This window comes from Dysgonomonas termitidis (genome assembly GCF_042654545.1).
In the GTDB taxonomy this organism is placed as follows: domain Bacteria; phylum Bacteroidota; class Bacteroidia; order Bacteroidales; family Dysgonomonadaceae; genus Dysgonomonas; species Dysgonomonas termitidis.
The window spans coordinates 115,343-172,796 of the sequence record NZ_JBHSGN010000076.1 but is presented as its reverse complement, the minus strand read 5'-3'; the positions used below and the strand labels follow the sequence as shown (position 1 = coordinate 172,796).

The following is a 57,454-nucleotide window of genomic DNA, read 5'->3' as shown; positions in this document are numbered from 1 at the left end:
TAATATCAAATGATTATATAAAAAAATAGTCGGAAGATATTTCTTCCGACCACTCCTGCCGTATTGGTACTCTTTTCTTCTTTATTATATCAGATTAATCAATCTTCCTCTTTCTGACTTGCCTCGTACTCTTTCAATAACTTGTCCTGAACATCGGACGGTACAAGCTCATAACTCGCAAACTTCATAGTAAACGAAGCACGGCCTCCGGTCAGTGAACTAAGCGAAATAGAATAGTTAGCCATTTCTTTCAACGGCACTTTGGCATTCAGTATCTCTATACCCTTGTCGCTTTCCATTCCCATAATCATGGCACGGCGATTCTGGAGGTCTCCCATCACATCCCCCATCCTATCCGATGGAACAGTTACTGTCACATCATAGATCGGTTCCAGGATTTTCGGGCCCGCGTTCCTAAACGCTTCGCTAAACGCGTTACGTCCCGCAAGCATAAATGAGATTTCATTGGAGTCTACCGGGTGCATCTTTCCATCATAAACAACCACACGGACATCACGCGCATACGAGCCTGTAAGAGGGCCTTGTTCCAGACGCGACATCACCCCTTTCAATATAGCCGGCAGGAAGCGTGCATCGATAGCACCTCCGACAATACTGCTGACAAAGACAAGCTTGCCACCCCAATCGAGTTCATAAGTTTGCACATCGCGTGACTGCACCTTAAACTCCTGTCCGTTAAACTTATACGTATCCGGCAATGGCATTCCTTCTGTATACGGCTCTACAACCAGATGTACTTCTCCAAACTGTCCGGCACCTCCCGACTGCTTCTTGTGGCGGTAATCCGCGCGTGCAGCCTTCGTTATGGTTTCACGATACGGAATCTTAGGTTCGGAATAAACAATAGCTATCTTATCATTGTTTTCGATCCTCCATTTCAATGTTTTCAGGTGAAATTCACCTTGCCCGGATACGATAAGTTGCTTCAGCTCTTTCGAGTTTTCGATTACCCATGTAGGATCTTCCTCATGCATACGCTGCAACGCCTCGTTCATCTTTTCCGTATCCTTCTCATTTTCGGCCTTTATAGCACGACGGTATTTAGGGTCCGGATATTTTATAAAGTTAAACTTATTATCCGCGCCTTTTGCATTCAGGGTATTCCCTGTACGCACATCTTTTAGTTTCACTGCCGCACCGATATCTCCTGCCACCAGTTCTTCTATTTTTGAACGCTGCTGTCCGGCGGGACAGAAAATCTGGCCGATACGTTCTTTCGAACCTCTGTCGGCATTTATCAGGTCGTCCCCTTCATGCACCTTACCGCTCATTACCTTAAAGTAAGAAACTTCTCCCACATGCGGCTCAACCATTGTCTTAAAGAAGAAAAGGCTGGTAGGCGCCTCCGAATCCGGCTTCACTTCTACCCCTTCGGTATTCACAGGCGCAGGCTGGTCGCGTACGTAAGGCACCACATTACCAAGGAATTCCATTGTACGGCGCACACACATATCTTTTTCGGCAGATACGCAGAATACCGGGAACAAATCCCTGTTCACCAACCCCCAACGGATACCCATACGCATTTCGTCTTCAGTCAGCGTCCCTTGTTCAAAGAATTTCTCCATCAGGGACTCTTCGTTTTCCGCAGCTGCCTCTATCAGTTTTTGCTGCAATTCGGTTGCCTTATCCAATTCTTCGGCAGGTATATCGAGAACCTCAGGAACACCACCTTCAGGTTTCCATCGGAACATTTTAAATTTCAAAACATCGACAACAGCATTAAAACCTTCCCCGCAATTGATCGGATATTGTATTAACACTGCCTTTTCGCCATAATCGGCTTTAAGTTGGGAAACCACATTATCAAAGTCTGCCTTTGGATGATCTAATTGGTTAACAATAAAGATCACCGGTTTCTTAAATTTTTGAGTATATCTCAATTGGTTTATAGTGCCCACTTCCATTCCATACTGGGCGTTCAGCACCATCAGCGCTGTATCTGTCACATTTAACGAGGTAACGACATTTCCCACAAAGTCATCTGATCCCGGACAATCAATAAAGTTAAGTTTTCTATTCATCCATTCCACAGAGAAAATGCTGGAAAAAACGGAATATCCGTATTCTTTTTCCACGGGGAAATAGTCCGAGACTGTATTTCCGTCCTTTACACTTCCTCTGCGTTTTATGACACCCGCTTCGTAGAGCATGGCTTCGGCGAGAGTGGTTTTGCCCGCTCCCGAACTACCAAGAATAGCTATGTTCTTGATTTCTTGTGTTTGGTAAGTTCTCATGGCTAAAAATGTTTTACATGGTTAATATTATTATACCTTTTACCAAAATAGCCTCATTTTGAGGCGACATTTCCAAAATTAGTGAAATGTTTTGAGGAAATTATCATTTTTGTCATGCTAAATATAGTAACATGTTAAAAAAATTCTATTTGCCTTTAAGTTTTTTCACTGATATCGGCTATCAGCCGGGAGAATCAATTAACAGTTAACAGTAAACAGTTAGCAGTAAACAGTATTTCGCGTAGAGACGCTAAAACGCAAAAGGTAACAAAGGTAACACGGAAAGCAATTAAGAATTAAGAATGAAAAATTAAGAACCAACGGTCAGCGGAGCTAATTTTTTTTCCTCGTAACTCGTAACTGCCCTAGGGCGAAGAAATAACATTCGCCGAAGCGAAGGCGAGGTAAACTTGTAACTGTTAAAAGGTAACAAAGGTAACAGATATGTCAGTAAACAGTCAACATAGCAGTCATTAGTCTACAGCTCGTAACTCGTCGTATCTCGTCTACTTGTATCTCGTGTCTCTTTTACTTGTAACTGCCCTAGGGCGAAGTAACTCGTAACTGCTTTAATCAATACTTCAAAGAACTAAAAGCTGTCAGCTATTATATAGATAAATCTGTAAAAGAAAAGTGACAGTAATGGCAAAAGTTTATATACTGCTCTTACAGGGCGTTTACCGAAGATCATTATTTATACCCAAGGCGTTACCGTTGGGTTGAAATATGTAACCCTTTCAGGGTTATTTTAGGCTGAAAGCCTGATATACGATAGCCCGCACCGGGTATGGGTAACGCTCCTGAAACGGCGCCCTGAAACGAGAAACATGGAGAGAATGACAAAAGGGATATCTATCCATAACATTGTTGTAAACTGCTCGTCTTTTCCATAAATAGTTACAAGCTGAGTAATACAAGTTGTTTACTGCTAACCGCTCGCTATTCACAGTTCACTGTTCCTTACTATCTGTTTACTGAAAAGTACAGACCAAACAATAAATTGTTTATTTTTGTGTTTTATTATATGTAATAATCAGCCGTCGAATTATACGTGTCACAAAACAAAACGGTATGTACACTATGTCTTGGACTAAGTGTACTGTTAGTGTTCTTATTAGTATCGTGTTCTAACCAGAAGAACACCGCTTTGACACGCTTTTACCATTCCGTAAATACCCGTTATAATATCCATTTCAATGCGAACGAAGCGTATAAGGAAACCCTAAAGGCCAGAAGTCAGGGTCAGGAAGATAACTTTTCGCAAATGCTGTATATTTTCCCCGACAATTCGGACTCTGCCTCTATGCAGGCTCCCGGCGGAAGTTTTACAACTACCATAGACAAAACGACGAAGGCTATAAAGTTGCACTCCATAAAAGCAAAACCCCGCCGCGACCCTAAACGCAGGAATGACGAAAAATACCAGGCATGGCTTCAGCAAAAAGAATATACCCCTTTTATGGATCAGGTATGGCTCCTGCTGGCTAAGGCCGAATTTTATGAAGCCAATTACCTGCGGGCGATAACCACTTTCATGTATATCACAAAGATATACAGTTCTGATCCCGATATTGTAGCCGAATGCCAATTGTGGATCAGCAGGGCCTACACAGAGATGGGATGGATGTACGAGGCCGGCAATATATTGTATAAGATGGAAATTGCGGGAGGTGCTCCCGAAAGCCAGAAAGCACTGTATTCGGCTGTAAAGGCAAATTATCTGGTAAGAAATAAAGAATACGCGGAAGCTGTTCCTCATCTGGAATATGCTATAAAGAAAGAAAAGGATAAGAATCAAAAACTCCGCTTAAAATATCTGCTGGGACAATTACATATCGAAACGGGAGATAAAACCGCCGCCGCTAAGGCTTTCTCGAATGTATACGGGATGAATACTCCTTATAAGTTTACATTTAACGCCAAATTGCAGGAATTACAACTCAATGCGTCCAGAAAAACATCCGACGTGATCTCTTCCCTCAGGAGTATGGCTAAAAATTCGAAGAACAAGGATTACAAAGATCAGGTATACAATACCATCGGGAACATATACCTGCAACAGCAAGATACGGCTATGGCTATAGAAAATTACCGCACCGCGATAAAAGAAAGTGTCCGCAACGGATACGATAAAGCTATGGCACAGGTAGCGCTTGGAGACATCTATTTCAACAGGAGGAATTTTATTCCGGCCCAGCCCTGTTATTCCGAAGCTTTACCTCAATTGAAAAAATCAGATATGAATTATCCGCGTGTCGCCTTTCGTTCCGGTGTTCTGGACGAATTGGTTGTGCATGCCATCGTTGTTTACGAACAGGATAGTTTGCTGCATTTGGCGAGCCTTCCCGAAGAACAACGTTTGGAGATCATTCATAAAAAGATAGACGAACTAAAAAAAGAGGAAGAAGAGCGCCTGCAAAAAGAGGAAAGGCAGAAGCGGGTAGAAGAACAAGAGAGCCGGATCTCCAGTTGGGACCAACTGGAAACAAGCTTATCCAATAACATCCCGCAAAATCAGGTATTTCAGCCGGGAACGGCAGGTCTGCAAGGGTCGGATACTCAATTCTATTTCTATAACGAGCAAACTGTATCCCAGGGAAAAGTGGCTTTTCAGAAGCAATGGGGAAACCGCAAACTGGAAGACGACTGGCGCAGGCGGAGTAAATCGGGTATATCTCCTTTGGATAAGTTGGATGAAATAAACCGATCAGACTCTATAAGTATAGGCAAGACGGGCTCAGTACCGGAAGATACGGCGGTTTCAGGGGAGAAGGGCGCTATAGAAGACAAATATTCCGTGGAATACTACTTACAACAATTACCGCTTACCGAGGAGGCTGTAAAAGAAGCTGACGAACTGATCGAGAATGCCCTGTTCAACATGGGAAAAATATACAAAGACAAGCTCGAAGACATGCCTCTGGCTATAGAGACCTTTAATACGGACATAAGCCGTTTTCCTGCCACGCCTAATCTGGAAGAAATATATTACCAGTTGTTACTGATATACATGCGGCTCGGCGATCAGGATATGCTGGCTGTGTACAGGAATAAATTACTGACCGAATTCCCTCAGGGGCAATATGCGACACCGTTGTCCGAACCTGATTTTGAATGGAATTTCAGGCATATGCCACTCCTGCAGGATTCGTTGTATAATGAAGCCTATGATGCTTATAGTAAGGCCGATGTACAGATTGTGAGAAATAATTATCAGGCTATGAGGGCAAAATATCCGTTTACGGATATGATGCCCAAATTTGCTTTCCTGAACGCCTTATCTTATGCTCAGACCCGCGATATAAAAGCATTGGGTGATAATCTGACCGAAGTAGTACAAAAATATCCGAAAGCGGACGTTACTCCACTGGCTACAGAAATCCTGGAAAGGATAAAAGAGGGCCGCATCATTCTGGCCGACGGCACACCTATTACAGAGTTCGATTGGAGCAAAGCGTATCTGGGAGACAGTGCAATGGTTGGCCAAAACGGAAAAACATTGGCTTATAGTGACAGTTTGAACACAGAGTATTTGTTGTTACTGATGTATAAATCAAATACTATAGACCGGAATGAATTACTCTATCAGGTAGCTGATTATAATTTCTCCAATTACGTGATTCAAACATTCGACCTGAATTTCGACACCGAGCCACCATACGATATTTTGCAGGTAAAGGGATTCGAATCGTTTGCCAATATCAGGTCGTATATGAATAAGGCCTTTGGCGAAGAAGGGCTGATGCATAAAATGGATACTTCTATACTGGCGCTACCAATCTCGGTCGATAATTATACAAATATGCTTCCCCGGCTGGGACTGGATCAATATATGATATTCTTCTCAGAACATTATGAAAAACAATTGCCTCAATTGGTCGCATATTGGAACAATAAGGGGATAATTGACAGTCTGACAGTACAACCGGCTACTGATGAATCCAATGTAACATTACCGGAATTGCCAGATGATATCACCCAACCGGAAAAAGAAGAGGAAATTATAAAGAAGGATGATGAAGTTGTCAAACAACCAGAACAACCTGTCAATGATAAACAAATAAATGCTGACGACCTGCTTACTAAAGAACAATTGGAGAAAGCCGGAAAAGTAAATGATGTAATAGAATCTGTCGAAGATATTGTAAATAATCCGGTGGATGGCATCAAAAACTTGTTCGGTAAATATAAAAACAAAGAAAATCTGACCAAGGAAGAAAAAGCGGAGCTGAAAGAGCAGCAACGCCAGGAGAAACAACGCCAGAAGGAACTGAAAGCAATAGAAAAAGCCAGACAGGATTCTATCGGCAAGATTGAGAAAATTAAGGCTGATGCTATAGCCAAAGCAGAAAAGGCAGCCCAGGATTCCATAAAAGCTGTAGAAAAGCAACGCCAGCAACAAATACAACTGGAGCAACAGCAGAAGAAAGATGCAGAACGCGCTGCGATTAAGGCAAGAGAGGACGAGCGCAAGCAGAAAGAGAACGAGCGTAAAGAACGTATCCGGCAGCAGGAAGAACGGCAACGGCAACAGGAAAGAGAACGCAAAGACAAAGAGAAAGCCCGCGAAGAAGAACGTAAAGAAAAAGAACGCCAGCAAAAAGAACGTCTTCGTCAACGTGAAAAAGAACGTGATGAAAAGGAAAAAGCCCGCGAAGCAGAGCGTAAAGAAAAGGAAAAACAAGCCGAAGAAAAACGAAAAGAGCAGGAGAAAGATAGATGATAATACCCTATTTTAGCTACGTTAGTTAAAAAACTTTATATTAATAGTTGATATGACAAAAAAAAATGATTAATTTGCCGTGCGAAAAACATAAGGTATTACCTACATCCATTAAAAACTAACTATATGAACGAGAACCTAGAGCCCAAATTGCCTGTGGGAGACTCTTCTGACGAGAACAAAGCCGAAGAAACAAAGCCGGTAGAAGCAAATGTTGAAGCGGTGGAGAATATATCTGCTGAAAAAGAATCCCCGGCTGAAAATATAGAGCCAGTAAAAGATATAGAGCCAGTTGAAAAACCAGAGCCAGCGAAAGATGCTGAAACTGTAGAAGAAACTGTAGCTCCGGATACTACTGAACCTATAGAAGATGCCGTTCCTGAAGTTCCTGAAGCAGAAGCTAAAGCTGAAACTGCGGCAGAACCGGAAGAATCAACTACTGCGGCAGAAAAAGACGAGTCGGAAGACGACACAGAGCAACCAGAGGCAACAGAGGCTCCTGTGGCAAAGCATGCATCTTTAACAAAGGATGAGATAATAGAAAATTTAAAAAATCTTGCATCACAATCCGAATTACCTTCGCGTACAGATGTGGAAAGCCTGAAACAGGCATATTATAAACTTCGTTCGGCGAGTGTAGAAGCAGAGAAAGCCGCATTTCTGGAAGACGGCAATGACGCTGAAGCTTTCACGCCTACACCCGATCCCAGTGAAGATGTGGTGAAAACTTTCCTAAACGAGATAAAGGAAAAGCGGGCAAGTAATGCTATTGCCGAAGAAAGACTTAAAGAAGAAAACTATAATAAGAAGATCCAGATAATAGATTCGATAAAGAATCTGACTGAAAGTTCAGACGACTTTAACAAGTTGTATAAAGAATTCAAAGACTTACAACAGCAATGGAACGATATAGCGTTGGTTCCTCAGGCCAAGGTGAAAGAACTATGGAAATCATATCAGATTTACACAGAGAAATTCTATGACCTGATAAAGATAAACAACGAGTTCCGCGATTATGATTTCAAAAAAAATCTGGAACTGAAAACGTCCATTATTGAAGCCGTAGAAAAACTGATGGAGGACGCAGATGCCGTATCAGCATTCCATCAGCTTCAAAACTTCCATCAGCAATGGCGCGAGATAGGCCCTGTAGCAAGAGAACTCAGAGAAGAGACATGGACGCGCTTCAAAGATGCATCTACGGCAATAAATAAAAAATACCAGACACATTTCGAGTCTTTGAAAGGAAAAGAAGAAGAGAATCTGGCCGAGAAGACAGCTATTTGCGAAACCCTCAAGACAATTGATTATTCTACGCTTAATTCATTCAAAGATTGGGATGAAAAAAGCAAGGAAGTAATTGAGTTGCAGGCTAAATGGAAAACCATTGGGTTTGTGCCTAAAAAGGTGAACACACAGATATTTGAAGAGTTCAGGGCATTGTGCGATACATTCTTCGAACGTAAAAGCGAATTTTTCAGAGGGGTGAGGGACGAGATGGATATCAACCTCGAGAAAAAACGTTCTTTATGCGAACAGGCAAAAATGCTGAAAGACAGCACCGAATGGAAATCTACAGCAGATAAACTCATAGGTATACAGAAAGAGTGGAAAACCATCGGTCCGGTTCCACGTAAATATTCGGATGCTATCTGGAAAGAGTTTGTCACTGCCTGCGATTATTTCTTCGAACAGAAAAAGAAGAACGAATCTTCACAAAAAGGTGAAGAACTTGAAAATCTCACAGCAAAGAAAGAAGTCATAGAGAAGATAAACAATATAGACCAATCTTTGGAAGCATCGGAAGCAATCGCCCAGGTGCGTTCTTTAGCTGATGAATTCCATAAAATAGGATTCGTTCCGTTTAAAGAAAAAGATAGGATTTATAAAGAGTTTCATCAGGCCGTAGATGCCCATTACGACCGCTTGAAAGTGGATAAAACCGAACGCCGTTTCGAAGCATTCAAGTCGAATATGAAGGATATGTCAAAACAAGATAATCCCAAACGGGTATTATACAAGGAAAGGGATCATCTGATGCACCAGTATAATAAGGTGAAAACAGATCTTCAAACTTATGAGAATAATATGAATTTCCTTTCTGTTTCATCTAAAGGTGGCGGAGGACTATTGAAAGACATTACTCATAAGATAGAGAATCTGAAAAATGAGATGGACTTGCTTGTGAAGAAGATAGAGGCCATTGATGAAAACCTGAATGAGTTAGAAAAATAGATAATTCTTATCTCAGAATATAAAGAAAGGACACCTGAAAAAGTGTCCTTTCTTGTTTCTATCAATGTGAAAATCAGAGGATTTTTTTTTGATTCAATTGGTTTTCTTATAGCTGATTACCGCCCATATATTAAAGAATAATGCAAATCCGATGAGGACAACCATATGCCTTGTCATATCTGCCAATGCGCTCCCTTTCAGGAATACCATACGCATGACTTCTATAAAATATCTCAAAGGATTAGCCATCGTAATGATTTTTGCCCACTCCGGCATACTGTTTATGGGAGTAAACATACCACTCATCAAAATCAGTACGATAAGGAAAAAGAACATCACAAACATGGCCTGTTGCGTTGTATTCGAATAATTTGAGATAACCAGTCCCAATCCCGAAACTACAAGCGTGTAAACACCTGCAAAGAGGCCGATAGAGAGAAGGCTTCCCGAAGGAGTCAACCCATACACAAAAGCGGAAAGCAGAAAACAAACCGTCAAGACAATACCTCCGATAATCCAGTATGGGATCAATTTTGCGAGAATAAAAGTAAACTTGTTTACAGGTGTCACATTCATCTGTTCGATAGTTCCGGCCTCTTTTTCACCGACTATGTTCAGGGCAGGAAGGAATCCTGCAAGTAGAGTGAGTAACATAACCATCAGTGCCGGCACCATGAACACTTTGTAATCCAGATGCGGATTGAACTTATTCTGAGGTACTATATTGATTACCGGCAGAATTGTCTTTGTGCCTGCGTTTACCCATTCACCCCGTATTTCACTCCCGAAGTCATTAAGAATAGAAGTCATATAGGACGAACTCAGCCCTCCTTTGACGCCATTCACAGCATTTGCCGAAATCATTACATTGGCAGTCCCGTCCCTTACGAGGTCCCTTTCAAATCCAGGTTGTATTTCCAGTATAATATCCGCTTTACCGGATTCTATACTCTCCAAGGCTTTATTATTCGACGCAGAAACATCAGTCAGAATAAAATACCCGGAAAATGTTATTTTATTCACAAGACGTTCCGAATAAGAGCTATGGTCATTGTCGACAACACTCAGGCTGATATCTTTTATCTCCTGATTCGCCGCCCAAGGCATAACAAGCATCATCATTACAGGCCAGACCATTATCAATTTCGGAAGGAATTTATTCCTCAGAATCTGCTTGAATTCTTTCTCGATAAGAAACTTTATCATATTATTCGCTTTTAGCTGTCAGACATTAGCCTATAGCCTTTTTCCTGTATTTTCCAACAGCTGATGGCTATAAAAGCCAACAGCTTATTAAGTGAGCCTTGTTTTGAACTTCTTTAAACTTATCATGATCAGGAATATTGCCATTATCAACAGTATTGTCATCTCTTTCCATACAAATATGACACTAACACCTTCTATCATCAGTTTCCTTACAGCCGATATATACCATTTCGCAGGTATGATGTCCGAAAACCATTGAAGAGCTACAGGCATACTTTCTACAGGAAATATCATTCCCGAAAGTAGCATCACCGGCATCATAAAGCCCATACCCGAAACCAGCATGGCGGCGACCTGTGTATCCACAATCGTAGAGACAAGAAGCCCCAGAGCCAATGCCACCATAATAAAAATGACCGAAACAATTGTCAACCAGAACAGGCTGCCCGCAACAGGGACCTGTAATACAAAGACCGACAAAAGGAGTATCGTGGACAGATTGACAAAAGATAGGGTGAAATACGGAACCATTTTTGCCAGAATAATATATATAGGCTTAACAGGTGATGCCAATAATATTTCCATTGTTCCCAGTTCCTTCTCGCGTACAATGGCTATGGATGTCATCATGGCGCATATTAGCATCAATATAAGTCCCATTACTCCCGGGACGAAGTTATAGGCACTTTTAAGCTGAGGGTTATACAGCATTCTTATTTCAGGTATAATCCGGAAAGGGAGCTGGTATTCCCGCATCAGTTCCTGCTGATACGAAGATATAATACTGGCCGCGTAACCGGACAGCATACTGGCCTGGTTAGGGTCGGTGGCATCGGTTATAAGCTGTACGGATGCTTCCCCCGTATGAAGCAGGTTATCGCTGAAATTCTCTCCGAAGACGACTACCAGATTTGCCTTCCCTTCTTTGAATACTCTATCTATATCATCAGGGTTATTCAAGACTTCTGCAACGGTAAAGTATTCGCTGGCCTGCAATTGTTCCGTGATACGCTGCGTAGAAATATCTTTTGATGGATCGAATATCGCAATCTGAGTATTTTTCACTTCGGTAGTGATGGCAAAGCCAAAAAGGATAATCTGCACGATAGGTATGCCAAGAAGAATAAGCATGGTACGCCTGTCGCGAAATATGTGGAAGAATTCTTTTTTGACGAAGCTTATGAATTGTTTCATAATAGTTGAAAGTTATTAGTTATCCCCCCTTTGTGCTTTCCTCGCCAATTGCTGAAATACTCCGTCCATACTATCCGCATTGAACTGATGGCGAAGATTGTGAGGAGTATCCAAAGCCTCTATCTTACCATCGACCATAATAGATACCCTGTGGCAATATTCAGCTTCATCCATATAGTGAGTAGTGACAAATACGGTGATACCTCTGTCCGATGCCTGATATATCAGTTCCCAGAATTGCCGGCGTGTGGCAGGATCGACACCTCCGGTAGGTTCATCGAGAAAAACGATCTTAGGTTCGTGAAAGATAGAGACCGAGAAAGCCAGTTTCTGTTTCCAGCCGAGGGGTAGTTCTTTTACAAGCGTATTACGTTCATTTATAAAACCCAGTTCGGTAAGTATCTCGTCGGTTTTGGCAGCTATCTGTTTGTCTCTCATCCCATATATTCCTCCAAACAGTCGCATATTCTCCCACACCTTCAAGTCTTCATATAAAGAAAATTTCTGGCTCATATAGCCTATATTCCTCTTTACATTTTCCTGCTGCCTGGCAATATCGAACCCGGCAACCATGCCTTTTCCCGAAGTTGGATAGCTCAATCCGCAGAGCATGCGCATCGCAGTTGTTTTCCCGGCTCCGTTTGCTCCCAAAAATCCGAATATCTCACCTTTATCTACACTGAAAGAAATATTATCTACGGCCGTGAAATCGCCGAATTTCTTTGTGAGATTTTCCGTCTGTATTACTTTTTCTGTCATTATTCGTTATTTTGAGCCAATTGCATGTAGCAATCTTCTATCGTTGCCTGAATAGCATGTATTTCTATACTCTTATGTTGCATATCAGCAAGATAGGTTTTCAGTTCGGCTATATTCAGATTACCACTGACTGTGATATGATGTGTTTCCCCAAATGTGAAGCAGCTTTTCACCATATCGTATTGCCGTAAATCCTTTAACAACCGATACATCTGATCACTCTTTACCGACCATAACGGTTCGGAAAACCGGTCTATAATATTTTGCGGTGTATCTACCTGCAAAAAACTGCCTTGCTGAATAAGTGCAATACGGTCGCAAAGCGTAGCTTCGTCCATATAAGGAGTAGATACAAGAATGGTGATATTCTGTTCTTTCAGTTTTCTGAGCATCTCCCAGAATTCCTTTCGAGAAACCGGATCTACTCCGGTTGTAGGCTCGTCGAGAAATAATACGGAGGGTTTATGTATAAGGGCGCAACTTAGTGCCAGCTTTTGTTTCATACCTCCCGATAACTTACCGGCTCTCCTGTTTTTGAATGGTTCTATCTGCTGGTAAATATCTTTTATCAGATGATAGTTTTCCTGAATGGTCGTATTGAATACGGTAGCAAAGAATTCGAGATTCTCTTCTACTGTCAAATCCTGATAAAGTGAAAATCTGCCCGGCATATAGCCGATTCGTTTGCGTATCTCCTTATAATCACCGACGACATCAAGCCCATCGACTGTAGCTGTACCGCTATCAGCCAGAAGTAATGTGGTAAGTATGCGAAAAAGACTAGTCTTACCTGCTCCGTCGGGGCCGATAATACCGTATATCTCACCTTGCTCCACATCGAAACTGATATTGTTCAGAGCGTGAACATTGAGGTACTTTTTATTTATATTCTGTACTGAAATCGCGTTCATTTGTTTAATTCAACATACAGATTATCATCCTTTTCCAGATAATGTATTTTATCTTCTCTCGAAAGCCAGCCAAGGGTGAGATATACATACATCTGTCTGTAACCTGTTATTTTTTCTATATCATCAATTGTCATCATACCCCTTTCGCAGAGTAATTGCCATATCAATCCAGCATCAGCACTAATAAGATTATTCAACATATGCAATAAAATTTCAAGATTCCACAACTTCTTCTTTTAAACGGATGCTTATCTTCAAAGCTCCTTTCCGTAAGAATACGTTTTATTAGTTTCCGATATAAAAATATGTCCGCTATAGTTTACGGGCAATAATAAATCGACAAACAGATACTATTTCCCGATGAAACCGGTGTCCTTATATATCAATTCAGGATCTCAAGATTATATTGATTTTTAGCGCAGTTTCAACTCTCCATACATTCCTTTTTTGAGGTAGCCATCATTCTTTACGGCTATTTTTACCGCATAGACCAGATTGGCCCGTTCGTCCCGTGTCTGGATAGTTTTCGGAGTGAATTCCGATTTATCCGATATCCATGTGACAGTACCCGCATACTCTTTCATATCCTTTTCGCCGAAGTCGGCAAATACCTTGACCTGCTGCCCTATTTTCACTTCTGTAAGCTGACCGGAAGTAATATACGCCCGCAGAAACATATTGTCCATATCGGCAATCTTGAATAGTGCCCTGCCCTGAGTTGCCAGTTCTCCCTGTTCCGCATATTTGGATAATACAGTTCCTTTTATCGGGCTTGTAATAATGGATTTCTGCAATTGATCGTTCAACTGGGCAACCTGTATATCCAGCCCTGTACTTTCTTCGGATACTCCCTTGTTAGAGTTTTCCAATGTCTCGGTTTGTGCAGCCAACTGCCTTTCCAATACCAGTATCTGAGCATTGATGTCATCTACTTGTTTCTGATTGGCGGCATTGGACTTTACCAGATTCTCGAAACGTTTGAGTTCATTTCTCTGAGTAGCTATCTGCTGTTTTGTGGCTGCTATCTGACGCGGGACATCGGTATAGCGGGTTTTCACCGATTTCATATTGGCCTGTAACTGCATCTTTTTCAGATATAGCTGTACGGTGTCTATATAACCTATTTCCCTTCCTGCGTCGAGGAGTTGACCTTCTTCAAGATCAAATTGCATTATCTTCCCGTTCGCTTCTGCAGAGACAATCACTTCGGTCGTTTCAAATACACCTGATGCATCATAGTCACCATTGCTATTTCCACAAGAGGATATTAAGAAAATTATACTGATGAACGATAAGTATTTTATTAATTTCATAACGTATATTTTAGACTAGCTACCCGGCGAAGGGAGATTAATTATTCGTCGTATATTTCAGATTATATATAGATAGAAGTAATTCGATTTCATGCTGTATTTTATCTTGTTTTGCCAGATCCTCATTGGTTATTTCGCGCATCAGGTCGGTAACGGTCAGTATTCCGTTAGCTACTTTTGCCTCTGCTGCCCGTTTTACACTACTGCGGAGTGAGATTATTTCATCATCATACTTCAATAAATCCCGGTTCTTTTCTATCTCCTGTTGGTCCTGAGTGGTTTCCAAACTTGTATTGAAAAGAAAAGTCTCACGCTGTGTAAGTACATTATCCTGATTAACCTCTATCAGCTTTCTATCATTCTTTTGAGTGTAAAGGCTTCCAAAGTTCCAAGACAAACGGACTCCCCCAATATAGTACGGTGAGAAATCATTATCCAGCATATTCAATCCCGGCTTGCCGTAACCACCCGTGAGGAACAAACCCAACTTTGGCATATAGCCTGTTTTAATTGATTTTTTTTGTATTTCAAGGCTGTTGAATTGTGCGTCGAAAAGCTCCAGCTCGGGGTGATTCACTTGTGATAAAATCATCAGGTCTTCCCCTTCCGGCTTTTGCAATGTGGTACTTTTATCCAGACTCTCACCTATCAACAAAGCGAGCATGTCCAGATAAGATCTTCTGTTCGACAGCAATTGTGTTTTGTTTTGTTCCGTTTTCAACTGTTCTACTTTGACTGCATCCAGATCGGCCTGATTGGCTACTCCGTTTTGAATATAGCTCGAAATCAGGTTGTAGTTACGCTGCAATTCATCTTGCAACAGGCTGTTTTGCTTCAACCTGGCATCAAGTAACAATATACCAAAATACAATTGATTGACCCTATCGTTTATTGTATATAGCTCCACATCCAATTGTTTTTTCTCCACGTCGGCATTTGCATTGGTTATATTTTTTTTTGAGCCGATTACTCCTCCGTCCCAGATAGTCTGGGTAATATCTATCGTTGCAAAATACTGATCTTTGCTTAGTCCTTTGATGTCTATCCCCGGAACAGTAACCGGTATCTTAGTCACTTCCGACTGATACGATGCTTTTGCCGACAAAGAGAACTGGGGCAAATATCCCTTTCCTGCATTCGACAGATTATACTCTTTCGATTTCTCTATCAGCTCATACCGTCTGATAAGCGGATAATTCGCTTTTGCTTTCCGCTGACAGACCTCCAATAAAAGTGTTGCCTGCGAAAAAACAAAGGACGGAATTGAAAACAACAAAAACAACAGATACTTTTTCATAATTCCAGGGATTATTTGTCTATTTTCAACATCATTCTTATCCATTGCGGAACCAGTTTCCGGCGGTCATTGATGAAATTGGCATAGTCATCTTCTGTCATCGGACTATGTATGCTTATCAACAGAGGTTTGCCTACAATAGGAAATACTGTCATTGATACGATGTTAATGAAAATCTGAAGCGGGTCAATTCCTTTTAGATCTTTCTTATTCATCTGATCCGACATCTGTTTATAGAAATAATTGTTTTTGATGAGATTCTCAGAGATGCCTACTCTTTCCATCAGTTTTTTGGGATTTGCCTGTATTTCACTTAACACAAACAGTGGCAGATTCGGATTCTCCAAAAGAGAATCTACATAGCGATTTACAATTAAATCTATCTTTCTTGACAACTCGATGCTTTCATCATTGACAACGCCAACTATCAATCCGAACATTTGCTGCATACTTTCCTCCATTATTATATCAAAGAGTTTCTCTTTGCTGCGAAAATAATAATTGAGTAATGCCAGATTTATACCGGCTTCATCGGCTATGTCACGTGTACGGGCTTGCCCGTACCCCTTTTCCTGAAAAACTTTTCGTGCGGCTTTCTTTATTTTTTCTTCTGTGGATATATCTTTTTCCATAAGCAGATCATTACTTTCATGATGCAAATATAAATTGAATTTTCGATTTAATCAAATGATTAAATATTTATTTTAAAAATATTATTCTTTATTCTATAATCAACCGGATACAAAAAACAATAAGGGATTGTTCCTGTAGAAACAATCCCTTATTATATGGCTTAAGAGTATTATTAACCTTGCAATGCTGAAGCTCCGCCGATAATATCCAGCAACTGGTTAGTCACTGCCTGCTGACGAGACTTGTTGTATTGGATTATCAGATCCTGAACAAGCTCATCCGCATTATCCGACGCTATCTGCATAGCCATCGTACGGGCTGCGTGTTCCGATGCATTAGCATCCAGCAACGCTGCATACAGACGTGAATACAGTACCGTAGGGATCAGGCTCTCCAATATCTCTTCTTTCGAAGGTTCCAGAATATAATCGGTCTGGACAGCGTTTTTGTTTGCTGTGTCATCCGGCTGCGTATGACTAAGGTCGAAAGGTAGGAAAAGTACATTCCTCAGCTTCTGGGAACCAGTAGATATAAAATGGTGGTATATCAAAACCACCTCGTCTATCTCCTTATCGATATACTTCTTTATCAAATCTTTTGCCAAATCCTGCACCATCACGTATGATGGCTTATCGGCCATTTCCTTATAATCTCCCTGGGATACCAACCCCTGCTTCTTCACAGCATCAGCGATTTTTTTACCTATAGGATATATGAGGATATTGTCCTTTCCCAACGCTTTATACCTGTTGTATGTAGCATTAAACTCTTTCACAACATTGGCATTATAAGCTCCACACAGCGAAGAGTTGGAAGCAAAGGCTACTATTGCAACCTTTTTCACATCTCTTGTCTGAGTAAAAGGTGAATCGTAACTTGTATCCGAAGAAAGCAGATTAGTCAGAATGGCATCCAACTTTGCCTGATACGGTAGAAAGTTGCTGATGGCAGCCTGAGCTTTGTGAAGCTTAGATGATGCTATCATCTTCATCGCAGAAGTAATCTTCTTCGTGCTTTTTACCGAAGTAATCCTGGTTTTTATTTCTTTAAGAGATGCCATAATTCAATCATTTTCTATATTGAGCGGCTGTATCCTTCGCAACCTGCTTAATAATATTCTCTATATCCGCGTTGATAACACCTTTTTTCAGTTGGTCCAATACATCTGCCTGATGCTGCATTTCCAATGTTCTCAGAAATTCAGTTTCAAAATCATGGACTTTATCTTCAGGAACATGCCTCAACAGTCCGTTTGTACCACAATACAATATTGCAATCTGGCGTTCTACCGGCATTGGCGCATATTGTGGCTGAACAAGCAGCCGGGTATTTTTCTTACCTTTGTCGATAGTCATTGCCGTTACAGCATCCAGATCCCCTCCAAATTGAGTAAATGCTTCCAGCTCGCGATATTGAGCCTGGTCTATCTTCAATGTTCCGGCCACTTTTTTCATCGCCTTCACCTGAGCCGAACCACCCACACGCGATACGGATATACCAACGTTAATAGCAGGGCGCAAACCTGAGTTAAATAAGTCAACATCAAGGAAAATCTGACCGTCGGTAATAGAAATCACATTAGTAGGGATATATGCCGACACGTCACCCGCCTGAGTCTCGATAATAGGTAATGCGGTAAGCGAACCTCCCGCTTTTACTTTACCTTTAAGACTTTCGGGCAAGTCGTTCATTTGCTCGGCAACTTCCTGCTGACTGATAATCTTGGCTGCACGCTCCAACAAACGTGAGTGCAAGTAGAATACGTCTCCCGGATAAGCTTCACGACCCGGAGGACGGCGAAGAATCAGGGACACTTCACGATAAGCTACCGCTTGCTTAGATAAGTCATCATAAACCACAAGGGCATGACGGCCTGTATCACGGAAATACTCTCCGATAGCAGCTCCCGCAAATGCGCCGAAATACTGCAAGGCCGCAGGTTCGGCTGCCGTAGCAGAAACAACAACGGTATACTTCATCGCGCCTTTTTCACGAAGTGTTTCAACGATATTGGCTACTGTCGAAGCTTTCTGACCGATAGCTACATAAATACAATATACAGGGTCTCCGGCTTCATAGTTCGATTTCTGATTGATAATCGTATCGATGGCGATTGCTGTTTTTCCGGTCTGGCGGTCACCAATGATAAGCTCACGCTGACCTCTACCTATCGGAATCATGGCATCCACAGCTTTCAGACCTGTTTGCAACGGCTGCGCAACAGGCTGACGATAAATAACCCCCGGAGCTTTGCGCTCCAACGGCATTTCGAGTAGTTCGCCCGTAATAGGACCTTTTCCATCCAACGGCTGACCAAGCGGGGTGATTACACGTCCGAGCATTCCTTCACCCACATTGATGGAGGCAATTCTCTTTGTACGTTTTACCGAAAAACCTTCTTTGATCTGATCGGACGGGCCAAGCAATACAGCTCCCACATTGTCTTCCTCGAGGTTCATCACAACGGCCATAATGCCATTGTCGAACTCAAGAAGCTCATTGGCTTCCGCATTCTTCAGTCCATATATGCGAACAACACCGTCCCCTACTTCAAGAACAGTACCCACCTCGTCGAATTGCACGCGGTTGCTAATGTTCTCAAGCTGCATTTTCAGCACTTCAGAGACTTCGCTTGCTTTTATATTTTCAGACATAAATCAATTTAGTTATAAGTTATAAATTATGAATTATGAGTTTCATTCACTCATTTTCATATTGGCATATTGGTACATTAATTCATCTTACTGTTTTCTGCGACAAACTGTTGTTTAATCCGCTTCAGCTGAGTCTTCACACTGGCATCGAGCCGGTATGTATCGATATAAAGAATAAACCCTCCTTCGATATCAGGGTCTACACTTATTTCAAAATCAAGGGTTCCGGGTTTGATTGTTTGCAGCAATCCCTTCATCTTCTCTGTTACAGCAGCATCTACAGGTGTAGCTGTCACGAGCTTTCCTGTATTGATATGCTTCGACTCACAATATAAGTCCACATAACTCAATGCTATATTCCGAAGATATACCTCCCTTTTATTTTTCACAACAAGATCGACAAACCGGACAAACACACCGCTGCCTTTTCCCCCTATGGAGGCTTTAATCAGCGCGAGCTTATCATCAGCGTTCAACGTAGGATTATCCATTGCCATACGCAACCGGGGCTCGGCTGCAAATGCAGCTGCAAGCACCTTCATCTCCGAAAAGAGAATATTTTCGGATTTATTGTCAATAGCAAATTGCAACAACGCTTTAGCATATCGCTTAGAGATCATCCCTTCATTCATAACAGTTAAGATTTAGATACCATAGCCTCATCAACCAGGCGATCAATCATTGACATCTGAGCTTTTGGGTCTTTCAGAGATTCGCGAAGAACTTTTTCGGCCACATCGACGGAAAGCTCGGCTACCTGACGACGAATGTCCCGGATAGCCTGCTCTTTTTCCGCTTGTATCTGTTTCCTTATTTCTTCGAGTTCTTTAGCCCCAGCCACTTTTGCTTGTTCACGCGCTTCGTTTACAATACGGTCGCGGGTGTCGGCAGCATCCTTCAAGATCTTCACCTGTTCTGCTTTGGCCGAGTTAAGAAGTTCATCACTTTTTTCTTTTATCTTGGCCAACTGCTCATTCGCTTTATGAGCTGCATCCAATGAGTCCTGTATATAGTTTTTGCGTTCATCCACCATTTTGGTAATCACAGGGAAACCAAATTTAGCGAGAATGAAGAAAACAATACCGAACGAAAGAAGCATCCAAAAGAGAAGCCCAGATTCAGGTAATAGTAAATTCATATTTTTATTAATTTAATGTTTAAAAATTTAATATTTAAAGATTAAAGCGTTATTATCACATTTTTAAATCCTTAAATCTTAAATCCTTAAATATTTATTAAAGGATAAATCCGCATACAACAACAGCAAACAAGGCAACCCCCTCTACTAACGCTGCCGCAATAATCATGGATGTACGGATATCTCCGGCTGCATCCGGTTGACGGGCAATACCTTCCATAGCAGAACTACCGATTTTACCGATACCGATGCCTGCTCCGATTACAGCTAATCCTGCACCAAGTGCAGCACCAAAACCTGTTAAGCTTGCAGCTTCTGCTGCTTGTAATAAAGTTGATAGTAACATAATTTTTACTTTTAATTAGTTAATTATTTATTGTTTTATTTTAGTTATGAGTTACAAGTTACGAGTTACACGTCAAACACAAGTTGACAAGTAAACGAGTAAACTGGTTTTATTGTTTCTTTAAATTCGTTTCATTGGCATATTGGCACATTTTAGATCGCTGACCGTTGGTTCAAATTGGCTAATCAATTTAATGCTTTTCTTCTGCATGATGATGCGGTTCGGCTTGTGCCAGACCAATAAATACAGCCGATAACATAGTAAACACATACGCCTGGATGTATGCAACCAGAATTTCTACCAGACTGATAAAAATTGTGAGCAATACAGAAACTACAGTCATCGAGCTATTGATGACAGTTCCCAGATTGACCGTAACAAATATCAGACATGTCAAACCCAATACGATGGAGTGCCCGGCAAGGATATTTGCAAAAAGACGAATCATCAATGCAAACGGCTTGGTAAAGACACCTACCAACTCGATAGCAGGCATAATCGGAATCGGAACTTTCAACCATGTCGGCACATCTGGCCAGAATACTTCTTTCCAATATTCTTTTGTCCCGAAAAGGTTTACTGTAAAGAATGTAAACAGTGCCAATATCAGCGTGATGGCAATATTGCCCGTCACATTCGCCCCTCCCGGAAATATAGGGATCAATCCCATTATATTGTTGAAGAAGATGAAAAAGAATACGGTAAGCAGATAAGGTGAAAACTTCCTGTAATTCTTACCCACACAAGGTTTGATGATATCATCCTGAACGCTCATAATGAACATTTCCATGAAACCGACAAAACCTTTCGGAGCTTTCTTTTCCCCGCTTTTCGCCTGTTTTTTATACCAACCGGCAACGCTCATCACTATAATGAGCAATAAGACAGAGCTGATTATCAGGCTAGTAGCATTCTTGGTAAGTGAAAAATCCCACGGACGCACTTCTTCTCCTGCTGCATTCTTTTCTACTATTTTGCCTTTATATTTACCATCGGGAGCAATATAAAAGCCTTCGTATGCTTCGTGCCCGTGATGGAATCTGGTTGACATAAATATATGCCACCCGCTGGTTTCACCCTTTACTATAATTGGCAAAGGGATGCTCAGATGGAAATCGCCGAAACTAGCCATATGCCATTCATAGGAGTCGGCCAGGTGGTCGAGAATCAATTCTTTTACGTTCAATTCGCCTTCTTCCTGCTCCACTTTGGCTTCATGTCCTTCTTCCGCCGCTACAGGCTGCATGCCCGCGACTGCAAACAGAAAGAGTATGGCTATAACATATTTCAAATAGTGTTTCATATACTATTGTTGTTTTTTCTTGATCCGTTTTTCTATTCTGGTGAACAAATAGGCTTCAACGGCCAGGAACAACAGATAGAAAATCATAAAAATAAGAACGAAACTCTTTATATTTTCCTTGACTATAATTGCATATGCCCCAACAAAAATGAGTGCTGCAAATATCTTTATCACCTTTGTCAGCATATATGTATTCAACATCTGCCGCGAAGTAGCCTTCCGGCTTGCCGATTCTACATAAATGAGAATCAAAGATTCCAGTATAAGGAAAAAGAGCAAAATGCCTTCGTACCAGTGCGGATAATACTGCGGGAACTGATAGTACAGCAAAGCACCGATCAAAGCCCCTGCGATAAGGCCGAATGCCAGTAACGAAGTAATTAATTTGGCTTTAAAAAAGTCCATCCTTCAAGCTACGCAAATTGTCACAACTCCGTTGTTCACTTCCGCTATACCGCCATTCACCTCTACTGTTTTTTCCGATCCGCCGACCGTATAAATAATTACACCTTCTTTTAATGGTGAAATCAACGGTGCATGGTCGGGATAAACTCCGAAGCTGCCCGATATGCCGGGTATGACTACCGAAGCCACAGCACCCGAAAACAGTTTCTTTTCGGCTGATATAATATTAAGTTGGAGTTCTGTTTTTTTCATATTTGCTAATTTTCAAATTATTCCGCAGCCTGAGCCAGTATCTTCTTACCTTTCTCTATAGCATCTTCGATTGTACCTACATTCAGGAATGCCTGTTCAGGTAAATAATCCACCTCTCCATCCAATATGCGTTGGAAACCTTTGATAGTATCCTGAATATCGACGATCACACCCGGTACTCCGGTGAATTGCTCTGCCACATTAAACGGCTGGGACAAAAAACGTTGGATACGTCTTGCACGGTTCACAGTTTGCCTGTCCTCATCGGAAAGTTCTTCCATACCCAGAATGGCAATGATATCCTGCAGTTCCTTGTTACGCTGAAGTATTTCTTTCACCCGTTGGGCTGTATCGTAATGTTCCTGTCCTACAACTATAGGGTCGAGACTTCGGGAGGTAGAACCCAGCGGGTCCACAGCCGGATAAATACCCATCTCGGTAATCTTACGGTCGAGAACGGTCGTAGCATCCAGGTGGGAGAATGTTGTCGCAGGCGCAGGGTCGGTCAGGTCATCGGCAGGTACATACACTGCCTGTACCGATGTGATAGACCCGTTCTTAGTAGAAGTAATACGTTCCTGCATAGCCCCCATCTCCGTAGCGAGCGTAGGCTGGTAACCCACTGCCGATGGCATACGTCCCAACAAGGCCGAAACTTCCGAACCGGCTTGTGTAAAACGGAATATATTATCAATAAATAAAAGGATATCTTTTGGTCCGTCTGATTTCGCATCGCGGAATGATTCGGCAATAGTCAGTCCAGAAAGGGCTACGTCGGCACGCGCTCCCGGCGGCTCGTTCATCTGGCCGAATACAAGTGATATCTGGGATTTTTCAAGTTCCTTGGGATCTACTTTCGACAAATCCCAATGCCCCTCTTCCATGCTTTTTTCAAACTCTTCTCCGTAACGGACAACTTTCGACTCTATCATTTCACGCAACAGGTCATTCCCTTCGCGGGTACGTTCCCCTACCCCTGCAAATACAGAATAACCATTGTGCTTTTTAGCGATATTATTAATAAGTTCCATGATCAGTACGGTCTTACCAACCCCGGCACCACCGAACAAACCGACCTTACCTCCCTTTGCATACGGAGCAAGCAAGTCCACAACTTTAATCCCTGTGAAAAGAACTTCGCGTGTAGTCTGCAATTCTTCGAATTTTGGCGGTTCCCTGTGAATCGGATTTCCTCCGGTCTTATCCAAAGTACTCATACCATCGATGGCATCCCCGACAACATTCATCAGACGACCTTTCACCTGATCCCCGGCCGGCATTCTGATAGGTGAGCCCAAAGGTACCACATCCAGTCCCCGGCTCAGACCGTCGGTACTATCCATGGCTACGGCACGTACAGTGTCTTCGCCTATGTGTTGTTTAACTTCGAGAATCAAAGAGCGACCATCAGGCCTTTTAATTTCAAGGGCATCATTGATATTCGGCAAGTTCGATGCAGGGTTGGTTGTGTCGAAAAACACATCCACCACCGGTCCGATTATTTGAGATACATGCCCAACAATTTGTGACATAAGCTTTCTGTTTATTATTTATTTTCTATTATTTCCGTTTGCTCAAAAGTATGCACCATGCAAGTCTCGAAGAATCGCCTCAGCAATTCCCTACCACTTTTTATTAAAGTTTTAAAATTAATAAAACTTTTGGAGAATCAGTATATATTGAAAACCTTTCTGTATAATTTGTGGCACCAGACTCCTCTATAAATGTCGTCGCAAATATAAACAATATAAATTTTTAATAGTATTTTCGCAAACGAAAAAAATAAGTACGCTTATCATTTTTAAACTTTAGTTAACTACAATGTTTTAAATAGTTAAATATCCCCCCCGAATCATTTTGAATTGAGAGATATTTTACCTGAATGACCACAGATATACTTAATAAGAACACTGAAAGGCGCCTTTTATCAAATATGCAAAAGAAGTATCCTGCAAAGCGCATTATAATAATCAGGCTAGCCCTAAATCTGAAAACAGATACTTTCTATTTATCATTTTTAATCGTATTTTTGTAAAGCGAATTTATTCATCATTTAGAAAACCGTCTTAAAATAAAGAAATGGGAAAAGTTTTAATAATCGGAGCCGGAGGTGTCGGCACAGTTGTGGCGCACAAAGTTGCCCAGAATATGGATGTCTTCACCGAAATAATGCTGGCTAGCCGTACAAAATCGAAATGTGACGCTATTGCTAAAGCTATAGGTGGAAATAAAATACAAACAGCACAGGTTGATGCCGACAATGTGGAGGATCTGAAAAGGCTATTCAATTCATTTAACCCCGAATTGGTTATCAATGTCGCATTGCCTTATCAGGACCTGACAATAATGGATGCCTGCCTTGCTTGTGGGGTCAATTATCTGGACACTGCCAATTATGAACCGAAAGAAGAAGCTAAATACGAATACAGTTGGCAATGGGCCTATCGAGAGAGGTTTAAAGAAGCCGGGCTCACTGCAATACTGGGTTGTGGATTCGATCCCGGAGTTACCAGTGTATTCACAGCTTATGCCGCCAAACATCACTTCGATGAAATACATTACCTCGACATCGTGGATTGTAATGCAGGCGATCATGGAAAAGCTTTTGCTACCAATTTTAATCCGGAAATCAATATACGTGAAGTTACCCAGAAAGGTAAATACTGGGAAGATGGTAAATGGGTGGAGACTGAGCCTCATGCCATACACAAGCCATTGAATTACCCGAATATCGGACCAAAAGAATCGTATGTAATTTATCACGAAGAGTTGGAATCGCTTGTCAATAACTTCCCGACACTGAAACGTGCCCGTTTTTGGATGACATTCGGACAGGAATACCTCACACATTTGCGTGTTATACAGAATATAGGTATGGCACGTATCGACCCTATTGTCTATAATGGAGTGGAAATCGTACCTATCCAGTTTCTGAAAGCTGTATTACCTGACCCCGGAGAGCTAGGCGAAAATTATACAGGCGAAACATCGATAGGATGCCGCATCAAGGGTATAAAAGATGGGAAAGAGCGCACATATTATGTCTATAACAACTGCTCCCACGAAGCAGCCTATAAAGAAACAGGTGCGCAAGGGGTGAGCTACACGACCGGCGTACCCGCGACCATCGGCGCAATCATGTTTATGAAAGGCCTTTGGCACAAACCGGGAGTATATAATGTAGAAGAATTTAACCCGGACCCGTTTATGGAACAATTGAATAAACAAGGTCTGCCCTGGCACGAATTATTCGATGTGGACCTGGAAATGTAATTAAATGCTAAATATATGCTAGCAACCATAATTGCCTGGATAGTAATATCGCTTGTATTACTATCCTTTGGCGATATACTTATCCACTCTTACAACAAACTTTGCAAGCAAAAAGAGGAATACAACCTGCCCGACATTTTTATTTTGGGGATGTGTTTCATACTAATACCTTTATCGTCCACATCATTCTGGCTACCATCCAATCATTATATACTATTGGCCTTTATAATTGTCTCTATAATATACTGGGCTTTTAATAAAGAAAGATTAAAGGATCGAATCAAAAAAGCAAAACTCACTCTTTCAACCCTTTCTTCATTCCATCTGATTATTATACTAGCATCGGTCATCTCTATTTTATCTTTTGTCATATGGAGTTCCTGTGTGTTTGACGGAGCATTCTATCACCATCAAAATATCAGATGGAATGAAGAGTTTGCCGCTGTTCCGGGGCTTGCTAATCTGGAAGACAGGTTCGGGTTTAATTCCAATTATCTGTTGATATCAGCTATTTTTAGCTTCAGATTTATGTTTGGTGAACCCCTATATGCTTTACAATCAACTTTGTTTGTATATATAACATGCTGGTTATTAACAGAGCTGATAAAAAGTAATTTCAAGATAAAACATATAATAGCATCTATAATATTTTTGGTTTTCTTCTCAATAAACAGTGAACTTCTTTGTGATTCATCTACTGACATCGTACCTAACTTATGTACCTTTTACTTCATTTTAAAATTTGTATTTTACCCCAATTTATTTAAAGATCAGCTACTTTTCGTTATACTGCTACCTATAAGTTTAGTAACGTTCAAATTATCTACATTTCCTTTATCCTTTGCCAGCTTATATATAATTATACTATATTTAAAAAAGAAAACATGGCAACCTGTTCTTTTTTGTGCGGCAGTCGCAACAAGCATTATCTTTGTATGGTTTGCCAGAAATATTATTGTATCCGGTTATCTGGTCTTTCCTCTTCATGAAGTAGATTTATTCTCTTTCGACTGGAAAGTACCCGGATCGGTAGCCAAATTAGAAAGATGGGGAATACACGGTTATGCCAAGAAAGTATTTTATGAAACTGTAACAACATGGCATTATCTGAGACATGCAGTCTTAACCTACAAAATATATCTGATCAATAATAGCTTTATCATGCTTTCTTTCATAAGTATAGCAATTTCACCCTTAATAGTTTTGTATAGCTATATAAAGAAGAAAGCTGTAAACCACGTGTATTATATACTCTATATTTCCTCCTCTATATATATTCTCTATTGGGCCGTATCTGCTCCTGATTTCAGGTTTGCAAACGGAATCATCCTTTCTTCCGTATTCATTATACTCGTTATATTTTTAGGAGATAAAGCTGATGGAAGTATAAATCTAAAAAATCCGACATTGATAGCCTTTTCCCTGATACTGCTTTTCTCCGGAATAAAAAAGACGCAAAACTATTATAAACTTTTACACTTAGAATATCCTGAAATAAGGACAAAATCGTTTGCCTCCATTCTCTGTATACCATATGGAGCCAAAGATCAAGCAAAAGCGAGAGGGGTATCAATAAAATTCGAAGAGTATCGGATAAAAGATGATATAATTATTTTCCTGTCGGAGGATGAAACAGGCAGAACCTTCGATCAACTACCTGCCACAGCTAATATAGGCCTGCCATTCCAGCATCATTCAAAAGCTCAAGATGTAAGGACTATCGGGCTAAGAGGAAAAACTCTTCAAGAGGGTTTTCGCACAAAAAAAGAATATTTAGATATATTAGATTCTATGATAAAGGAAATTACAGGGAAAGAATACAAATAAAAAAAAGTATCATATTATCTCAAAAAAAGTATCTATCTTTGAACAATAATAAAATAAAGATTGTCATGAAACGGAAACATATGCGAGATCATCATTTTATACCCGAAGACAATCTATTTATTTGTAACAACTATTTTAATATATAGATAATTTATCCTCGAAGAAGTTCTCTTTTTCGGGGATTTTTTTGATATAATATCAAACCTGATTAAACATATGTGCAACAAAAGCCTGGTATCCATTACAGATTATTCTAAAGAAGATATTCTGAGAATAATCAACTTGACTAAAAAGTTTGATGAGAATCCTAACCGGAGATTATTGGAAGGTAAAGTCTGCGCTACCCTCTTCTTCGAACCCTCTACCCGTACACGCCTTAGCTTTGAGACTGCAGTTAACAGGCTGGGCGGTCGCATCATTGGTTTTTCCGATGCTGCCACCACGAGTTCCTCCAAAGGGGAAACACTTAAAGATACGATCGCCATGGTAAACAACTATGCCGACATTATCATTATGCGTCATTATCTCGAAGGGGCTGCACGCTACGCATCGGAAGTATCTTCTATACCCATCATTAATGCAGGGGACGGAGCGAACCAGCATCCGACACAAACGATGCTCGACCTTTATTCCATATTCAAAACACAAGGTACTCTCGAGGATCTCGAACTAACAGTTGTCGGTGATTTGAAATACGGACGCACTGTGCATTCCCTAATCATCGGAATGTCACATTTCAATCCTACCTTCAACTTCGTGGCTCCCGAAGAATTAAGACTACCCGAGACATACAAAAACTTCTGCGATTCGCACAATATTAAATACAAAGAGTATACAGATTTCTCACCGGAAGTAATAAACAATGCGGATATACTTTACATGACCCGTGTACAACGAGAACGGTTCACAGACCTGATGGAGTACGAAAAGGTAAAGAACGTATATATCCTCAAAAAGGATATGATAGCAGATACCAAAGAGAACCTGAGAATATTACATCCCCTTCCACGTGTAAATGAAATACAACAGGATGTGGATGACAGCCCTAAGGCTTATTACTTCGAACAGGCGAAAAACGGGGTATTCACCCGCGAAGCCGTTATATGTGATGCATTGAATATTAATGTAGAATAATTGCTATTAAGAGATGAAAGAACAAAGGAAAGAATTACAGGTAGCTGCCCTCTGCAATGGTACAGCTATAGACCATATACCTTCAGATGTAGTTTTTAAAGTAGTATCTCTGCTCGAACTGGAAAAGCTAAGCAATCCTATTACCATCGGTAATAATCTGGAGAGTAAAAAGATGAACTCTAAGGGTATCATTAAGATCTCCGACAAATTCTTTGAAGAAGAGGTCATTAATAAGATAGCTTTAGTAGCACCGAATGTTGTATTAAACATCATTAAAGACTACACAGTCGTGGAAAAGAAAAGGGTTATCCTTCCCCGGAAGATAAAAGGTATTATGAAGTGTAATAACCCTAAATGCATCACTAACAATGAACCTATGCCGACTAAATTTGAAGTTATCGACAGAGAAAACATCGAACTGCAATGCCATTATTGCAGTGTAAAAATAAAGAAAGACGAGATCATACTGAAATGAAGCAGGACTGGAAACCGGGAACGCTGATATACCCTTTACCGGCTGCCATGATTAGTTGCGGCAGTAACCCCGACGAATACAACATCATTACCCTTAGCTGGTTGGGAACCATATGTACCAATCCGCCAATGTGCTATATATCAATCCGACCCGAACGCCATTCCTACAGTATTATCAAACGGAATATGGAGTTCGTGATAAATATTACCACCGAAGAACTGGCCTATGCTACAGATTGGTGCGGTGTCAGATCAGGGAAAGACTTCAACAAATTTGACGAGATGAAGCTCACCGCAGGAAAAGCATCTATCGTGCAGGCCCCTGTCATTGAAGAATCACCATTAAATATAGAATGCCGGGTAAAAGAAATACTTGCCCTCGGTTCACATGATATGTTCATAGCCGACGTGGTAAATGTGAAAGCCGACGAGAAATACATTGACAGCACAACGGGCAAGTTCAGTCTCGAAGATGCAAACCCGATCGCTTATTCACACGGCCAGTATTACGAACTGGGTAATAAAATCGGGGGCTTCGGCTGGACTGTCAGGAAAAAGAAAGACGAAGAATTGTAAATATGGTATCACTATATAAATACCTCAAGTCCATCATAGGATAAGAACACATTCCCGGGCAGAGTCCGTTGCACCATATCGTGTAAACCTATACCATGCGACATATGGATAAGATAAGCCTTCTTGGGAGCTATCTTTTTAATTTGCTCCAATGCTTGCGACAGGTTCAGATGCGATATATGTTCCCCAATGCGTAATGCATTTATAACCAACGTATCCAAACCTTCCAATTTAGCATACTCTCTATCAGGAATAAATTTTACATCTGTCAGGTATGCAAAATCACCGATACGATAGCCCAGTATGGGGAGCTTATAGTGCATCACACCTATAGGCTGTATCTCTACATTCTTGATCCTAAAAGGTTTTTCAGCGTCCACTTCATGTAACAGCAATGCCGGAATCCCGGGATATTTCTGTTCCATGAAAAAATAAGGAGTCCGCTTCCTGAGAGCATCCAATGTAATACCATTAGCATAGATATCAACATCTGAAAATTTACAAAACGGCCGTAAATCATCTAACCCTCCAACATGATCATAATGTTCATGCGTCAGCAACACCCCGTCAATCGGAGAAAACTCTTCATTGATAATCTGTTCTCTGAAATCAGGACCGCAATCGATCAACAATCTTAAGTCATCCATACTCACTAAGACAGACGCTCGTAAGCGCCTGTCCTTTACATTGCCGGAGGTACATACCTCGCATCGACATCCTATTTCCGGAACTCCTGTAGACGTCCCTGTCCCCAAGAATTTTATTCTCATTCTTTCAAATTCATTTAAGTACCAAAATCCACAAATCGTCGAGAGGTATTCCAAAACGACTTATCCGCCTTGTTTTAGAAACTCCTTCCGTATATTTCTTTGTCACCTCTTCCAATCCCTGAATCGCCTCTGTTTCAGTATCATAATTTCCTAACAAAACGTAATACACTCCAAGATTGTTCCTTACAACTGTCGAGTATTCCCCTACCCCGTTAAATGTCCTTTTAATAAAGTCTGCATTGTTCCGGCTCTTGAAAGAACCCAGTACAATAGCATATTTCTTCATATATCCGTTATCCGCCTGATCCACTAATTTTACGTCCATAGAACGGAACAATTTCCAGTCCGAATCATTGAATGTCCGGAATGATGCCGATGGTTTTGAAACGGGAGCCACCCTCTCCGGATTCGATGTGGATGTAGTCACATCAGCTTTCGACGCAGCCGTTACCGGAGACCTTGTCCCCGAAGGGATTATAGTCGCACGCTCAGACTCTACTGCCCTTTTTGCAGAAGGAGGCCTAACTGCTGCAACTATTCCGGTTTTCTTTACCATAGGAAAGCTCTGAATTTTCGGTTCCGGAGTACCTTTCCCTACACCAGGAGTCCTGTCCTGTGTTTCAACACTGCCAAATAAAGCCTCGGAGGCTGAAGAATGAGGATCTAATTCGAGTGTAATAACCGGATGCAACAATGACTTTCCGTCTTGTATAATATCCGTCACCCCTGTAAGGTTCTTCATCACGGAGTCTAACTCCGCAACTGTAATTTTTTCTATTATAACATCTGAATCTGCAACCTTCTTGGTCTGCACAGGCATAGTCCCGTGAGTTTTATTCACAGATTGATAAAAACTTTTATATTTTTTGTCCTGATTTTTCTGAGATTTACATGGTAAGACAAGAAAGATAAAAGCCAAAAGTAAAGTTGTGTGTATAGTTATTTTCATAAAACCTATGTGTTTTGCGAATAAATAGGAAACTTTTTTACTATTCAATATACAAAGATAGAAAAAAACAAAAGGAAACAATACTCTTATACAAAGAAACTTACAAAAGCCCGTCACTTTTAACAAGCTAATATTGAAACCTTACATAACCCTGTGAACTATTTATAATAATATAAGAACTTCAAATGTTCAGATGCGGGTTTCTCTTAACCCGTTATATAGATAAAAATTATCGTATCCGATAACAAAAAAACAGGGAGAACATTATGTCCCCCCTATTATTATATTATCTGACGATCAGTATTCTCTCTGAAGTATCCACCAGTCATTGAATGGTATACCATATTTAGCTTTTAGTGTAGATGGATCGCCTAATTCCGCATATTTTGCCAGAATTTCATTTTTCTTGGCCACAGCCTGTTCTTTTGAGTCATAGCTTGCGATAATCACGCGGTACATACCTTGCTCGTTACGAGCCAGAATAATATTGTAACCATCATTACCGAATCTTTCCTTCAATGATTCTGCTCCCGGCTTCATTGCCATAGCAGCAACTACTACGCTGTATGCCTTTAATCCTGACGCATCACTCTCATATACAGGTGTTACTTTTTCCTTCCTTACAGATTCGTTAGTGCTTGGAGTGTATGTCGGTGTGGTAGCCGCGGGTTTAGAAACAGCAGCCGATGTTGTATTATCTTCCACATCTCTCTCTTTAGCCGCTTCGTACACTGATTTGTAGGCGCTTTGTTTTGGTTTACATGAACCAAAACCTATAACGAAAGCAATAGCCAATCCGATTCCAATTAATTTCTTATTCATACCTTTTTATAATTATCTTAGTTTTAACGATTAGCACAAAAATAATACATTAACTACTTAAAATAACAGTTTCCCGAATCAAATAGTTCCTTTTTCACTTTAATTAATAAATTCAAATCCCGTATATGGCACCAATGCGTCCGGTATACGGATACCTTCGGCAGTCTGATTATTCTCCAGTAAAGCAGCTACTATACGCGGCAAAGCCAGCGCGCTTCCATTCAACGTATGCACCAACTGAATCTTTTTATCAGCATCACGGTAACGGCACTTCAAACGGTTGGCCTGATAACTTTCAAAGTTCGATACAGAACTTACCTCCAGCCAACGCTGCTGTGCTGCTGAGAACACTTCGAAGTCGAATGTAAGGGCCGATGTGAAACTCATATCGCCTCCACACAGACGAAGGATGCGCCAGGGTAAACCCAATTCTTCGACAAGAGACTGAACATGAGCCACCATTTCTTTCAATGATTGGTAAGAGTGCTCCGGCTTGTCGATGCGGACAATCTCTACCTTATCGAACTGGTGCAAACGGTTCAAACCGCGCACATCTTTCCCGTATGATCCTGCTTCACGCCGGAAACAAGCCGAATAAGCGGTATTCATCACAGGAAAATCCTTCTCTTCCAATATTACATCTCGATAAATATTAGTTACCGGAACTTCCGCCGTAGGGATCAGATATAAGTCGTCCAGCGTTGCATGATACATCTGGCCTTCTTTATCCGGCAACTGGCCTGTACCGTAGCCTGACGCAGCATTTACTACATATGGAGGCTGTACTTCCATATATCCGGCTTCGCGCGCCTTATCAAGGAAATAATTGATCAATGCCCGCTGCAACCGCGCACCTTTCCCTTTGTAAACGGGAAAACCCGCACCTGAGATTTTTACCCCGAGTTCAAAGTCTATCAAATCATATTTCTTGGCTAAATCCCAGTGAGGAAGCGCGTCTTTCCCCAGATCGGGAATTGTTCCGCCGGTACGTTCCACTACATTATCTTCCGGTGTACGGCCTTCGGGAACTTCATCGGCAGGAAGATTGGGTATAAGTACAAGCAAATCCTGCAAATCCTGTTCTGCCTGACGCAAAGCATCTTCCAATATCTTATTTTCGCTTTTTAGTTCCGACACTCTGTTTTTTGCAGCTTCCGCCTCTGTCTTTTTACCTTCCTTCATCAGTTGCCCGATATGTTTGGATAAACTATTGGATTCGGCCAGGCTTGCATCGAGTGTTGTTTGCGTTTTCTTTCTTGTCTGGTCTATATCCAGTACTTTCTCTATTATTTCTTTTCCGTCGAAATGCTTCTTGGCCAGTTTTTTTATAACCAGCTCCGGATTCTCACTAATGGTTTTCAGCGTCAACATTATATCTGTTTTTTCAGGTCACGAACCTATTTTATTATTTGCGTATTTATAATAACAATATTTGAGTTACAAAGGTAACAGGAATCAATTAAGAATGAAAAATTAAGAATGAAAAATTAAGTAACAACGGTCAGTGAAGCTAATTCTTTTCCTCATAACCTGAAACTGCCCGAAGACGAAGTAACCTGCAACTGTTAAAAAGCAACAAAGGTAACAGATATATCAGTAAACAGTAAACAGTAAACAGTGAACAACTCGTATCTCGTATCTTGTCTACTCGTAACTGCCCTAGGGCGAAGTAACCTGTAACTGTTAAAAGGTAACACTTATTTCAGTTAACAGTAAACAGTCAGCAGTGAACAACTCGTATCTCGTATTTTGTCTACTCGTAACTCATAACTGCCCGAAGGGCGAAGTAACTTGTAACTGTTAAAAGGTAACAAAGGTAACAGATATATCAGTTAACAGTAAACAGTGAACAACTTGTATTTTGTATCTCGTATCTTGTCTACTCGTAACTCGTAACTGCCCTAGGGCGAAGAAATAACATTCGCCGAAGCGAAGGCGAGGCAAACTTGTAACTGTTAAAAGGTAACACTTTCCACATATTACTTCTTTTCTTCATTGTAAGTTCCCCCTCCGGGCAGGCCTGTCAACACGTCAAAGACCATAAGCTAATTGCTGATAACAAAAAAGCTTCTAAACTATAGATAAAGTTCCTGCCAAATATTTTATATATTTGCCTATTATGAGTAATAATAAATTATCAAATTATGATTTGCTCTTGTCGTTTTATTTTTTGAGAGAACAAATAGGTCTGCGACCCTAACGATTACGGTTAAAGAATGATTGCAATACTTGTATCCTGGCTTCTAATTTTCTTCGTCTTGTTTTCTGCCGGGGATTTCTTTATCTATTTATATCAGATTTTATGTAATAATCGCACCGGTTATTCTCTGACCGACCGCTTTCTTACCGGAATGTGCGTTATTCTGATTCCGTTGTCCCTGTCATCTTTATTTATCCCGTCAAATCAGTATGTGTTATTCTCATTCCTGGGTTTAATAATCATATACTGGTGTATGAGGAGACACCATTTACAGGAAATCATCAAAAGCATACGCCTAAAAATAGGCAGATTATCAATAGTGCAATTATTGATTATCGGCCTGACTATACTCTCTTTTTGTATCCTTTGCCTTTACTCCTCCTTCCTTAGTTTCGATCCCAATTACTACCATTACCAGAATATCCGGTGGAATGAAGATTTTGCCGTTATCCCCGGATTGGGAAATTTCGAGGACAGGCTGGGTTTTAATTCGAACTACCTGCTGCTGAGTTCTATTTTCACACTCCGCTTCTTATTCGGACAGCCTGTTTATTGTTTACAAAGCGTATTGGCTATATTACTGGCCATATGGATATTATATGAAACAATAAATAGCAGATTTGAAGTTAAACGCCTGATTCTACTTATCTTTTACTTTCTCTTATTCTATTTTTCGAAAGAAGGCATTGCTGATACTTCAACCGATACAATACCTAATCTGGCCGTATTTTATCTTATGTCAAATTTGGTATTATATCCGGATGCTCTTAAGGAAAAAGCTGTCTTATATGTTTTTGTTATCACCAGCCTGGTAACCTACAAGCTACTCTTCGCCCCGCTATGCCTGGTTAGCCTGTATGTAATGTATCATCTCATCAAAGAAAAAAACTATAAAGAAATACTATTCCCGGGTATCAGCGCAATGACCGTTGTTATACTTTGGCTGATACGGAATGTAATCATTACGGGCTATTTGGTCTATCCGTTAGGAGAAATGGATTTGTTTTCGTTCGACTGGAAAGTACCTGAATATATCCTCATCAAACAGCGTGAATACATCAGTGAAATCGGAAATAGCGGGTTTGATTATGCGATTCCTCATTATTTGGAGAATCTTTCTTTTTCTACTTTTCTGCTGTCATGGACTACCTATTTTTTCCTGTCGGTAATTGCTGTCTTTATTACAGTATCCTGGTATATCGGAAAGAAAGGGAATATTCCTGCGTATATGTATTTTGTATTTCTTATACTATGCACTAATCTTATATACTGGCTCTTAACCGCGCGCGACTTCAGATTCTGCGCGGGAGTAATATTTTCCATGATATTTTTTGCTATATCCTTAATTCTGAAAGATAATAAGAAAATACGCAAAAGGGCCGGAAACATAATTACGGCAGGTCTGGCGCTTCTCTTATTCATATCTTTTGCCAAGGCTGGCAGCCAATATTACCATGCATTAAAAGAAAGAAATATAAAGGATTTCGTTTGGACAATGCTCTATCGTCCTTATCCGGCAGAATATAAGATGGAAGATTCAGCCCTGTTTGAAAAGACATCGCATAACCTGACATTCGAAATAATCCCCTATAAGATGAACGACAATATCACTATCTATATAACCACCCAAAGGACGGGCTCATGCTTTGGCATATTCCCGTGCACAGGAGATGCAGCCATTGCCAGAGAATGGAAAATGCAGGATATAAAGACAGTGGAAGCGAGGGGAAATAGCCTGCAGGACGGCTTCAGACCGATATATTGATTACGGATTAGCAAATCCTGAGATTAGCCAATTCATATTTTATTTCCTTTTACTAGTCGCGATATTCATAAACAGCATATTTTCACATCGGCTAATTTCAGGATTTGCTAATTAATATATTGATTTCATCGGGAAATAGTATTTGTTTGTCGATTTAATATTGCCTGCAAACTATAGCGGATGTATTTTTGTATCAAAAACTAATAAAACGTGTTCTTATGGAAAGAAACTATAATGATAAACACCTGTTTAAAAGAGGAAATGGAAACGGTATCGGATTCGCTCTCTTCTTAATTCTTTTTGGAGGAGTGTTCCTGTTCCTCAATTTGGGTATTATACCGATAGAATACAAACGGATACTTATATCATGGCAGATGCTTCTGATTGTATTAGGTATATGGACATTACTGAAAAGGCAATATGTAGGAGCTTTCGTTCTTCTAGCTGTCGGCATTTTCTTTATATATCCTGTTTTATGCAACGTGTTTCCCGAATATTTTGTACGGTTCGACGTAGATATCAAAACATACTGGCCTGTCCTGCTTATTGCTGGCGGGGTCCTTCTAGTAATAAGCCGTTCTTTTTCTTCACCCAAAAAGGAATTCCATAAAGGATGCAGGCGAGAATCAACAAATGGTAATTACAATCCGGCAGAACAGAACAGTGCCGACTATATTGACAAGAACCTGATGTTTGGCGGATCGGAACAGATTGTTCTCTCTCAGAATTTTAAAGGAGGAGAAGCCAATGTAATGTTCGGGGAGCTGATTATAGACCTGCGCCGTGCAAATCTTAGCGAATCCGCGGGCATACTCGAAGCCAACGTGATGTTCGGCAGTATTGTCATTTATATTCCATCCGACTGGACTGTGGAATTAAAAAGCAACTCCTTACTGGGCTCTTTCGAAGATAAAAGATATCATTTCAGTGAAAAAATAAGGGAAACCGGTGTGCCACGCCTGGTAATCAAAGGGAGCGCTATGTTCGGAAGCGGCGAAATAAGAAACTAATATCCTGAAAATGGAAAACCGCAAACTGATTTATATACATATTCTCATTGCGTCATCAGCAGGCATCACTCTGTACATCTGTATAAAGCCGCTGGTGGATATATCCGAATATGTATTGATAACAGACTCAGCCATATCGGGAACCGTACTTTCGGGATTACTCCTATTGTTAAGGAATATAGCGCAATATAGTCGTATTTCTTCATTTCCGGTCAGGCAACAGCTTATCAATTACAGTGCATTGGCTATCCTCTTTGTGGCATGCTGGCTCTGTATCGAATTTCTGGCTCTATATCTGGTATTCCCCGAAGAAGGCTGGGCTGTACTACTGCACACGATCCCTATACGTATTGTACTGGCATTACTGGTATACAGTCTTACAATAGCGACATTTACCCGAATGTATATAGCAGAAGATAAGATTGCCGATATAGCGATCGAAAATGAAAAAGAAGTAAGGGAACGTCCGGGCAATATACCGGAACCGGTGACTGAGGCCGAAAACAATGAAACACTGGAACGTATAGCCGTAAAAAACGGACAAAAAATAGATGTGGTACTGGTATCTGAAATCATACACTTACAGGCCGAAGGCGACTATGTAATGATACACTCCACGAAGGGAAAATTCCTGAAGGAGCAAACAATGAAATCGTTCGAAAGCGGCTTGCCTCAAGATAAATTTGTACGGGTACACCGCTCCAGCATAGTCAATATAGAATTTATATCCCAGATAGAGCTCTATGACAAGCAAAGCCAGCTGCTGAAACTGAAAAACGGAGGACACGTGCGGATAAGCCTGAGTGGGTATAAGGCATTGAAGAAGACACTGGGTCTGTAAAAAATAGAAGAGCCTGAATTCCGGTATGGATTCAGGCTCCTTCTTTTATATTACTAACATTTACTTCTCTACCGAACTTTTTTCTTTATCGGCTTTCCATATTCTGTATTTCACCTCATAACCCTTTGGCGCATATATTACAATAGGCAATTTGCTGTTGTATCTTACAATAAGGGTTTGGCCGCTGACAAACTTGTTTTCGTTTGGTTTGTTACAGGCCATCATTGTGGAACGGGTTTGCCCGTCAGAAGTAAACTCATAATAAGTATATCCCCAGCCTTGCAGGTCTTTTTCTTCCAATTTACCCATAAGCGAGTGATGATTACAATCTACGCTCATCACTTTTCCGGGAATAATCTCTACTTTGTACAATGATTCATCTGACTTCTTTTTCATTTCTATTACGTGTCTTACCATCCCTTCTCCGGCTTTAGGGAATGGAGCCAGCGCCTTCTCTATATCGTTTTTTTTATCCTGTGCATTCATTGAAGTTGTGAATGATAATAATACGGCTACCGAAAGTAGTGTCAGCATTGTTTTTGTTAAGTTCTTCATTTTTACTTATTTTTAATTAATACCTATATTTTAATCACTTATACTGTATAGATGAACAAAATGTTAAAAAGCTGCATCTATATGTCCGGTTAGTTAACATCCGGACAGACCGATTTGTTTATATAATCTTCTTAACATGGAAAATAGGAACGAATTAATTTATAAAAAAAATATCTTTTCCTTTTTAGTTTCTATCTTTGCATCCTGATATTCTGAAAAAATATAAAACAATATACTATATGACTAAGAAATTCAAAAGAACCCTCGTTACATCGGCCCTTCCCTATGCCAACGGGCCTGTCCATATCGGGCATCTGGCAGGCGTTTATATTCCTGCCGATATTTATGTGCGTTACCTCAGGCTGAAAGGTCAGGAAGTAATACACATCGGAGGTTCTGACGAACATGGGGTACCGATTACCATACGCGCCAAAAAAGAAGGTGTGACGCCACAGGATATCGTAGATAAATATCATACCATAATCAAAAAATCGTTTGAGGATTTCGGCATATCCTTCAATATCTATTCGCGCACAAGTTCGGAGATACATAAGCAAACAGCTTCTGACTTTTTTCTCAAACTATATCAAAGCGGAGATTTTGAAGAAAAGACAAGCGAACAATATTTCGACGAAGAGGCGCAAATGTTCCTTGCCGACCGCTACATAATGGGTGAATGCCCGCATTGCGGCAATCCGAACGCATACGGAGACCAGTGCGAATCGTGCGGAACATCTTTAAGCCCTACCGACCTGAAGAATCCCCGTTCCACAATTTCAGGTTCGACACCTGTAATGCGAGAGACAAAACACTGGTACTTGCCTCTCGATAAACACGAGTCATGGCTTCGCCAGTGGATACTTGAAGACCACAAAGAATGGAAGCCGAATGTGTACGGACAATGCAAATCATGGCTCGATATGGGATTACAACCCCGCGCCGTAAGCCGCGACCTCGACTGGGGTGTACCTATTCCTCTGCCGGACGCCAAGGGGAAAGTGCTTTATGTATGGTTCGATGCGCCTATCGGTTATATATCGAATACAAAAGAATTGTTACCTGACAGCTGGGAGAAATGGTGGAAATCGGAAGATACAAAATTGCTTCACTTCATCGGCAAGGACAATATCGTATTCCATTGCATCGTATTCCCGGCCATGCTGAAAGCAGAAGGCTCGTTTATCCTACCGGAAAACGTTCCGGCAAATGAATTCCTGAATCTCGAAGGAGATAAAATATCCACATCGCGCAACTGGGCTGTATGGCTGCATGAGTACCTCGACGATTTTCCGGGACAACAGGATATCCTGCGTTATGTGCTTACGGCAAATGCCCCTGAAACTAAGGATAATGACTTTACATGGAAAGACTTTCAGGCTCGTAACAACAATGAACTGGTCGCCATACTCGGAAACTTCATCAACCGTGCGCTGGTACTTACTCAAAAATATTTCGACAATAAAGTCCCGCAGATACACGAGTTGACCGGCTACGATAAAGAAACCCTGAAAGAGTTTGCCGACGTAAAAGAAGTGGTGGAATCATATCTTGAGACATTCCGTTTCCGCGATGCACTGAAAGAAGCTATGAACCTGGCCCGTATCGGGAATAAGTACCTGGCGGATACCGAGCCGTGGAAAGTGGCTAAAACAGATATGTCCCGTGTGGAAACCATAATGAATATCGCATTGCAACTGACAGCAAATTTGTCTATCGCCTTCGAACCATTCCTACCGTTCAGCGTGCAGAAAATCCGCCAGTTCATTAATAAAGATAATCTGACATGGGAACAACTGGGCAGAATAGATCTATTGCCGGCAGGCCATCAGCTGAACCCTTCGGAACTGCTATTTGCCAAGATAGAGGATGAAGCGATCGAAAAACAAATACAAAAGTTGCTTGACACAAAGAAAGCCAATGAACAGGCTGTGGAGATAAAGGTTGCCCCTCAGAAAGCAAATATAGCTTTCGATGATTTTGCAAAACTCGACCTTCGTGTAGGCAAAGTATTGGAATGCATAAAAGTGCCGAAAGCTGATAAACTGCTCCAGTTCCTTATATATGACGGAATGGGCAAACGTACAATCATATCGGGTATCGCCGCATGGTACAAACCCGAAGACCTTATAGGCAAACAGGTATGCTTTGTGGCTAACCTTGAGCCACGTAAGCTGAAAGGAGTGGAATCGCAGGGAATGCTGTTGTCTGTGGAAGACAGTGATGGAACACTATCATTGATACAGCCGCCTAAAGACGTAACTCCGGGCAGCCAGATAGGATAATAATTTAATGAAATAATGTGCCGGTATGCCAATGTAGAATGGGATACCGGTATTTTCTATTCCGAAAGGATAATAGAATCATATTTGAGCTGTGGTTCTTCGTTCAGGATGCTCTTATAATCCAGACAAAATTTATCATAGCATTGCTTTGACAAACCTTTTTGTCCTAACTTATATAAACTCCGGCATTTGATCTGCACGGAATCTTCGTCTATACTATCATGTATAAGTATTACATCAGCCAACTTTACCAACAGCCGGAAATCGTCTTTAATACCCATACTTTTTGCTGCTTTGAGCAAATTATTGATAAGCAGATCGGAATAACCGGACTGATATTTATCTGCCCATCTCTTATCTATATTCGGCAGCAACAAACCCGCTGATGCAATATCAATAATCTTTTCCACGGTGGCTTTATTCATTCTATCGCTACCTGATATTTCATGCAACAGATTCATTACAGTTACATAATCGCAAAAGGTATCTTTCCCGATACTTACGTGCCAGTAACTGTTATCTTTCTGAAAAGCTACATCGCCTGTTTCCTGAAGAAGAAGCCGTAGTTTACGGATATTTACATTCCGGTTGTTTGTCGCCTTGTTCTTATCCATATCAAACCAGAACTGCTCATCCAAACGCTCGGATGTTATTCCTTTTCCCGTAGCAATATATTCGAGCAAACACATAAGGAACATTTGCCTGATTACCGGAGTAAAGTATCCTGTGATATCATTGCCTTTACGGTCGAAAATCTGAAAACCTCCCAGCAGCGATATCGTGGACTGTTTCTTATCTTTATAATAATGAGCAGGCTGTACCTGCAATTGTTCCGGAAAAGAATCTCTATTTCCCACAGCCTCAGGGTGGATATTTTGTTTATTATATCCGAATCTCATAATCAGAGAGATAATCAACAGAACCACCACGGCCAGCAAACCTATTACGATATAGGTCACAGGCGAATTACTGAATGCCCCACCTGCATTATATACCGGTAAAATATCCGGTTGAGACAATGGTGGATAAAGTAAAGAATATATACCGATTTCAAACGCTCCCTCTTCTGTTCTCTGTAATATAACCGCATATATGCCGGAATTTTTATATCTGAACATATCACAAAAAGACTCTGTATCCTGAAAATTGTATGGTATGGAATCGGACAGGAACCTGTAAGAAAAGTCATCCATATTCACTTCCATCAGGCGTATAGAAGATTTATAAACATCGCTTCTGTTGGCAAGAGTATAAAACTTATTCTCCGCCACATTGATTATCATCGAATTACCAAAAACATACGGCTCCTGCATTCTGGTCAACATACCTAGTTCCTCAGTTGTCTTGTTCCTTGTATCGATCAATTGAAGATCATATATATTGTACGAAGAAGCCTCCTGCAATCCGGTCTTGCTGCCATACCCCCCGAATACGAGTATCTGTCCATCTCCCAGATACCCCATCGATGACAAATAACGGGGGGTCAACTGGCCGATAAGGTCATTTGACTCCCACTCTCTCGTGCCTGGATTATAAGTCGATAAAGCAGCGCTATATCTGTACAGGCCGTAGCCTCCGAATATGACCAGTTGATTTGTATACGGATCTATGAACCTGTTATGATGCTGAATATACAAAGACATATCCACCGGACTCCCCGACCATGTATCTGACCCGAAATCATACAGTATCAGTTCGGGCTGGCTTATGCTGTATGATATAAGCCTGTCAGCTTTATAATCATAGATCAGATAGCTGGATGCCCCCTGAAAAGGCCTGCCGCTATTAACCTTTATACGTTGTACCGACTTATTCTTCAGATGCATTATATATAAGCTGTCATTTGTGGCTACAAATACCCTGTTGTTAATAGAATCCGTTGCTATCTGGGGATTATAGTTCTTCGTAATCAGGCTCATATCTTTATTCCAGTTCGTATGCCTGTCTATTTCCCATATACCGTTCGATACAGTAGCCCTGTATCCGTTAGTTTCATCATATACAACGCCCGTATCATGTCTCCCCATATCCCATCTACGGATGATCTTTCCTTTCTCATCCTTTATTACGATATCTTTAACCGACATGGGAGGCACATCGGAAGTATAAAAAAACTTATGTCTGTTAGCTCCAAAGTATATCTTTTCTATAATAGATATTCCTGACGGATTATCGGGTGTATCAATCTGTATTTCATCTCCGTCTATGGAAAATGTTACTGAGCCCGTACGGACCTCTATCTTTACTTTCACCCATTTGTCTTCGAGTCGTTTGCGCTCATATTTATATTCCGATGAGGCTTTCGTGTTATGTATGCCGTTAAGTATAAGATTGATGCGATTATTCCCCAGATAAGATGTCATATCCAGACTTGTAGTATCATTTGCTATAATCCTGAATATATATCCGTATGTATGGTTACTGTTTGTAAGTTTAAGGTCAAATCCGAGTGTATATCCTTTTGAGAGTTTCAAAAATGCGTCGGGGAGTAAATCAAGAGAAGTCCTGTCATCCTTATTTACTTCATGTGACTTAAAATTCAATCCATATGAAAGATCCTTATCCATATCTTTGGATTGTGAGATAATAGTAAGGAAAGAAGAAAAAATAAAAACAAAAAGTATAGAAATTTTCATCTTATTTCTTTTAAGGTATAGCAGCTAGTACAAATTTACATAAAATTAGTTATTCGTAATTATATACAAAATATTAAAGGATCTTCCCGGACCGCACAGCCAAAAGACTCCTTTATGCACCATTTTACATAAAATATTAAATATCAACATAATTACAACAAAAACATACAATAAAAGGTCATCTTACCGGAGATACAAACAGATCATTCGTTAGTGTACAAATGAGACAAAAGTGTTGCTTTTGACGCCAATTAATAATTAATTAAGATACGGGTTAATAGCGGAAATATACGTTTGCACAATATAATTTGCAGACACAACAGTCAGCCTGAAAAACGATTTAGCTTTTATTTGAATATAATATTCCAACAAAAATATGAAGAAAAGTATATTCGTCTCTTATACCTTAATTTTACTGTTTTTACTAACAAGCAATATAAATGCCCAGAACAAAAGCCAGCCTGTAGATTTTGTAAATCCGTACATCGGTAACATAAACCACCTTTTGGTGCCCACGTATCCGACTGTACATTTACCTAACAGCATGCTTCGGGTATATCCCGAACGTGAAAATTATACAGGTAATACTATCGCAGGACTTCCCCTTATCGTCACAAGCCACAGGGGAAGTTCTGCCTTTAATCTGAGCCCGTATCAGGGAGCGGCAGATGATATAACAAGTGTGATTAACTTCGGCTACGACAATGAGATTATAAAACCTTATTATTACAGTGTCGACCTCGACGATTATAATATACATGCGCAGTATGCTCCGTCACATCAGGCAGGAATTTACGACATCGGGTTCGAAAATAATAATGAACCCGCCTATCTAATCCTCAATACCCGGAACGGGGAACTCAATTCGGAAAAGAATACAATATACGGATATCAGAATCTGAGCAATAATACAAAAGTATATATCTACTTCGAAACTGATATACAACCTTCAGAAGTTGGAACATACAAAGGGAATACCATAAATAGCAATGAAAAAACCACCCAAGGCCGGAACGCTTTTTATGTGATGAAATATCCTGCCGGAACCAAACAAATAAAAGTGCGTTACGGAGTCTCGTTTATAAGTGCCGAACAGGCTAAAAATAATCTAAGGCGTGAAATAAAAGACTATGATATGGAAAACGTAGCGCAAAAAGGCCGTGACATCTGGAATTCAACATTGGGAAAAATACAGGTTTCCGGTATCGACGAGAATGCCAAGACAGTTTTTTACACCTCTCTTTACCGCACTTACGAACGTATGATTTGCATTTCGGAAGACGGTAAATATTTCAGTGCTTATGACAGCAAAGTCCATGATGATGAAGGCCGTCCATTCTATACCGACGACTGGATCTGGGATACTTACCGTGCGACTCATCCGTTGCGCATAATTATCGAACCTGAAATGGAAAATGATATGGTTAACTCATACATAGTAATGACTCGCCAGATGAAAAATCCATGGATGCCAAACTTCCCCGAAGTGACGGGCGACAGCCGCCGTATGAATTCGAATCACGGGGCAGCTATGGTTGCCGATGCCTACATAAAAGGATTGAGAGGATTCGATCTCGAAGAGGCATACAATGTGAGTAAAGCGGCAATCACCGAAAAAACACTTGCTCCCTGGTCGTCCAAGCCCGCCGGAGTATTAGACCGGTTCTACAAAGAACACGGATACTTCCCGTCCTTATCAAAGGGAGAAAAGGAAACAGCTCCGGAAGTCCACGGATGGGAAAGACGCCAGCCTATCGCCGTTACTTTAGGTACAGTCTACGATGAGTGGTGCCTCTCGTTAATTGCAAAACAATTAGGGAAGAATGATGAAGCCGATTACTTTTCGAAACGTAGCTTGAACTACCATAAGGTGTTTAATCCCGAGACCAGGTTTTTCCACCCTAAAGATGCATCAGGCAAATTCATGGAAGACCTTGATTACCGCTTTCCACCGGGTATTGGCGGACGCGATGCTTACGATGAGAACAACGGATATGTATATCGCTGGGATGTGCCGCACAATATTGCAGACTTAGTGAGCATGCTCGGAGGAAAAGATGCTTTTGTAAAAGAACTTGAAGATATGTACAGCACCCCTCTGGGGAAAGGGAAACCCGATTTTTACCATATTTACGCCGATCATAGCGGTAATGTCGGACAATTCTCGATGGGCAACGAGCCTTCGATGCACATTCCGTATTTATACAATTATGCAGGACAGCCATGGCGTACGCAAAAGCGTGTGCATACCCTGCTCAATCAATGGTTCAGAAACGACCTGATGGGTATTCCCGGCGATGAAGACGGCGGCGGACTCACTGCATTTGTCGTATTTTCGCAGATCGGATTTTATCCCGTTACCCCCGGACTACCAATGTACGTAATAGGAAGTCCGACCTTCGAGATTGCAAAACTGGATATCGGCAACGGAAAATCATTTGAGGTTGTGGCGATCAATTATTCTCCTGAAAATAAATACATCCAATCAGCAAAGCTAAATGGTAAAGACTGGAATAAATCATGGTTCTCACATGAAGAACTGATGCGTGGAGGAAAGCTCGAACTTGTTATGGGAAAACATCCGAATAAAGAATGGGCCTCAGACGATAACGCTGTGCCGCCATCATTCAGCATGAATAAATAAAATTCAATTACTATACTACCACACGGCTATGAATATCAAAAACACGATTAAGAAAGTAACTGCTTCCGGTATATTCTTTTTATTTGCAATTATTACTTTTGCGCAAATAAAAACAGAACCGGTAGACTATGTAAGTATCCTGACAGGGACATTATCTAAATTTGAACTATCGACAGGTAACACATATCCGGCAATAGCCCGTCCGTGGGGGATGAACTTCTGGATGCCTCAGACCGGGGAAATGGGGAATGGGTGGTCGTATGTATATACTGCCGACAAAATCAGGGGATTCAAGCAAACACACCAACCCAGCCCATGGATGAACGACTACGGACAATTCTCCATCATGCCTATTGTAGACAAACCGGTTTTCAATCAGGACAAGCGGGCCAGCTGGTTCTCGCACAAATCGGAAGTAGCAAGACCTTATTACTATAAAGTATATCTTGCCGATTCGGATATAACAACTGAAATAACGCCAACCGACCGCGCGGCAATATTCCGTTTCACTTTTCCCGAAAAGGATAATTCCTATGTTGTTATAGATGCTTTCGACCGAGGATCTTATATAAAAATTATTCCGGAACAGAACAAAATCGTAGGTTACACAACGCGTAACAGCGGCGGTGTACCCGATAATTTCAAAAACTATTTTGTCATTGTTTTCGACAAGCCGTTTACCTATCAGGCAACTGTAGGAGACAGTGAAATCCGTAAGAACGAACTTGAAGCTAAAGAAAACCATACAGGTGCTATTATCGGCTTTGCTACAAAGAGAGGTGAAACTGTTCACGCACGTGTGGCATCATCATTTATAAGTCCCGAGCAGGCCGAACTGAACCTCAAAGAACTCGGCAGTGACAGCTTCGATCAGATAGCGGACAAAGGCCGCAAGGTCTGGAATGAGACATTAGGGCGGATAGAAGTGACAGACGACAACATAGACAACCTTCGTACATTCTACTCCTGTTTTTACCGCTCGGTACTATTCCCGCGCAGCTTCTATGAGATAGATGCAAAAGGAGAAGTTGTTCACTATAGTCCTTATAATGGCGAAGTCCTTCCGGGATATATGTTTACCGATACTGGTTTTTGGGATACATTCCGATGCTTATTTCCATTCCTGAACCTTGTATATCCGTCGATGAACGAAAAAATGCAGGAAGGTCTGGTAAACGCATACAAGGAAAGTGGATTCTTGCCTGAATGGGCCAGTCCCGGCCATCGCAATATTATGGTGGGGAACAACTCTGCTTCTGTAGTTGCCGATGCATATCTGAAAGGATTAAGAGGTTACGACATTGAAACACTATGGGAAGCCCTGAAACACGGAGCGAATAATGTACATCCTAAAGTTTCGGCTTCAGGGCGTCTGGGGTATGAATATTACAACAAACTGGGTTATGTGCCGGACGATCTCAGAATAGGACAAAGTGCCGCACGTACTTTAGAATATGCATATGACGACTGGACTATCTACAGATTGGGCAAAGCATTGGGCAAACCCGAAAGTGAAACCAGCATATATAAAGAACGTGCTATGAACTACAAGAATCTCTACAATCCGAAGTTCAAACTGATGACAGGGCGCAATGAAAACGGTGAATTCGATAAAACGTTTGTAGCCGAAGACTGGAGCCGTGCATTCTGTGAAGGTAACAGCTGGCACTGGAGTTTCTGCGTATTCCACGATCCGCAAGGCCTGATAGACCTGATGGGTGGAAAGAAAGAATTCAATACAATGATGGATTCCGTATTTATAGTACCGGGGAGCAAAGGAATGGAAAGCCGCGGTATGATTCACGAAATGCGAGAGATGCAGGTGATGGACATGGGACAGTATGCACATGGAAACCAACCGATACAGCATATGGTTTACCTGTACAACTATTCCGGTGAACCATGGAAAACTCAATACTGGGCACGCGAAATAATGGATAAGCTCTACAACCCCAATCCTGATGGGTATTGCGGCGATGAAGACAACGGACAAACATCGGCCTGGTACGTTTTCTCTGCACTCGGCTTCTATCCTGTATGCCCAGGCTCTGATGAATATATTCTGGGATCGCCATTATTCAAATCAGTCACCCTGAATCTGGAAAATGGGAAAAAAGTAGTTATCAAAGCTGATAATAATAGTAAGGCAAGCAGGTACATATCATCTATGACTGTGAATGGGAAAACTCATAGCAAAAACTACCTGACTCACGATACATTGCTGAAGGGTGCGAATATCAATTACAAAATGGCTACTACCCCTAATATAACAAGAGGTATAAATGCTGCTGATTATCCGTATTCATTCTCTAATGAGAAATAATGACAAATAAAATTCTGTATTAATCAAAAACAACCCTGGTACTCAGGTATCCCAAATTACCAAAGAAGTATATACATACGCCAACGGCTCATTTATAGGCTTCTTTTGGTAAAGCGGATAGCAGAAGATATTTTAATATTAATTAATATTGCATGCTGTATTTTCTATCTGATCCGAAAGAAACTTAAAAAGAATTAATTATATAAAAAATTGGAATCAACAAAGAATTAACCCTTAATTTATCCTCACATATATGCTCTATATTATACAAAATACAACAACAATGAAAGGCATTTTTTCATCTGAAAATTTGGCGGTTAGCTGTATTTTACTAGAGAGAGAGAGAGAGAGAGAGAGAGAGAGAGAGAGAGAGAGAGAGAGAGAGAGAGAGAGAGAGAGAGAGAGAGAGAGAGAGCATTAATTAAAAAAAGGCAAAAAAACAATAGGCCGGATATAACAAATAGAATCCGACTATTCTATTAAGAAACCCTTCTTCCGGGAAACTGACCAGTTCCCCGGAAGAAGGGTTTCCGTATTTATACACATCTGTTAAAATTATGGTTTGTAAGAGGGGAAAACACCCATTCATATTAAAAAGTCCGATTATTAACCTCTAAAATTTATAGCCTATGGGAAAACAAAAAAGATAACAGTAGATCAGAGATTTTAAACAACTAACCTTATTCGTAATTATTATAACAATGAAAATAACAAAAAACTCCCATCGACTGGACATTCCTCTGTGTCTAAGAGTTATAGAACACCCCTCTGAGACACGATTAAATAGTAAAGAACCGCAAATTACTAACTTTAATTAACCTATTATGAAAGACATTTTTACTAAGAAAGTATTTATGCGCATAAGAACGGTATTGCTTATAATAACATTATTAGCAATAGGAAGCCCGCAATACATATCGGCTTCAGTACACAAAACCGAACAAACCCAGAAAGAAGTAAAAGGGACGGTTTTCGACAGTTCTAACAAAGAGACATTACCCGGTGTCAGCGTTTTTGTAAAAGGAACAAACATTGCCACTATGACAGATGCAGACGGCAACTTCTCCATAAAAGTTCCGTATGCTGAAGCTACCCTCATTTTCTCATATATCGGATTCCAGCCACAGCAGATAGAACTGAATGGCAGAACAACCTTAAACGTTGATCTGGTAGAGGATATCAAGGCGCTGGATGAAGTTGTAGTTGTAGGTTACACTACTCAGAAAAGAGAGAATATCACAGGCGCCGTAGCAACCATCACTACGAAAGACCTCGTACAAAGTCCCACCGCAAATATAAACAACGCGCTAGCCGGACGACTTCCGGGTTTGATTGTAAACCAGTTCAGCGGAGGAGAACCGGGTGTCGATAAATCCGAATTGTTTATTCGGGGTAAGTCCACTTATGGGGATCAGTCTCCAATCGTAATCGTTGACGGAGTAGAACGTGACATGTCCTATCTGGCGGCAGACGAAATAGAGACATTCACTATATTAAAAGACGCTGCTTCTACCGCACCTTATGGTATCCGTGGAGCCAATGGAGTTATAGTTGTTACCACCAAGCGCGGTAAAGCTTCGGAAAAGGCTTCTGTGAACTTCAAGGCTTCTTTTGGATTTAATAAAGTAGGTAAGACCCCTAATTTATTAGGCTCTGCCGATTATGCGACTCTATATAACGAAGCATCGCGAAATGACGCCATGATGAACGGAACCCTGGAAAACTTTAAATATCCGTTCACTGACGAAGCTATTGCCAATTTCAGAATGGCTAAAGGTGATAATTCGGATGGCTTGGGATACAACTGGGACTATTTCGATTATATGTTCAAATCTGCCGCCCAGCAAGACTATAACCTGTCGGTTCGCGGAGGTACAGATAAGGTCAGATACTTTGTTATGGCCGGACATATGAATCAGGGAACCAATTACACACATGTAGATCTATCCGATTATGACACATCCCCTAATTTCAAGAAATATAATTTCCGTTCTAACATAGATGTGGATATTACAGATAAGTTCTGGGTGAAACTGGACTTGGGCGCACGAATAACTGACCGTACAAATATTGGTTCGGCGGCCAGCCGTCTGGTAAATATAGCCATGACCCAGCCTCCTTACCTGCCGATCGTTCTGGAACAAAATGATAATCCGGCGAATCAAAGTTATTTTGTCAGCAATCCTAAAGGTATGCTGTTCGGAGACCAGATATATCGTTTCAATCTATTGGGTGAATTATCCCGTTCGGGCTACCACAACCAAAAGTTCACTTATCTGGAAGGCAGCTTCTCTATGGGATACGATTTGGACTTCATTACAAAAGGATTAAAAATCGAAGGAACCTTCTCTTATGATGCCCGTGAAGAACAATGGACAAGGAGGGAGGTTAATACTTATAGCGAAGGATACCGCCAATACCCTTCTTACGCCACATTCAAGCCTACAGATGGTATTGACATTTACAGGACTCCCGGCCACTACCAAGGAACATATTCTACCGGTAATAAATACAACACAGACCAGACGGTAGGTAATAACTTCACTCAAAGCAACCCTTCTAACAGAACATATTATCAGGCAAAATTAATGTATCAGAACTCATTCGCACAGAATCATAATGTAGCGGGTATGTTTCTGTTCAATCGTTCCACAGAAGGGCAATATGATGGGCAATACATTCGTCCCGACCATAGGTATCAAGGCTTGACAGGACAGTTTACATACAATTTTTCCGATCGCTATTTTGCAGAATTTAACTTCGGGTATAACGGCTCCGAGAACTTTGCTAAAGAGAAACGTTATGGCTTCTTCCCTGCCGGTTCTTTAGGATGGATAATCTCCAACGAGTCATTTATGAACAGTACCAAATCGTGGATGGACTTCTTAAAGATCAGAGGTTCATACGGTTTGGTAGGTAGCGACAAACTTCCCGGAGGACGATTCGGATATCTGCAATTTTTCGAAAGCGGTGAAGGCTATAACTTCGGCGAAGGAGGCTTTAACACAAACCCGGGCGGATGGAGAGAAGGTGGATTGGCTAATAGAATACTGACATGGGAAAAGGCAAAAAAATTAAACATTGGACTAGATGCTAATTTTCTAAAACAGAGACTGCGATTCTCATTCGACTACTTCCACGAAAACAGGTATGATATCCTCACCGAACTGACCGGTGACAGGCTCGGTTTCCCTGATATAGTAGGAAAAGATGCCCCTCGTATAAATTCTGGTAAAGTTAAAAATCATGGACTTGAATTTGAAGTAACATGGTCCGACAAAATAGGCAAGGACTTCAGATACTTTATCAAACCTAATTTCACATTCGCCCGTAATAGGATTGATTACATGAATGAAGTTGTATATGAATATGTATGGAGAAGGAAAACAGGACAAGTTCTGGATGTAAATATGCTATATGTATTCGACCACTTCGTAGCAGATCAGGCAGAGGCCAACAAATTGAATGCCGACGGTTACCAGCCATGGGGAACTCTGATACCGGGAGATGCCGTTTACAAAGATCTGGATGGAGACGGTGTTATTACCGATCGGAATGACCGCATGGCAATGGGGTATCCCCGCAGCCCGGAAATCCAATTCGGATTACCTGTTACGTTACAATATAAAGGATTCGATTTCAGTGTACTCTTCCAGGGTGCGACAAACTCTACCATCATGCTGAAAGATGCTGCCGTATTTGATTTTCCTAACTTCGACCAGGACAAGATAGGACGCGTAAGACCTATGCATCTCGAGAGATGGACTCCTGAAACCGCGGCAACAGCCAAATATCCGGCTTTGCATATCGGTACACACTCTAATAATAAGAATGAAAGCAGTTCTCTTTTCATGTACGACGGTTCATATGTAAGATTAAAGAATATAGAACTCGGTTACACACTACCCCGCAAGATCATAAGGGTAGCAGGACTAAGCAATGTCAGAGTATATGCTCAGGCTCAAAATCTAGCCACATGGGATAAATTGGGTGATGTAGACGTAGACCCTGAAATGCGTAATGGAGGAGGGGACTGGTATCCTATATTGAAGGTATTTAATTTTGGTGTGGATATTACATTTTAATAAAATAACAAGAATATGAAAAGTTTCAAATATATATTAAGAGGTCTGCTGGCAGTCATGCTAATGTCTCTTGCCGCATGTAGCGAATATCTGGACAAGCAACCCGACGATCAGATTCCTGAAGAAAAAACTTTTGCCAGCTATGATAAGGTAAACCAGCTTGTAACAGACTTATACCTGAGAACAAAAAGATGTAATGCGCCAATGACATGGCTATCGCATTTTTCCTCTGCCGGTTTGACCGATGAAGCCGAGGCTACTAATGTGGAGGGAAATATCACAAACCGTTACAATAGTGGTGACTGGAGTCCTACAGCTGTACCTCAGCCGAACAATGATATGTTCTGGAAAGGAATTTACAATACGATACGCCGGGCCAACGTAATCATTACCGGAGTTGCAAAGTATAACACTCCTGACAGTGCTATCGATCCTGGAGACCTGAATATAAGGATTGGAGAGGCATATTTCATCCGGGGCTATCTGCACTATCTACTGGTACGCATGTACGGTGAAGTACCGTATATCGATTACGTAGTGGATGCCAATCAGCCTATGGACTTCAAGAAAGAATCGGTACATACGATCGTTAGTAAAATTGCGGCCGATGCCAATGAAGCGGCTAACCGCCTGCCTGCAATTCAAACAGGAATAAATTTTGCTCGTGCCGATAAAGGTGCCTGTTTAGGATTAATCGCTATCGCAAGATGGACTGCTGCTGCGCCGATGTACAACGGAGCTGCCAGTTACGGTTATACCGGGAAACGCGAATTTGAATCTGAATATGCTTACGACGTCAAGCGTTGGGAAGCTGCCCGTGATGCAGCTAAAGCTGTGCTTGATTTTCAGGCTGACGGCAAACCGCGCTACTCCCTCTATACCAAATATACTAATGCAGACTTCAATGACAGCGGTGGTAAAAACTATAATGGTTCTACTGTATATACCCGCCTTTGGCAAATGTTCTACGACGAAGAAGCATTCAAGAACGAAGCTGTTTGGTTTGTAACAAAAGACAAGTATGAAGGGTGGTTTGGTGATATGTATCCTCCTAGCCGCGGAGGAGGTTCCCGTCAGCAACCCGTACAGGAACAAGTAGATGAATATGAGTACATTTCTCCTGACGGATACGGTTATCCGATCTATGGCAGCAAAGCAATAGCAGACGGATACGATGATAGTGACCCATACATGTCGGTCAGGCGTGATCCTCGCTTCTACCGCGATATTATATTCCACGGAGCTGCATTCCGCGATGGAGGGAACAATCCTTCTGTTACAAATACGGCTTCCGGAAGTGATAAAATCGGGGCTAGCAATGCGACCACCACGGGCTATTATCACCGTAAATACCTGCAGGAAGGCTGGAACAGAAGCGGTAGTGTCTCCATAAGCGCCCCTGCTGTATGGCGGTTACCGGAATTTATCTATATCTATGCCGAAGCTGTAAATGAAGTATCGGGGCCAAATCAAGCGATATATGACCTTGTGAATACTGTAAGGGCACGTTCTTTTATGGTGCCTATGCCCGAAGCTTGTAAAACAAACAAGGATTTGATGCGGGAATATATCAAGCGTGAGCGCCGTGTCGAATTCTATTATGAGAATAAGAGAACATTCTACAGCCGTTTGTATCTGGAACCGACAACCGAATCGGAGTTGACGAAAGAACAACAATGGCTGGCGGCAGGTTCTACGAACAACGAAAGATCTAAAAACTACTGGACGCAATACCATCAACCATATCCTAAATGCCAGCGTATGATTAACGGTATGATGCCTGTAGAAGATCCTAATGGTAAAATCGAAGTTGGAGATAAAAAATACAGGATGGAACGTTTCTGTAAGGAAACACGGGTATTCGAGGCTCCTAAGCATTATTATTGGCCGATAATGCAAACTGAGTTACAGAAGGCCGTAAATCTGGTGCAAAATCCAGACTGGTAAATTTTATTGGTTATCTTGTGAAAGAGAGTTTATAGCTCTCTTTCACTGTTTTATGGCCTTTATTATTTATCTTTAGCCTCCAATAAATATAGCACCTTGAACGAATACTAAAAATCAATTGAATATGAAACACTTAAACGTATTTATCGCTCTTATCATCTGTTTTGGCATACTCTCATGCACGGGCAAGAAAGAAAGCAAAGTATCCACACCGGGCAACTCCAACAACCTTCCGGATTGGGCTTTTGGAGGATTTGTCCGCCCGGACGGAGTCAATCCGCTAATCGAACCCGATCCGGCCACGAAATTCTTCTGTCCTATGCAGAAAGATTCTATCGGATGGGAAGAAAGCGATACATTCAATCCCGCAGCAGTTGTAAAAGACGGGAAGATCTATGTCTTGTACCGAGCCGAAGACAATTCTGCCACAGGCATCGGCAAGCGCACCTCCCGTATAGGCTTAGCCGAAAGTCCGGATGGCATTACAATACAACTACGCAATACCCCTGTGCTATATCCCGCTGAAGATAACAATAAGGAATATGAATGGGAAGGCGGCTGTGAAGACCCGCGTGTTGCCATGACCGAAGACGGAACATTTGTAATGATGTACACCGCATGGAACCGGCAAGTCCCACGCCTATGCGTAGCTACTTCCAAAGACCTCATTACATGGGAGAAACACGGCCCGGCTTTCGCTAAAGCATACGACGGCCGTTTCAAAGACCTGGCGAGCAAATCAGCGTCCATTGTTACCAAGGTTATGGATGGTAAACTCGTAATTACCAAAGTAAACGGGACATATCTGATGTACTGGGGCGAACACATGATCAATGCCGCTACATCGACCGACCTGATAAACTGGACTCCTCTCCTCAATGAAAAGAACGAACTGAAAGGGCTTATCTACCCACGCTATAAGTATTTCGACAGCGCCCTTACCGAATGCGGCCCTCCGGCGATAATGACCGATAAAGGCATCCTGCTCCTGTATAATGGCAAGAACAGAACCGATGACAGACGCGACGAACGCTTCAATGCGGGTACATACAGCGCCGGACAGGTCTTATTCGATCTGCAGAACCCATATAAAGTGATCGGACGGCTCGATACTCCTTTCTTCCGGCCAATGGCCGAATTTGAAAAGAGCGGCCAATATAAAGACGGTACTGTTTTTATAGAAGGACTGGCCTATCTCAATAACAAATGGTTCCTATACTATGGGTGTGCCGATTCTAAAGTTGGGGTTGCCATTTATGATCCCGGCAAACAAGTCCCCGGAGATCCCATCGAATAATGACAACGTATCATCAATGATCTATATGCCAATATCTAATTTAGAGTTGGCATATTTTTTTTCCAACCCTCATCAGAAACTTTCCAGATTAGCCATATTCCACAGATTAAGGAACGACAGTTTGGTTATATCCACCACCTTATCATAATTTATCTTATCCGCTTCATCGCTTAGTTTATGATAATCGGGATGCAGATCGGTGTTATAAAAGATCACAGGTACTCCTTTCTGCATAAACGGCATATGGTCGCTCCCTCCCGGCGAACTGTCTAAAGAAGGAAAGTCCGGAACCAGCTTTAGGCTGTATCTTTCTATATCCGACTTAATCCATTCCCCGAATACCGGTTTGCTCTCACTGTAAAAAACAGATACATGAGCTCCGTCCCCGTCTTTGTTGCGCCCTATCATATCACAATTGATATATCCTTTTATGGGAATAGGTGAAAGCAGCGGAACAGGTATATATGAAAAATGTTCTTCCACAAAATGAAAAGAGCCCAACAGCCCCATTTCTTCCCCATCCCAAAGGGCGAAAACGACAGTCCGCTCCGGTTTCTGACCCGAAGCGACGAAAGCCTTCGCTATCTGCAATACAGCCGATACGCCCGAAGCATTATCATCAGCCCCGTTATACACACTATCGTTCAGATTACCGGAGCTCAGGCCCAAATGATCGTAATGCGCTCCTATCATAACTATTTCGGCGCTGTTTTTACCCGGAATATATCCCAATACATTATTTAATCTGGTATCCTTATTAGCCGATCCTTTAAAAATATCCGGGATAAAAGGATGCATGAATTTACCTTGCCAGGGCTTTATGCCAATATCTTCCAGAATAGACGCGATATAGCTTGCAGCCTTCGCTCCGCCGCGCTGCCCTGCTTTCCGTCCTTCAAGACTGTCACTGGCGAGAACTCCTATATAAGTAAGGGCATCCTGACGGGTAATAGCCGACAAACCCTTTTCCACAGGAGTTTGAGATAAGCAACAAATAGAAAGTAAGAGTAGTGTAGAAGTAAGTATATGTTTCATGTATTCAAAAGTTTTTCAGGTTTGCCATATTCCACAGATTGAGGAAAGAGGCCTTGGTAATATCCACCAGTTTATCCCAGTTTATTTTATCGGCATGGTCGGTAGGCTGATGATAATCGGGATACCCATCGGTATGATACCATATCAAAGGGATATCGCGTTTTGCAAAAGAAGCGTTATCACTCCCTCCTATCGGCTTATCCCACGGCCTGTAGTCCGGTTTCAGATTCAGTTTGTATGTTTTTATATCATCTTTGAGCCATTCTCCGAACGCAGGGTGTGATTCGGTATAAAAATAAACGACATGTTCCGGTTTTGCCTCATCCTTATTACGGCCTATCATATCAAAGTTCAGGTATCCTTTGACAGATGATGCAAAAGG

Annotated in this window: 42 protein-coding genes and 1 pseudogene (1 of these 43 only partly in view); 17 read left to right on the top strand and 26 right to left on the bottom strand. The window is 41.3% G+C overall.

Going from position 1 to position 57,454, the window contains the following annotated elements; all coding sequences use genetic code 11:
• Positions 1-98: 98 nt before the first annotated feature.
• The gene (locus ACFO6W_RS12740) at positions 99-2,258 is read right to left on the bottom strand and encodes an elongation factor G (RefSeq protein ID WP_379996978.1); all 2,160 of its coding nucleotides are present in this window, start codon (positions 2,256-2,258) and stop codon (positions 99-101) included.
• Between the two features lie 1,105 nt (positions 2,259-3,363).
• Between ACFO6W_RS12740 and porW the strand changes: the two genes are divergently transcribed.
• Positions 3,364-6,981 carry a type IX secretion system periplasmic lipoprotein PorW/SprE gene (gene porW, locus ACFO6W_RS12735; protein ID WP_379996976.1) on the top strand — a complete coding sequence of 1,206 codons (3,618 nt, stop codon included), beginning with the start codon at positions 3,364-3,366 and terminating at the stop codon, positions 6,979-6,981.
• A gap of 126 nt (positions 6,982-7,107) precedes the next feature.
• Complete coding sequence (locus ACFO6W_RS12730) at positions 7,108-9,216, top strand: DUF349 domain-containing protein (protein ID WP_379996974.1); 2,109 nt, start codon at positions 7,108-7,110, stop codon at positions 9,214-9,216.
• 93 nt (positions 9,217-9,309) lie between these two features.
• On the opposite strand, the gene ACFO6W_RS12725 is transcribed toward ACFO6W_RS12730, so the two are convergent.
• The 17 genes and pseudogenes from ACFO6W_RS12725 to atpD form a co-directional block, all read right to left on the bottom strand.
• Complete coding sequence (locus ACFO6W_RS12725) at positions 9,310-10,422, bottom strand: ABC transporter permease (RefSeq protein ID WP_379996972.1); 1,113 nt, start codon at positions 10,420-10,422, stop codon at positions 9,310-9,312.
• A gap of 87 nt (positions 10,423-10,509) precedes the next feature.
• Positions 10,510-11,616, bottom strand: coding sequence for an ABC transporter permease (locus tag ACFO6W_RS12720; RefSeq protein WP_379996970.1), 1,107 nt, complete (start codon positions 11,614-11,616; stop codon positions 10,510-10,512).
• A gap of 15 nt (positions 11,617-11,631) precedes the next feature.
• A pseudogene (locus ACFO6W_RS12715) lies at positions 11,632-12,360 on the bottom strand (ABC transporter ATP-binding protein); the annotation flags it as partial.
• 14 nt (positions 12,361-12,374) lie between these two features.
• Positions 12,375-13,286 (bottom strand): ABC transporter ATP-binding protein, encoded by a 912-nt coding sequence (locus tag ACFO6W_RS12710; RefSeq protein WP_379996966.1) that lies wholly within the window; start codon positions 13,284-13,286, stop codon positions 12,375-12,377.
• Entirely contained in the window at positions 13,283-13,486 is a 204-nt protein-coding gene (locus ACFO6W_RS12705) for a winged helix-turn-helix domain-containing protein (RefSeq protein ID WP_379996964.1), read from the bottom strand. The genes ACFO6W_RS12710 and ACFO6W_RS12705 overlap by 4 nt, the downstream gene beginning before the upstream one ends.
• Before the next feature lie 213 nt (positions 13,487-13,699).
• Positions 13,700-14,599, bottom strand: a complete 900-nt coding sequence (locus ACFO6W_RS12700; protein ID WP_379996962.1) for an HlyD family secretion protein — start codon at positions 14,597-14,599, stop codon at positions 13,700-13,702.
• 37 nt (positions 14,600-14,636) lie between these two features.
• Positions 14,637-15,896, bottom strand: coding sequence for a TolC family protein (locus ACFO6W_RS12695; protein ID WP_379996960.1), 1,260 nt, complete (start codon positions 15,894-15,896; stop codon positions 14,637-14,639).
• A gap of 11 nt (positions 15,897-15,907) precedes the next feature.
• Positions 15,908-16,528, bottom strand: coding sequence for a TetR/AcrR family transcriptional regulator (locus tag ACFO6W_RS12690; protein WP_379996958.1), 621 nt, complete (start codon positions 16,526-16,528; stop codon positions 15,908-15,910).
• A gap of 173 nt (positions 16,529-16,701) precedes the next feature.
• Entirely contained in the window at positions 16,702-17,589 is an 888-nt protein-coding gene (locus ACFO6W_RS12685; protein ID WP_379996956.1) for a F0F1 ATP synthase subunit gamma, read from the bottom strand.
• 7 nt (positions 17,590-17,596) lie between these two features.
• Complete coding sequence (gene atpA, locus ACFO6W_RS12680) at positions 17,597-19,183, bottom strand: F0F1 ATP synthase subunit alpha (protein WP_291111734.1); 1,587 nt, start codon at positions 19,181-19,183, stop codon at positions 17,597-17,599.
• 77 nt (positions 19,184-19,260) lie between these two features.
• Positions 19,261-19,815, bottom strand: coding sequence for a F0F1 ATP synthase subunit delta (locus tag ACFO6W_RS12675; RefSeq protein WP_379996954.1), 555 nt, complete (start codon positions 19,813-19,815; stop codon positions 19,261-19,263).
• Positions 19,816-19,820: 5 nt separating this feature from the next.
• Positions 19,821-20,321 carry a F0F1 ATP synthase subunit B gene (atpF, locus tag ACFO6W_RS12670; protein ID WP_006799680.1) on the bottom strand — a complete coding sequence of 167 codons (501 nt, stop codon included), beginning with the start codon at positions 20,319-20,321 and terminating at the stop codon, positions 19,821-19,823.
• A gap of 97 nt (positions 20,322-20,418) precedes the next feature.
• The gene (gene atpE / locus ACFO6W_RS12665; protein ID WP_006799681.1) at positions 20,419-20,667 is read right to left on the bottom strand and encodes an ATP synthase F0 subunit C; all 249 of its coding nucleotides are present in this window, start codon (positions 20,665-20,667) and stop codon (positions 20,419-20,421) included.
• A 190-nt stretch (positions 20,668-20,857) separates the two neighbouring features.
• Positions 20,858-21,970 carry a F0F1 ATP synthase subunit A gene (gene atpB, locus ACFO6W_RS12660; RefSeq protein ID WP_379996951.1) on the bottom strand — a complete coding sequence of 371 codons (1,113 nt, stop codon included), beginning with the start codon at positions 21,968-21,970 and terminating at the stop codon, positions 20,858-20,860.
• Positions 21,971-21,973: 3 nt separating this feature from the next.
• The gene (locus ACFO6W_RS12655) at positions 21,974-22,375 is read right to left on the bottom strand and encodes a hypothetical protein (protein ID WP_379996949.1); all 402 of its coding nucleotides are present in this window, start codon (positions 22,373-22,375) and stop codon (positions 21,974-21,976) included.
• 3 nt (positions 22,376-22,378) lie between these two features.
• Positions 22,379-22,627 carry an ATP synthase F1 subunit epsilon gene (gene atpC, locus ACFO6W_RS12650; protein WP_006799684.1) on the bottom strand — a complete coding sequence of 83 codons (249 nt, stop codon included), beginning with the start codon at positions 22,625-22,627 and terminating at the stop codon, positions 22,379-22,381.
• Between the two features lie 17 nt (positions 22,628-22,644).
• On the bottom strand, positions 22,645-24,159 hold the full coding sequence (gene atpD / locus ACFO6W_RS12645; protein WP_379996947.1) for a F0F1 ATP synthase subunit beta: 1,515 nt from the start codon (positions 24,157-24,159) through the stop codon (positions 22,645-22,647).
• Positions 24,160-24,706: 547 nt separating this feature from the next.
• Between atpD and ACFO6W_RS12640 the strand changes: the two genes are divergently transcribed.
• The 5 genes from ACFO6W_RS12640 to ACFO6W_RS12620 all read left to right on the top strand — a co-directional run bounded on the left by ACFO6W_RS12640 (position 24,707) and on the right by ACFO6W_RS12620 (position 29,911).
• A complete protein-coding gene (locus ACFO6W_RS12640; protein ID WP_379996945.1) occupies positions 24,707-25,900 on the top strand; it encodes a saccharopine dehydrogenase family protein in 1,194 nt (397 codons plus the stop codon).
• 15 nt (positions 25,901-25,915) lie between these two features.
• Positions 25,916-27,727, top strand: coding sequence for an LIC_10190 family membrane protein (locus ACFO6W_RS12635; RefSeq protein ID WP_379996943.1), 1,812 nt, complete (start codon positions 25,916-25,918; stop codon positions 27,725-27,727).
• A gap of 216 nt (positions 27,728-27,943) precedes the next feature.
• On the top strand, positions 27,944-28,861 hold the full coding sequence (gene pyrB, locus ACFO6W_RS12630; protein ID WP_379996941.1) for an aspartate carbamoyltransferase: 918 nt from the start codon (positions 27,944-27,946) through the stop codon (positions 28,859-28,861).
• Between the two features lie 13 nt (positions 28,862-28,874).
• Entirely contained in the window at positions 28,875-29,336 is a 462-nt protein-coding gene (gene pyrI / locus ACFO6W_RS12625) for an aspartate carbamoyltransferase regulatory subunit (RefSeq protein ID WP_379996939.1), read from the top strand.
• On the top strand, positions 29,333-29,911 hold the full coding sequence (locus ACFO6W_RS12620; RefSeq protein ID WP_379996937.1) for a flavin reductase family protein: 579 nt from the start codon (positions 29,333-29,335) through the stop codon (positions 29,909-29,911). The genes pyrI and ACFO6W_RS12620 overlap by 4 nt, the downstream gene beginning before the upstream one ends.
• A gap of 11 nt (positions 29,912-29,922) precedes the next feature.
• Here ACFO6W_RS12620 and ACFO6W_RS12615 read toward each other — a convergent pair whose 3' ends face one another.
• The 4 genes from ACFO6W_RS12615 to serS form a co-directional block, all read right to left on the bottom strand.
• The gene (locus tag ACFO6W_RS12615; RefSeq protein ID WP_379996935.1) at positions 29,923-30,681 is read right to left on the bottom strand and encodes an MBL fold metallo-hydrolase; all 759 of its coding nucleotides are present in this window, start codon (positions 30,679-30,681) and stop codon (positions 29,923-29,925) included.
• 10 nt (positions 30,682-30,691) lie between these two features.
• Positions 30,692-31,522: an SPOR domain-containing protein gene (locus ACFO6W_RS12610; RefSeq protein WP_379996933.1), complete on the bottom strand. Its 831-nt coding sequence runs from the start codon at positions 31,520-31,522 to the stop codon at positions 30,692-30,694.
• A 405-nt stretch (positions 31,523-31,927) separates the two neighbouring features.
• Positions 31,928-32,452, bottom strand: a complete 525-nt coding sequence (locus ACFO6W_RS12605) for an SPOR domain-containing protein (RefSeq protein WP_379996931.1) — start codon at positions 32,450-32,452, stop codon at positions 31,928-31,930.
• 99 nt (positions 32,453-32,551) lie between these two features.
• Complete coding sequence (serS, locus tag ACFO6W_RS12600) at positions 32,552-33,823, bottom strand: serine--tRNA ligase (protein WP_379996929.1); 1,272 nt, start codon at positions 33,821-33,823, stop codon at positions 32,552-32,554.
• Positions 33,824-34,668: 845 nt separating this feature from the next.
• Here serS and ACFO6W_RS12595 point away from each other — a divergent pair.
• From ACFO6W_RS12595 to ACFO6W_RS12585, 3 genes are all read left to right on the top strand, one after another.
• The gene (locus tag ACFO6W_RS12595) at positions 34,669-36,417 is read left to right on the top strand and encodes an LIC_10190 family membrane protein (RefSeq protein ID WP_379996927.1); all 1,749 of its coding nucleotides are present in this window, start codon (positions 34,669-34,671) and stop codon (positions 36,415-36,417) included.
• Between the two features lie 218 nt (positions 36,418-36,635).
• Complete coding sequence (locus ACFO6W_RS12590) at positions 36,636-37,427, top strand: LiaF transmembrane domain-containing protein (protein WP_379996925.1); 792 nt, start codon at positions 36,636-36,638, stop codon at positions 37,425-37,427.
• A 10-nt stretch (positions 37,428-37,437) separates the two neighbouring features.
• Complete coding sequence (locus ACFO6W_RS12585) at positions 37,438-38,268, top strand: LytR/AlgR family response regulator transcription factor (protein ID WP_379996923.1); 831 nt, start codon at positions 37,438-37,440, stop codon at positions 38,266-38,268.
• A 60-nt stretch (positions 38,269-38,328) separates the two neighbouring features.
• On the opposite strand, the gene eco is transcribed toward ACFO6W_RS12585, so the two are convergent.
• Positions 38,329-38,823, bottom strand: a complete 495-nt coding sequence (gene eco, locus ACFO6W_RS12580) for a serine protease inhibitor ecotin (protein ID WP_379996921.1) — start codon at positions 38,821-38,823, stop codon at positions 38,329-38,331.
• 212 nt (positions 38,824-39,035) lie between these two features.
• Between eco and metG the strand changes: the two genes are divergently transcribed.
• Positions 39,036-41,105: a methionine--tRNA ligase gene (gene metG / locus ACFO6W_RS12575; RefSeq protein WP_379996985.1), complete on the top strand. Its 2,070-nt coding sequence runs from the start codon at positions 39,036-39,038 to the stop codon at positions 41,103-41,105.
• Positions 41,106-41,161: 56 nt separating this feature from the next.
• Here metG and ACFO6W_RS12570 read toward each other — a convergent pair whose 3' ends face one another.
• The gene (locus tag ACFO6W_RS12570; protein WP_379996919.1) at positions 41,162-43,741 is read right to left on the bottom strand and encodes a Kelch repeat-containing protein; all 2,580 of its coding nucleotides are present in this window, start codon (positions 43,739-43,741) and stop codon (positions 41,162-41,164) included.
• A 376-nt stretch (positions 43,742-44,117) separates the two neighbouring features.
• On the opposite strand from ACFO6W_RS12570, the gene ACFO6W_RS12565 reads away from it, so the two are divergent.
• The 6 genes from ACFO6W_RS12565 (at position 44,118) to ACFO6W_RS12540 (ending at position 56,037) form a co-directional block, all read left to right on the top strand.
• Entirely contained in the window at positions 44,118-46,385 is a 2,268-nt protein-coding gene (locus ACFO6W_RS12565; protein WP_379996917.1) for a GH92 family glycosyl hydrolase, read from the top strand.
• A 46-nt stretch (positions 46,386-46,431) separates the two neighbouring features.
• Positions 46,432-48,708 carry a GH92 family glycosyl hydrolase gene (locus ACFO6W_RS12560; protein WP_379996983.1) on the top strand — a complete coding sequence of 759 codons (2,277 nt, stop codon included), beginning with the start codon at positions 46,432-46,434 and terminating at the stop codon, positions 48,706-48,708.
• Positions 48,709-48,991: 283 nt separating this feature from the next.
• A complete protein-coding gene (locus tag ACFO6W_RS12555; protein ID WP_379996915.1) occupies positions 48,992-49,129 on the top strand; it encodes a hypothetical protein in 138 nt (45 codons plus the stop codon).
• Between the two features lie 403 nt (positions 49,130-49,532).
• Complete coding sequence (locus ACFO6W_RS12550) at positions 49,533-52,793, top strand: SusC/RagA family TonB-linked outer membrane protein (protein ID WP_379996913.1); 3,261 nt, start codon at positions 49,533-49,535, stop codon at positions 52,791-52,793.
• A 15-nt stretch (positions 52,794-52,808) separates the two neighbouring features.
• The gene (locus ACFO6W_RS12545) at positions 52,809-54,740 is read left to right on the top strand and encodes a RagB/SusD family nutrient uptake outer membrane protein (protein ID WP_379996911.1); all 1,932 of its coding nucleotides are present in this window, start codon (positions 52,809-52,811) and stop codon (positions 54,738-54,740) included.
• 124 nt (positions 54,741-54,864) lie between these two features.
• Entirely contained in the window at positions 54,865-56,037 is a 1,173-nt protein-coding gene (locus tag ACFO6W_RS12540) for a glycoside hydrolase family 130 protein (protein WP_379996909.1), read from the top strand.
• A 72-nt stretch (positions 56,038-56,109) separates the two neighbouring features.
• On the opposite strand, the gene ACFO6W_RS12535 is transcribed toward ACFO6W_RS12540, so the two are convergent.
• Entirely contained in the window at positions 56,110-57,072 is a 963-nt protein-coding gene (locus tag ACFO6W_RS12535; protein ID WP_379996907.1) for a M28 family metallopeptidase, read from the bottom strand.
• A 4-nt stretch (positions 57,073-57,076) separates the two neighbouring features.
• Positions 57,077-57,454 carry the end of a M28 family metallopeptidase gene (locus ACFO6W_RS12530; protein WP_379996905.1) on the bottom strand. Its footprint extends 624 nt past the window's final position, so the window shows 378 of its 1,002 coding nt (coding positions 625-1,002); the start codon falls outside the window, past its right edge; the stop codon is at positions 57,077-57,079.

What these genes read in the sequence shown, in the direction of transcription:
- ACFO6W_RS12720 (WP_379996970.1), bottom strand. Translation starts at nt 11,616, where the DNA reads ATGAAACAATTCATAAGCTTCGTCAAAAAAGAATTCTTCCACATATTT.
- ACFO6W_RS12695 (WP_379996960.1), bottom strand. Translation starts at nt 15,896, where the DNA reads ATGAAAAAGTATCTGTTGTTTTTGTTGTTTTCAATTCCGTCCTTTGTT.
- ACFO6W_RS12710 (WP_379996966.1), bottom strand. Translation starts at nt 13,286, where the DNA reads ATGAACGCGATTTCAGTACAGAATATAAATAAAAAGTACCTCAATGTT.
- ACFO6W_RS12590 (WP_379996925.1), top strand. Translation starts at nt 36,636, where the DNA reads ATGGAAAGAAACTATAATGATAAACACCTGTTTAAAAGAGGAAATGGA.
- pyrB (WP_379996941.1), top strand. Translation starts at nt 27,944, where the DNA reads ATGTGCAACAAAAGCCTGGTATCCATTACAGATTATTCTAAAGAAGAT.
- atpB (WP_379996951.1), bottom strand. Translation starts at nt 21,970, where the DNA reads ATGAAACACTATTTGAAATATGTTATAGCCATACTCTTTCTGTTTGCA.
- ACFO6W_RS12605 (WP_379996931.1), bottom strand. Translation starts at nt 32,452, where the DNA reads ATGAATAAGAAATTAATTGGAATCGGATTGGCTATTGCTTTCGTTATA.
- ACFO6W_RS12705 (WP_379996964.1), bottom strand. Translation starts at nt 13,486, where the DNA reads ATGTTGAATAATCTTATTAGTGCTGATGCTGGATTGATATGGCAATTA.
- atpF (WP_006799680.1), bottom strand. Translation starts at nt 20,321, where the DNA reads ATGAATTTACTATTACCTGAATCTGGGCTTCTCTTTTGGATGCTTCTT.
- ACFO6W_RS12535 (WP_379996907.1), bottom strand. Translation starts at nt 57,072, where the DNA reads ATGAAACATATACTTACTTCTACACTACTCTTACTTTCTATTTGTTGC.
- ACFO6W_RS12545 (WP_379996911.1), top strand. Translation starts at nt 52,809, where the DNA reads ATGAAAAGTTTCAAATATATATTAAGAGGTCTGCTGGCAGTCATGCTA.
- ACFO6W_RS12615 (WP_379996935.1), bottom strand. Translation starts at nt 30,681, where the DNA reads ATGAGAATAAAATTCTTGGGGACAGGGACGTCTACAGGAGTTCCGGAA.
- ACFO6W_RS12570 (WP_379996919.1), bottom strand. Translation starts at nt 43,741, where the DNA reads ATGAAAATTTCTATACTTTTTGTTTTTATTTTTTCTTCTTTCCTTACT.
- ACFO6W_RS12565 (WP_379996917.1), top strand. Translation starts at nt 44,118, where the DNA reads ATGAAGAAAAGTATATTCGTCTCTTATACCTTAATTTTACTGTTTTTA.
- ACFO6W_RS12620 (WP_379996937.1), top strand. Translation starts at nt 29,333, where the DNA reads ATGAAGCAGGACTGGAAACCGGGAACGCTGATATACCCTTTACCGGCT.
- ACFO6W_RS12685 (WP_379996956.1), bottom strand. Translation starts at nt 17,589, where the DNA reads ATGGCATCTCTTAAAGAAATAAAAACCAGGATTACTTCGGTAAAAAGC.
- atpE (WP_006799681.1), bottom strand. Translation starts at nt 20,667, where the DNA reads ATGTTACTATCAACTTTATTACAAGCAGCAGAAGCTGCAAGCTTAACA.
- ACFO6W_RS12540 (WP_379996909.1), top strand. Translation starts at nt 54,865, where the DNA reads ATGAAACACTTAAACGTATTTATCGCTCTTATCATCTGTTTTGGCATA.
- pyrI (WP_379996939.1), top strand. Translation starts at nt 28,875, where the DNA reads ATGAAAGAACAAAGGAAAGAATTACAGGTAGCTGCCCTCTGCAATGGT.
- atpA (WP_291111734.1), bottom strand. Translation starts at nt 19,183, where the DNA reads ATGTCTGAAAATATAAAAGCAAGCGAAGTCTCTGAAGTGCTGAAAATG.
- atpD (WP_379996947.1), bottom strand. Translation starts at nt 24,159, where the DNA reads ATGTCACAAATTGTTGGGCATGTATCTCAAATAATCGGACCGGTGGTG.
- ACFO6W_RS12725 (WP_379996972.1), bottom strand. Translation starts at nt 10,422, where the DNA reads ATGATAAAGTTTCTTATCGAGAAAGAATTCAAGCAGATTCTGAGGAAT.
- ACFO6W_RS12700 (WP_379996962.1), bottom strand. Translation starts at nt 14,599, where the DNA reads ATGAAATTAATAAAATACTTATCGTTCATCAGTATAATTTTCTTAATA.
- eco (WP_379996921.1), bottom strand. Translation starts at nt 38,823, where the DNA reads ATGAAGAACTTAACAAAAACAATGCTGACACTACTTTCGGTAGCCGTA.
- ACFO6W_RS12555 (WP_379996915.1), top strand. Translation starts at nt 48,992, where the DNA reads ATGAAAGGCATTTTTTCATCTGAAAATTTGGCGGTTAGCTGTATTTTA.
- ACFO6W_RS12675 (WP_379996954.1), bottom strand. Translation starts at nt 19,815, where the DNA reads ATGAATGAAGGGATGATCTCTAAGCGATATGCTAAAGCGTTGTTGCAA.
- ACFO6W_RS12635 (WP_379996943.1), top strand. Translation starts at nt 25,916, where the DNA reads ATGCTAGCAACCATAATTGCCTGGATAGTAATATCGCTTGTATTACTA.
- ACFO6W_RS12585 (WP_379996923.1), top strand. Translation starts at nt 37,438, where the DNA reads ATGGAAAACCGCAAACTGATTTATATACATATTCTCATTGCGTCATCA.
- ACFO6W_RS12690 (WP_379996958.1), bottom strand. Translation starts at nt 16,528, where the DNA reads ATGGAAAAAGATATATCCACAGAAGAAAAAATAAAGAAAGCCGCACGA.
- ACFO6W_RS12595 (WP_379996927.1), top strand. Translation starts at nt 34,669, where the DNA reads ATGATTGCAATACTTGTATCCTGGCTTCTAATTTTCTTCGTCTTGTTT.
- ACFO6W_RS12655 (WP_379996949.1), bottom strand. Translation starts at nt 22,375, where the DNA reads ATGGACTTTTTTAAAGCCAAATTAATTACTTCGTTACTGGCATTCGGC.
- atpC (WP_006799684.1), bottom strand. Translation starts at nt 22,627, where the DNA reads ATGAAAAAAACAGAACTCCAACTTAATATTATATCAGCCGAAAAGAAA.
- serS (WP_379996929.1), bottom strand. Translation starts at nt 33,823, where the DNA reads ATGTTGACGCTGAAAACCATTAGTGAGAATCCGGAGCTGGTTATAAAA.
- ACFO6W_RS12740 (WP_379996978.1), bottom strand. Translation starts at nt 2,258, where the DNA reads ATGAGAACTTACCAAACACAAGAAATCAAGAACATAGCTATTCTTGGT.
- ACFO6W_RS12730 (WP_379996974.1), top strand. Translation starts at nt 7,108, where the DNA reads ATGAACGAGAACCTAGAGCCCAAATTGCCTGTGGGAGACTCTTCTGAC.
- ACFO6W_RS12640 (WP_379996945.1), top strand. Translation starts at nt 24,707, where the DNA reads ATGGGAAAAGTTTTAATAATCGGAGCCGGAGGTGTCGGCACAGTTGTG.
- ACFO6W_RS12550 (WP_379996913.1), top strand. Translation starts at nt 49,533, where the DNA reads ATGAAAGACATTTTTACTAAGAAAGTATTTATGCGCATAAGAACGGTA.